The sequence below is a fragment of the Cobetia crustatorum genome, from assembly GCF_000591415.1.
Lineage (GTDB): Bacteria > Pseudomonadota > Gammaproteobacteria > Pseudomonadales > Halomonadaceae > Cobetia > Cobetia crustatorum.
In genome coordinates, this window is sequence record NZ_JEMF01000048.1 from 1 (window position 1) to 50,827 (window position 50,827).

The 50,827-nt window shown below is 57.2% G+C and carries 41 protein-coding genes and 2 pseudogenes; 21 read left to right on the forward strand and 22 right to left on the reverse strand.

The features are described from left to right. Window positions 1-392: pseudogene (locus tag BF12_RS22410) on the forward strand (DUF4172 domain-containing protein); the annotation flags it as partial. Between the two features lie 392 nt (window positions 393-784). Here BF12_RS22410 and BF12_RS0110930 read toward each other — a convergent pair. From BF12_RS0110930 to BF12_RS0110960, 7 genes are all read right to left on the reverse strand, one after another. Beyond that, window positions 785-1,192: an RcnB family protein gene (locus BF12_RS0110930; RefSeq protein WP_024952314.1), complete on the reverse strand. Its 408-nt coding sequence runs from the start codon at window positions 1,190-1,192 to the stop codon at window positions 785-787. A 507-nt stretch (window positions 1,193-1,699) separates the two neighbouring features. Beyond that, a complete protein-coding gene (locus tag BF12_RS0110935) occupies window positions 1,700-2,179 on the reverse strand; it encodes an RcnB family protein (protein ID WP_024952315.1) in 480 nt (159 codons plus the stop codon). Between the two features lie 235 nt (window positions 2,180-2,414). After that, a complete protein-coding gene (locus BF12_RS0110940; RefSeq protein ID WP_024952316.1) occupies window positions 2,415-2,795 on the reverse strand; it encodes a VOC family protein in 381 nt (126 codons plus the stop codon). Window positions 2,796-2,890: 95 nt separating this feature from the next. After that, a complete protein-coding gene (locus BF12_RS0110945; RefSeq protein ID WP_024952317.1) occupies window positions 2,891-3,904 on the reverse strand; it encodes a zinc-binding alcohol dehydrogenase family protein in 1,014 nt (337 codons plus the stop codon). A gap of 372 nt (window positions 3,905-4,276) precedes the next feature. Continuing rightward, complete coding sequence (locus tag BF12_RS19705) at window positions 4,277-5,473, reverse strand: L-dopachrome tautomerase-related protein (RefSeq protein WP_035159940.1); 1,197 nt, start codon at window positions 5,471-5,473, stop codon at window positions 4,277-4,279. A 138-nt stretch (window positions 5,474-5,611) separates the two neighbouring features. Continuing rightward, complete coding sequence (locus BF12_RS19710) at window positions 5,612-6,340, reverse strand: glycine betaine ABC transporter substrate-binding protein (RefSeq protein ID WP_035159942.1); 729 nt, start codon at window positions 6,338-6,340, stop codon at window positions 5,612-5,614. A gap of 83 nt (window positions 6,341-6,423) precedes the next feature. Next, window positions 6,424-6,714, reverse strand: a complete 291-nt coding sequence (locus tag BF12_RS0110960; RefSeq protein WP_024952318.1) for a putative quinol monooxygenase — start codon at window positions 6,712-6,714, stop codon at window positions 6,424-6,426. A gap of 122 nt (window positions 6,715-6,836) precedes the next feature. Between BF12_RS0110960 and BF12_RS0110965 the strand changes: the two genes are divergently transcribed. Then, window positions 6,837-7,721 (forward strand): LysR family transcriptional regulator, encoded by an 885-nt coding sequence (locus tag BF12_RS0110965; RefSeq protein ID WP_024952319.1) that lies wholly within the window; start codon window positions 6,837-6,839, stop codon window positions 7,719-7,721. A 151-nt stretch (window positions 7,722-7,872) separates the two neighbouring features. On the opposite strand, the gene BF12_RS0110970 is transcribed toward BF12_RS0110965, so the two are convergent. Further along, the gene (locus BF12_RS0110970; RefSeq protein ID WP_024952320.1) at window positions 7,873-8,211 is read right to left on the reverse strand and encodes a hypothetical protein; all 339 of its coding nucleotides are present in this window, start codon (window positions 8,209-8,211) and stop codon (window positions 7,873-7,875) included. A 407-nt stretch (window positions 8,212-8,618) separates the two neighbouring features. Here BF12_RS0110970 and purU point away from each other — a divergent pair, with 407 nt between their 5' ends. Together purU and folD are read left to right on the forward strand one after the other, a co-directional pair. Then, window positions 8,619-9,497 carry a formyltetrahydrofolate deformylase gene (gene purU / locus BF12_RS0110975; RefSeq protein WP_024952321.1) on the forward strand — a complete coding sequence of 293 codons (879 nt, stop codon included), beginning with the start codon at window positions 8,619-8,621 and terminating at the stop codon, window positions 9,495-9,497. A gap of 37 nt (window positions 9,498-9,534) precedes the next feature. Then, the gene (folD, locus tag BF12_RS19715) at window positions 9,535-10,482 is read left to right on the forward strand and encodes a bifunctional methylenetetrahydrofolate dehydrogenase/methenyltetrahydrofolate cyclohydrolase FolD (protein WP_051510930.1); all 948 of its coding nucleotides are present in this window, start codon (window positions 9,535-9,537) and stop codon (window positions 10,480-10,482) included. An 87-nt stretch (window positions 10,483-10,569) separates the two neighbouring features. Here the strand turns inward: folD and BF12_RS0110985 are convergent, their stop codons facing one another. Continuing rightward, window positions 10,570-11,532: a LysR family transcriptional regulator gene (locus tag BF12_RS0110985; protein ID WP_024952322.1), complete on the reverse strand. Its 963-nt coding sequence runs from the start codon at window positions 11,530-11,532 to the stop codon at window positions 10,570-10,572. Between the two features lie 211 nt (window positions 11,533-11,743). On the opposite strand from BF12_RS0110985, the gene aptA reads away from it, so the two are divergent. The 8 genes and pseudogenes from aptA (at window position 11,744) to BF12_RS0111025 (ending at window position 22,824) form a co-directional block, all read left to right on the forward strand. Beyond that, window positions 11,744-13,093, forward strand: a complete 1,350-nt coding sequence (gene aptA / locus BF12_RS0110990; protein WP_024952323.1) for an omega-aminotransferase AptA — start codon at window positions 11,744-11,746, stop codon at window positions 13,091-13,093. Window positions 13,094-13,164: 71 nt separating this feature from the next. Further along, on the forward strand, window positions 13,165-14,655 hold the full coding sequence (locus BF12_RS0110995; RefSeq protein WP_024952324.1) for a CoA-acylating methylmalonate-semialdehyde dehydrogenase: 1,491 nt from the start codon (window positions 13,165-13,167) through the stop codon (window positions 14,653-14,655). Between the two features lie 243 nt (window positions 14,656-14,898). Then, window positions 14,899-15,210 carry a putative quinol monooxygenase gene (locus tag BF12_RS19720; RefSeq protein WP_024952325.1) on the forward strand — a complete coding sequence of 104 codons (312 nt, stop codon included), beginning with the start codon at window positions 14,899-14,901 and terminating at the stop codon, window positions 15,208-15,210. 714 nt (window positions 15,211-15,924) lie between these two features. Continuing rightward, window positions 15,925-17,205, forward strand: coding sequence for a TolC family protein (locus tag BF12_RS0111010; protein ID WP_051510932.1), 1,281 nt, complete (start codon window positions 15,925-15,927; stop codon window positions 17,203-17,205). Window positions 17,206-17,384: 179 nt separating this feature from the next. Next, window positions 17,385-18,254: a heavy metal-binding domain-containing protein gene (locus tag BF12_RS22415; RefSeq protein ID WP_211242439.1), complete on the forward strand. Its 870-nt coding sequence runs from the start codon at window positions 17,385-17,387 to the stop codon at window positions 18,252-18,254. After that, window positions 18,251-18,823: a copper-binding protein gene (locus BF12_RS22420; protein ID WP_211242440.1), complete on the forward strand. Its 573-nt coding sequence runs from the start codon at window positions 18,251-18,253 to the stop codon at window positions 18,821-18,823. Before BF12_RS22415 ends, BF12_RS22420 begins: the two co-directional genes overlap by 4 nt. Further along, window positions 18,820-21,968 (forward strand): annotated as a pseudogene (locus BF12_RS19730) (efflux RND transporter permease subunit). The gene BF12_RS22420 and the pseudogene BF12_RS19730 overlap by 4 nt, the downstream one beginning before the upstream one ends. Before the next feature lie 271 nt (window positions 21,969-22,239). Further along, window positions 22,240-22,824 carry an NAD(P)H-dependent oxidoreductase gene (locus BF12_RS0111025; RefSeq protein WP_024952328.1) on the forward strand — a complete coding sequence of 195 codons (585 nt, stop codon included), beginning with the start codon at window positions 22,240-22,242 and terminating at the stop codon, window positions 22,822-22,824. 86 nt (window positions 22,825-22,910) lie between these two features. Here the strand turns inward: BF12_RS0111025 and BF12_RS0111030 are convergent, their stop codons facing one another. The 3 genes from BF12_RS0111030 to BF12_RS0111040 all read right to left on the reverse strand — a co-directional run bounded on the left by BF12_RS0111030 (window position 22,911) and on the right by BF12_RS0111040 (window position 26,801). Next, a complete protein-coding gene (locus tag BF12_RS0111030; protein ID WP_246116529.1) occupies window positions 22,911-23,693 on the reverse strand; it encodes a response regulator transcription factor in 783 nt (260 codons plus the stop codon). Between the two features lie 273 nt (window positions 23,694-23,966). Beyond that, window positions 23,967-25,481: an aldehyde dehydrogenase gene (locus BF12_RS0111035; protein ID WP_035159944.1), complete on the reverse strand. Its 1,515-nt coding sequence runs from the start codon at window positions 25,479-25,481 to the stop codon at window positions 23,967-23,969. Between the two features lie 63 nt (window positions 25,482-25,544). Next, window positions 25,545-26,801: a M20 family metallo-hydrolase gene (locus tag BF12_RS0111040; protein WP_024952331.1), complete on the reverse strand. Its 1,257-nt coding sequence runs from the start codon at window positions 26,799-26,801 to the stop codon at window positions 25,545-25,547. Between the two features lie 316 nt (window positions 26,802-27,117). Between BF12_RS0111040 and BF12_RS0111045 the strand changes: the two genes are divergently transcribed. The 3 genes from BF12_RS0111045 (at window position 27,118) to aguA (ending at window position 31,193) form a co-directional block, all read left to right on the forward strand. Then, on the forward strand, window positions 27,118-28,548 hold the full coding sequence (locus BF12_RS0111045; protein WP_024952332.1) for an aminotransferase: 1,431 nt from the start codon (window positions 27,118-27,120) through the stop codon (window positions 28,546-28,548). A 151-nt stretch (window positions 28,549-28,699) separates the two neighbouring features. Then, the gene (locus tag BF12_RS0111050) at window positions 28,700-30,046 is read left to right on the forward strand and encodes a Na+/H+ antiporter NhaC family protein (RefSeq protein ID WP_024952333.1); all 1,347 of its coding nucleotides are present in this window, start codon (window positions 28,700-28,702) and stop codon (window positions 30,044-30,046) included. Window positions 30,047-30,056: 10 nt separating this feature from the next. After that, window positions 30,057-31,193: an agmatine deiminase gene (aguA, locus tag BF12_RS0111055; RefSeq protein WP_035159947.1), complete on the forward strand. Its 1,137-nt coding sequence runs from the start codon at window positions 30,057-30,059 to the stop codon at window positions 31,191-31,193. Between the two features lie 230 nt (window positions 31,194-31,423). On the opposite strand, the gene BF12_RS0111060 is transcribed toward aguA, so the two are convergent. From BF12_RS0111060 to BF12_RS19735, 3 genes are all read right to left on the reverse strand, one after another. Further along, window positions 31,424-32,941 (reverse strand): PepSY-associated TM helix domain-containing protein, encoded by a 1,518-nt coding sequence (locus BF12_RS0111060; protein WP_024952335.1) that lies wholly within the window; start codon window positions 32,939-32,941, stop codon window positions 31,424-31,426. Between the two features lie 110 nt (window positions 32,942-33,051). Next, window positions 33,052-33,528 (reverse strand): DUF2946 family protein, encoded by a 477-nt coding sequence (locus tag BF12_RS0111065; protein WP_024952336.1) that lies wholly within the window; start codon window positions 33,526-33,528, stop codon window positions 33,052-33,054. Beyond that, complete coding sequence (locus BF12_RS19735; RefSeq protein ID WP_024952337.1) at window positions 33,525-34,178, reverse strand: SCO family protein; 654 nt, start codon at window positions 34,176-34,178, stop codon at window positions 33,525-33,527. The genes BF12_RS0111065 and BF12_RS19735 overlap by 4 nt, the downstream gene beginning before the upstream one ends. A 298-nt stretch (window positions 34,179-34,476) precedes the next feature. Between BF12_RS19735 and BF12_RS0111075 the strand changes: the two genes are divergently transcribed. Continuing rightward, on the forward strand, window positions 34,477-34,899 hold the full coding sequence (locus BF12_RS0111075) for a hypothetical protein (protein ID WP_024952338.1): 423 nt from the start codon (window positions 34,477-34,479) through the stop codon (window positions 34,897-34,899). Between the two features lie 42 nt (window positions 34,900-34,941). On the opposite strand, the gene BF12_RS0111080 is transcribed toward BF12_RS0111075, so the two are convergent. Next, a complete protein-coding gene (locus tag BF12_RS0111080; RefSeq protein WP_051510934.1) occupies window positions 34,942-35,715 on the reverse strand; it encodes an extensin-like domain-containing protein in 774 nt (257 codons plus the stop codon). Window positions 35,716-35,941: 226 nt separating this feature from the next. Here BF12_RS0111080 and BF12_RS0111085 point away from each other — a divergent pair, with 226 nt between their 5' ends. Further along, window positions 35,942-36,958, forward strand: a complete 1,017-nt coding sequence (locus BF12_RS0111085) for an LLM class flavin-dependent oxidoreductase (RefSeq protein ID WP_024952340.1) — start codon at window positions 35,942-35,944, stop codon at window positions 36,956-36,958. Window positions 36,959-37,127: 169 nt separating this feature from the next. On the opposite strand, the gene BF12_RS0111090 is transcribed toward BF12_RS0111085, so the two are convergent. Further along, window positions 37,128-38,759: a BCCT family transporter gene (locus BF12_RS0111090; RefSeq protein WP_024952341.1), complete on the reverse strand. Its 1,632-nt coding sequence runs from the start codon at window positions 38,757-38,759 to the stop codon at window positions 37,128-37,130. Window positions 38,760-39,324: 565 nt separating this feature from the next. After that, the gene (locus BF12_RS0111095) at window positions 39,325-40,080 is read right to left on the reverse strand and encodes an HAD family hydrolase (protein WP_024952342.1); all 756 of its coding nucleotides are present in this window, start codon (window positions 40,078-40,080) and stop codon (window positions 39,325-39,327) included. 159 nt (window positions 40,081-40,239) lie between these two features. On the opposite strand from BF12_RS0111095, the gene BF12_RS0111100 reads away from it, so the two are divergent. Next, window positions 40,240-41,358: a phosphotransferase family protein gene (locus tag BF12_RS0111100; protein WP_024952343.1), complete on the forward strand. Its 1,119-nt coding sequence runs from the start codon at window positions 40,240-40,242 to the stop codon at window positions 41,356-41,358. Between the two features lie 131 nt (window positions 41,359-41,489). Here BF12_RS0111100 and BF12_RS0111105 read toward each other — a convergent pair whose 3' ends face one another. Both BF12_RS0111105 and BF12_RS0111110 read right to left on the reverse strand, forming a co-directional pair. Then, window positions 41,490-43,292, reverse strand: a complete 1,803-nt coding sequence (locus BF12_RS0111105; protein ID WP_024952344.1) for a dipeptidase — start codon at window positions 43,290-43,292, stop codon at window positions 41,490-41,492. Between the two features lie 210 nt (window positions 43,293-43,502). Continuing rightward, window positions 43,503-44,393, reverse strand: a complete 891-nt coding sequence (locus BF12_RS0111110; RefSeq protein ID WP_024952345.1) for a LysR family transcriptional regulator — start codon at window positions 44,391-44,393, stop codon at window positions 43,503-43,505. A gap of 137 nt (window positions 44,394-44,530) precedes the next feature. On the opposite strand from BF12_RS0111110, the gene BF12_RS0111115 reads away from it, so the two are divergent. The 3 genes from BF12_RS0111115 to BF12_RS0111130 all read left to right on the forward strand — a co-directional run bounded on the left by BF12_RS0111115 (window position 44,531) and on the right by BF12_RS0111130 (window position 49,091). Beyond that, entirely contained in the window at window positions 44,531-45,643 is a 1,113-nt protein-coding gene (locus BF12_RS0111115; RefSeq protein ID WP_169734529.1) for a 4-oxalomesaconate tautomerase, read from the forward strand. 121 nt (window positions 45,644-45,764) lie between these two features. Then, complete coding sequence (locus BF12_RS0111120) at window positions 45,765-46,919, forward strand: type 2 periplasmic-binding domain-containing protein (protein ID WP_024952347.1); 1,155 nt, start codon at window positions 45,765-45,767, stop codon at window positions 46,917-46,919. 192 nt (window positions 46,920-47,111) lie between these two features. Beyond that, window positions 47,112-49,091 carry a tripartite tricarboxylate transporter permease gene (locus BF12_RS0111130; protein WP_024952349.1) on the forward strand — a complete coding sequence of 660 codons (1,980 nt, stop codon included), beginning with the start codon at window positions 47,112-47,114 and terminating at the stop codon, window positions 49,089-49,091. A gap of 106 nt (window positions 49,092-49,197) precedes the next feature. On the opposite strand, the gene BF12_RS21705 is transcribed toward BF12_RS0111130, so the two are convergent. Next, window positions 49,198-49,521 (reverse strand): helix-turn-helix domain-containing protein, encoded by a 324-nt coding sequence (locus tag BF12_RS21705; RefSeq protein ID WP_084488082.1) that lies wholly within the window; start codon window positions 49,519-49,521, stop codon window positions 49,198-49,200. Beyond that, window positions 49,431-50,330, reverse strand: a complete 900-nt coding sequence (locus tag BF12_RS22225) for a hypothetical protein (protein WP_169734528.1) — start codon at window positions 50,328-50,330, stop codon at window positions 49,431-49,433. The genes BF12_RS21705 and BF12_RS22225 overlap by 91 nt, the downstream gene beginning before the upstream one ends. Window positions 50,331-50,827: the final 497 nt, after the last annotated feature.

Consider the following 50,827-nt stretch of genomic DNA (forward strand, 5'->3'; position numbering starts at 1 on the left):
ACTTGGTTATTGAGACCGCCGACACACAGAAAGGTGACCTTGATGTCACGGCATGGTTGCACTGGTTCCTGAGCACTCTGAAAGCGGCTTTGGAGCGCAGTCTGGGGCATTTCCTTAGGACATTGGACAAATCCCGCTATTGGAAAGAAAACCGCGACAAGGGACTTAATGAGCGTCAGATGAAGGTCCTCAATCGCTTACTGGATGCCGAGTCAGACGAATTTTCTGAGGGCCTCACGGCACGTGCCTACAAGAGTATTGCGGGGACCAGTAAACCAACGGCCACGAGGGATCTTTCGGCGCTGGTACAGCTGGGCTGCCTCGTCCCCCTCGAAGGGGGCGGACGGAATACTCGCTATGCCATCAGGCAGCCGGATCGGAAGATGCCGTAGCACTGACGCACGCTGCCTACTGAATGATGTATTGGTTCAATGATTCCGGACACCAGTGTAGGTAGTAATATCGCCACCATAAACGATGTGTCTAATGACTATCCCGTGTTCAAGCAGGAAGCTGGAAGCCAGTGTGTCCTTGAGAAGCGGTGAAAGCGCTCTGGTGGTAAAGCTCTGAATTACGCCTGACAACAGCGCGGTCAGTCAGAGAAAGTCATGTCCCACTCGGATCAGGGAGGCCAGCATGCCAACCGCAAGCTCCGTCAACGGCCCGCCCTCTCTCAACATTCCCCCTTCCTCTCTTCAACAAACACAAACGATAAGAGGGCCGCGATTGCGGCCCTCTTATCGTTTCGGATATCAACGAGCATTCTCGCCAGCGCTGATCATGCTTAGCGGTTGAGAATGATCGCCGTGATGGCCCCGCCGGCAACAGCTGCCAGCACGTAACGACCATCAATGTTCAACCAACGATGGCCCCGTGGCGGCTTCGAGAGATGACGGCCATGCCAATCGTTCACCCAGTAGCGCTCATTGGAGTAGTACTGGCGTGGGATATGGTCACCCCGCTTCCAATGATGAGAAGCCTGACGACGATGCTCCTTTGCGTGACGTCTCTCGTGCTTACGCTGTTGCTTTTCATGCTTGCGATGCTGTTTTTGATGTTTGCGGTCGTGCTGTTGATGCCCGTGCCCGTGGCCATGCCCGCGTCCATCTCGATCATGAGGGGATGCCAGCGCCAACGGCGCGATCATCAACGTGAAAATCATCATCAGAACGGTCAGTGTGCGATTACGCATAGCTGGCCTCCTCAGTGTGCCCGGATAAACTCAAGATACCAGGTGGTTAGGAAACAGTGTTGCGCAACCTTATCGACACTCACTGAACGACGCAAGTTACTGGCACGATATCGTATTATGTCGCCATTATCGTCTCTTTTGTCGCATCACAACCATGTTCAGTCGCAGATCACCTACAGAAGGCAAGCATCACCCACCTCGCGAATAATCAGGCTTTCGTGACAATTTACTTCGACCAGCCCCAAATCATCCCACCGACGTGTCGCCAGTGACGGACGCAAATATTCGCAATGTCGAATATCGTTACCCTGCACCTATCCACTCAATGACTCTTCACAACTTGATGGCCTTGAGATAAGGATGGATGCAACTCAAGGCCATCAAATGGGACAAAAATGCGGCCGGATATGCGGCCGCATGTCTAGTTCATCTTTGTATGGCGGTGGAACGGCCGAATAAACACGTAGAAAAGCCGCCTCGGGAAATGGCGGCCTCGTGGCAGAAGGTTCACTGGCCCAGCACGATCTCTTCGATGACACTCGTCTTGATATCCATCAGCACGAAGCCACTCTTTACCTGAAGCCAGCGCTTGTCTTGCCCAGGTTCCGAGAGAGAGTGCTGCTGCCAATCCTCTATCCAGTGACTCTTGTCCTCAGCAAAATCAGCTGGTACTTGCGCCCCCCGCCTCCAGAGGTGTGAACGCTTCTCTGTGCTTGGCGAGTCCTTCGCTACCACGGGCTCATTCTTCTGTTCTTCACTGAGCTGCTCCTTGAGCTGCTCCTTCTGCTGAATCTGCTTCAACTCCTGCATCTGTTGGCGCTGAACGCGTTCCGCCTTCGCCTGCCCCTCAAGAGCTTCGTGCTTCTTCTTGAGATGTTGCTCGCTACTCTTGTCGCTCTTGCCGTCCTCCGATGAGTCAGCATGCACGACGATAGGCCCCACCAATGCAAACGCCAAGGCCAGAACGGCAAATGATCTTTTCGCCATGTTGTAGCCTCCTCGACAGATTCAGTACTTTTGAGGCGCGCTGAGAGACACTCAGACAACCATGATTTAAGTCAGGAAGCATGGCCTCCAGATCTGCTTTATTACTGCCACTAGCATATCGCGCCAGCAGCGCAATTTGCGGTTGGATAACTCGGAATATGATTGTTTTTCAGCAGCCTGGCAGTCACTTGACGCCAGATATCACCTATCCGGATGAATATGAGCTGTGTTCATATCATCCCGATGTCGAAAAATCGATATGCAGATGATTGCCATCCGGATCACGCATGTGCAGCTGTATCTCGCCGATGGACGCAAGAACAATCCGTTGATAGGGAGTATTCGATGCCTCTAATTCCGACTCGAATGACTCGATATCAGTCGCGGCGAGAGAAAAATGTTCAAGCTTAAGATTAGCCTCCCCACCCACGGCCGCTTCCTCTCCAATATCGATCAGGTGTATGACCACGGCCTTCTCGGCGTAGAGCCAGGCACCACCAAAGGAGAAATCAGGCCGATCACCGGGATATAAGCCAAGTACCTCGCCATACCAACTCATCATCTCGTTCAGCTGACCAGTGCGAATATTCACATGATCGAGACGTTGTATGCCCATGCCTATCACCCTCTTCCAGACGAAAGAATGCGGCCGGTTTCCCGGCCGCATTCATGATTCATACGCCAACACTTCCACTGAATCGTGGTGAGTGACTAGAAGCCTTCAAGCACGATCTTTCCCCTGGCCTTGCCGCTCTCCAGCAAGGCATGTGCGCGCTTGAGATTTTCGGCGTTGATGGTGCCGAAGGTTTCCGTTGCCGTGGAGGTGATCTTGCCAGTGTCCAGCAGACCCGCCACCTTGGTGAGGATCTCGCCCTGACGCGCGATATCAGCGGTGGTGAACAGTGAGCGAGTGAACATCAGCTCCCAGTGGATGGACACGGCCTTGCCCTTGAACGGCACCACATCGAGGGTCTGCGGATCATCGATCATGCCGAAACGACCCTGCGGCGCGATCAACTCAGCCACTTGCGGTGCGTAGTGCTCGGAGAAATTGGTCGAGAACACGAAGGCCGGTGCACCGATACCCAACGCCTCGATCTGCGCCGGCAACGGCTGGCTGTGGTCGATGACATGATGCGCGCCCAGCGACGTGACCCACGCTTGGGTTTCTGGACGTGACGCGGTGGCAATGATGGTCAGATCCGTCAGTGCGCGCAGCAGCTGGATGGTGATGGAGCCCACGCCACCGGCCCCGCCGATGATCAGGATGGCACGTGCAGCGCCGGGTACCGGCTCGGTGACACGCAGGCGATCGAAGAGCATCTCGAAGCCGGTCAGCGTGGTCAGCGGCAGCGCAGCCGCCTCATGGACCTTAACGGACCTGGGGGCATGACCGACGATGCGCTCATCTACCAGATGGAATTCGCTGTTGGTACCGGCGCGGGTGATATCGCCGGCATACCAGACCTTGTCACCTGCGGCGAAGGAAGTGACCTTGTCACCGACGGCGACGACTTCCCCTACGGCGTCCCAGCCGATGACGGCAGCTTCGCCTGCGGTCGGCTCGCGGCTTTCGCGGATCTTGTAGTCCACCGGGTTGACCGAGACAGCGGCAACCTTGACCGGCAGGTCGTGACCGGTGGCGACCGGTGTCTCGAGTTCGATATCGACCAGGGCATCATCACGATCGATGGAACCGGCAGCGTAGTAACCAATGGCTTTCATCAGAGTCTCTCCAGAACATCATGTCAGTGGCGGCAAGGGGCAATCTCGGGTGTCAGGTATCAGATGCATCTTGCGTCTGACACCACTTCTGACTGAGCGACCCTGCCGTGAAGCGATGACACCATGCTAACTCCATGGACTGAGCGTAAAAACGACCCATATCCGCAAAGTTAATCCGGATAAAGCGGATAATGAGCAGCGAATTTGCGGGTTGCCTCCAGGGAGACACCAGCGGGTCGTCGGCTACAGAGGCAAGAGGCGACAACGCAGGACGGTCATCAGACACGTCCTGCGTTGGGGAAATACGCTGACAGGCAAGACAGGGCGAAGGACTGGCCAGACAAGCCCTTCACCTGCCGCAAGCAGAGCCTGTCAGTTGGCGGGTGTCAGCTTGAGCAGGTAGTAATGCTTGTCGCTGCCATCGACACCCTGATTGAGCGCAGGGTGAGCATTCAGCTGATTGGTGGTGAGGTAGAGGCTGCCATCGGGCGCGAAGGCGAAGCCATCCGGCCAGCGCAGACGCTCATCATCCTGGGCAATGACCGACATGCCTTCGGGAGAGGAGAAGGTCAGCGCATTGTGCTCTGCGTCACCGGCGATGATGCCGCCGCGACTGGCGTCGAAGATGAAGCCATCATTGGGACGCTTGGCGGCGTAATGCGTGATGGCGCGCGACAGTTCCGCCTCCGTGGCGGTGTCATCGGCCAGCTCAGCCGCCGGCAGACGATAGATATCACTACCATTCACGCCACCGAAATAGACGACGTCTTCTACCGGGTCGAAGGCAATGGCGTTCAATCCCAGGTACCAGGGCTTCGGCCCGCCACTTTGCTCTCCCTCGCCATCACCATCGCCCTTGGCCGCCATCAGACGCCCATTGATGACCATGTCATGCGCCACCGGCATCAACCTTTCATCGCTCTGCAGCACACGGCGCGTCTTGCCACTGGCGATATCCACCACCACGAAGGCCGGTTTCATGTGGGAGGCGGGGGCAGTGAAGGTCATGTCCGCGATATAGATCTTGCCGCGCCTTTCATCGATGACGAAATCCTGCAGGAAGGAGATCGGCAGCACGCTGTCTCCCCCAAGCGGGATCACCTTCTTGAGCGAATCACTGCGGGTATCCCAGCCCACCAGCTTGGGCGCACTGTCCTGACTGCCCATGTCAAGCATCCACACCACGCCCTGACGGTCGGAATGTACGCCGATGATTGACGCGATGCCGACCTCGCCTTCTGCCGGGCCATCGGCCCAATCCAGAGTCGGGAATGGCACACGCTTGCCGTCCTGGGTGATCTCGACCACGCGCAGCGCCGGTGCATCAAGTGGCTGCTGGGACATGATCAAGCGGCCTTCCGGCGTGAAGGTGATGTTGCCGGGGCGGGTGTCCGAGTACTCGGCAAAGGTACTGAGGGTCGCGTGGCTCCAGGCACTGGCTGCGGCGCTCTGGTGGTTGTCGGCGGAGGCTTCGGCCGCAGTGGCATCAGCCTGCACGGCAGAGGCAGAGGCAGCGCTGACGCCCAGCGAGGCGATGAAGATGGCAGTCTTGAAGCGAGAAAAACGCATGGGGACTCCTTGCCCGCCGGTTGGCGCTGTGCGCCGGGCCAGCAGGATCGATGAAGATGAGGTAGAGAGACTGGACGATGACGTGGTCATCGCCCGGGGGTTGTAGAGATTCAGGCGTGACGAATCAGATGAGACGAATCAGGCACGGCGGTGCAGTTCATCTTCCAGTTCACTGAGACGCGGATTGCCGATGTAGAGCTGGGAGAGATCCTTGAGCGCCGCGGCGCCAATACGCAGACGTGCGTCCTTGCGCGCCACCAGGGTGGCGTCATCTCGGGTACCCAGAAGCCCCTTGGGCTCCTTGAGGGCGCGAATCCGGTAGCGATGATGCAGGAACTGCGGATGCCACAGCGGCACCACGACCCAACGCCCCTCAGCGACGGCGGCTTCGTAGCGATCAAAGCACTCCGCTTCGCTACCGGTGCGGAAGACATACCCGGCTGCGCCCAGGCCGTACTGCCTGATCATCTCGGCCGAGAAGCGGCTGATGCCGGCACCGGGATTGATGCCCTGGATCAAGGGTTCCATCTTGCTCAGCGCCGGTTCCCGCAGCAGGTCCGTGACGCTTGCCACGGCACTTTCCGGCACATGATCCGTCACCCCCCAGATGCAATAGGGTTCATACAGGACGGTGATCTTGTCGACATCGTGCAGCATAGGTGCCAGATAGGCCTCATGGCTCGACGGCAGCCAGGCAGAGGCCAGAATGTCGATCTCCCCTCGCCCCAGCATCGCGAAGGCCGCTTCGTGCGGCGCACTGGTGAAGGTGACGTCATGACCGTGACTTTCGAGAATACGGGCCACTTCCCAGGCACTGGCTTCGTGAAAGGACAGCGCGATATGGCCGATGCGGATAGGGTCTGTCATGGCAGCCTCGAGTGGGTGGACGTTGCAGGGGGAGAAAGCGAGCAAGCCAGGCGTTGCCGCCATGAAAAGCCAGGACCCACACCTCAGGCGAAAGCCGTCATCTCTTGCAAGGTGAACTCAGTGACCGCGCCTTCTGTCGCTGCCACGTACTCTTCCAGATGCGGTGCCTGCATGTGCTGCTGCCACAGCTCACGCGAGACCCAGTTCTCGTGAAAGGTGAAATGTGCCGGGTTCTCGTTGTTCTGATGCAGGGTGTAAGTGAGGCAGCCTTCTTCAGCGCGGGTGATCGGCACCAGCTTGAGAAGCGCCGCCTTGACCTTCTCGATCTGGTCCGGCTTGGCGTGGATATTGGCGATGATGGTCAACTGGGACATGGAAGGAACTCCGTGATGTGTCAGGAAGGCTTGAGTTGCTCAAGCGATGTGATCATCCTAGTCACAAGCCTTGTCCGTATAAACATCCCCTTTTCGCAAAGATAATTCGGAAAAACCGCACAATGCTACTGGACAACATCGCGCTGTTTCTGACCATCGTCGAGAAAGGCAGCCTGACCGCCGCGGGGCGCGAGACGGGACTGTCGCCGACGACGGTATCGGAGCGTCTGGCTTCACTGGAGGCGCACTACGGGGTGGTGCTGCTCAACCGCACCACACGTGCCATCAGCCTGACCGAAGAGGGCCGCACGCTGATCGAAGAAGCCCGTGGTCTGCTCGACAGTGTCTCGGAGCTTGAGACCCGCATCCGCCTGGGCGCCCAGACACTCACCGGTCGAATTCGCATCAGCGCGCCGAGCGATCTGGGTCGCAACGCCCTGTCACGCGCCGTCACCGAATTTCAGCGTCAGCACCCCACCATCGAGATAGAGCTGCTGCTGTCGGACAGTTACGTCGATATCGTCAGTCAGGGGATCGATCTTGCCCTGCGTTTCGGCACCATCATGGACAGTAGCTTGCGGGTTCGCAGTCTTGGTCAGTTTCGGCGCGTGCTGTGCGCATCACCTGAGTATCTGACACGCCATGCCATGCCTGTAGAGCCCACGGACCTCAAGCAGCACAATTGTCTGGTGATGCGCTTTGGCAGAAGTCTCGACAATGAATGGCACTTGGGAGCTGACAAGAAAAGACACGTGGTCACGGTAGCTGGCAATCGCGTCGCCAACGATGGTGAGCTGGTACGTCAGTGGTGCCTCGAAGGCTTGGGTATTGCCCTGAAATCGGAGCTGGACGTACAGGATGATCTTGCTGAGGGCCGTCTGATAGAACTGCTACCTGACTACCCCACAGCCTCGGCACCTCTGCAATTGCTCTTCCCACCGTCGCGTACTCAGCCGCGACGCGTTCAGGCATTTTCCCAACACCTCATCCAATTCCTGCTCGGTTGATGTTTCCGCAAGTGGGGCTTCGCCGCAGACCTGTCACTCTCCCCAGACTACCCACAAACGCAAATCCCCCCACAAGCCACTAGCTTGCGGGGGGATTGATCAATCACTCGTCGCTCTCATACTCCTTCAAGACAAGCGCGTCACCCAGTGATCAATGCTCGTTCTTCAGCACATCTGCATAGCTCTTCTTCTGATACTGAGACTTGGTATCGCTCACCTTGGACTTGGCACTGCTCTTCTGATCACTGATCTTGGACTTGGCGCTGTCCTTGTGAGCGTTGCCCTGAGATTTGGCATTGCTCTTCTGATCGCTGACCTGGGACTTGGCATTACTCTTCTGATCTCTGATCTGAGATTTGGCACTGTCCTTGGTTTGCGAGTACTGAGCCTTGGCACTGGCTTTCTGCTCATCACCGAACTGTGACGCCAATGCCACTGAAGAACCTGCCATCGCCATGACCATCAGTGTTGCCAATGTAATATTGCGCATCATGTCTTCCTTGTCTCAACCTGCTGAAAGCTGCTTGCGCTGTTGAGAGATATCTCTCAAGGCACACCGTGAGAAGACACTAACCGCTTGATATTCCTACTCGCAAGCCTACCGCGATGACATGACGAATTCTTGCACCCTGAACTTTCGTTGTATGATTTTACCGACACTAGACGTGCGTCCTGCACTCTCAAATCTCAATTTGAGACTCAACAACGGGCATGCCGACGAACTCCCTTGACCCCTTGCGAGAAAAACACTCTCATTCATATCAACAGCAGACGAATACTCAAGCGTCGGCCGAAGATCATCTTTCATTGGCGCCACTTAACGATATCCATTATCAATCCAGTCACTTCTCTCTACGAGAATAAAAACACGTTTCGGCCTACCCAGGAGCTCCAGAAATGCCCCACGCGACCTGCACTTCAGAGAATCACTACATCCTCACCATCAGTTGTCCTGCTACATCAGGCATCGTGGCCGCCATCACGACCTTCCTCAGCTCGCATGAGTGCTATATCAGCGAACTGGCCCAATACGATGATGAGGACATGGGGCAATTCTTTCTACGAGCCCGCTTCCGCTTCAATGAAGGGGTAAAAGGCGACGTGGAGCACATGCGCCAGGCATTCGAGGATATCGCCTCACCGTTTGGGATGGAGTGGCAGATGCATGGTGCACGCCAGAAGATGCCGGTGTTGATCATGGTATCCAAGTTTGATCACTGCCTGGATGACTTGCTCTATCACTACCGCAAGGGTGAGCTGAACATGCAGATCACGGCGGTCGTTTCCAATCACCTTGATCTGCGTCCGATGGTCGAGCGTGAAGGCATTCGCTTTGTCTATCTGCCCATCACCAAGGACACCAAGGCGCGTCAGGAAGCGGCACTGATGGACATCGTCGAGGAAACCGGCACCGAATTGGTGGTGCTGGCGCGCTATATGCAGATACTCTCAAATGAGCTTTGTCACAAGCTCTCCGGGCGCGCCATCAATATCCATCACTCCTTCCTGCCCGGATTCAAGGGAGCCAAGCCTTATCATCAGGCCCATGCACGCGGCGTGAAGCTGATCGGGGCAACCGCGCACTATGTCACCGCCGACCTGGATGAAGGGCCTATCATCGACCAGGCAGTTCAGCGGGTAGAGCACAACTTCGCACCCGATGATTTGGTAGCAGTCGGACGCAATACTGAAACCGAGGCACTCACCAATGCGGTGCGCTATCACATCGAGCGCCGCGTCTTCCTCGCCAATGACCGTACCGTCATCTTCAAGTAAGTCGATGAAAGACAATCCATACAAGGGAAGCGCTCTCATGAATACGCCGACGGCCCCAGCAGCCACATTTCAAGAAACGGCTCATCAGCAAACGGCGCGTTTGATCGATGGCAAAGCTGCCTCGATCCGCCTGCTCACGGAAGTCACGGCTGGAGTTGCAACCTTGGCCGCACAGGGTGTGACGCCGGGCCTTGCGGTAGTGTTGGTAGGTGATGACCCCGCCAGTGGCGTGTATGTACGCAACAAGCTCAAACGTACCGTCGAGTGTGGCATGCAGTCTTTCGAGCATCGTCTTCCAGTACAGACCACTGAAGCCGAGCTGCTGACATTGGTCGCTATGCTGAACGCCTCTGCCGAGGTTCACGGCATTCTGGTGCAACTGCCCCTGCCCGCCCATATCGAGGAAGCGGCAGTACTGGAGGCGATCGACCCCGCCAAGGATGTCGATGGATTTCACCGCATGAACGTCGGCGCGCTGGTACAAGGCGCGGATGCCTTGGCACCCTGTACGCCCACCGGCTGCATGCGTCTGTTGCGTGACACCTTCACTGAGCAAGGCGGTGACCTCTCGGGCCTGCACGCCGTGGTCATCGGGCGCTCCAATATCGTCGGCAAGCCAATGGCCATCCTGTTATTGGCGGCCAACTGCACCGTGACCCAGCTGCACTCGCGTAGCCAGAACTCCGCTGACCTGTGCCGTCAGGCCGACATCGTGGTTGCGGCCGTTGGCCGTCCGAACATGATCAATGCCGAGTGGATCAAGCCCGGCGCCGTGGTCATCGATGTCGGCATCAACCGTATCGAGCAGCCCGCCGAGGACAGCCCGACCGGAAAAGCTCGCACGCGTCTGGTTGGCGACGTGGACTTCGATACCGTGGTCTCGGTCGCTGGAGCCATCACCCCCGTACCCGGTGGCGTGGGCCCAATGACCATCGCCTGCCTACTCGCCAATACTTTGACTGCCGCCCGCCGTCAGTCAGCCTGATCAACAAAAGAAAACGGGCCTATTGGCTGCGTTCCTCTGACCTGGTTCATGCCACTGGCATGATTGGCGCTGATGATCTGCTTCACGCTAATGAGCGCAATGTGCCTGCCGCAGAGCATCCAGCTCCTTCAAATAGCGTTCCAGCACCAGATTGGGCGCGCGACTCTTGCGCGTGATGGCGCTGTAATAGGTGACATAGGAATAGGCCACGGGGCTGATGGCCTGCATCTTGCCATCACGGACCCAGCGCTCGGCATAGTGCGTGGGCAGGTAGCCCAGATAGCTGCCGGAAAGAATCAGGAAGGCGATGCCCTCACGATCAGTGGCAGACGCGGCGGCCTTGAGCGGCTCATGCAGGGCCTTGATGACGGGCGTCTGCGCATAGGCCGGCAGTACCGCGTCGTGCTGGCGTATGGCCTCTTCGCCCACGGGACGCCCCCGCGCCAGCGTCTCTCCCTGCGCGGGTTCTCGAAACAGGGCATGGCCGCGTGCACAGTAAAGGCAGGAGGTCTCCTCGTAGAGCGGCCGATACTCAAGCCCCGGCAAGGTCTTGAGCGTGGGGATCACGCCGGTATGCAGACGGCCATCCAGCACGGCACGCTCGATCTCGTTGGGGGGAATCATGCGAATGTTGATCATCACTTCCGGCCCATGGCGTTTCAGGGCGCTCAGGGCATGTGTGATGTGCATTTCGGGCATGGTGACGAGATTGTCGGTGATGCCGATGTTCAACTCACCCTTGAGCCAGGCATGCAGCCCGTTGACTCGCGTACGAAACCCTTCAGTGGCCGCTAGCAGCTGTGTCGCGGCTTCATAGACCTCACGGCCTTCATTGCTCAATGAAAAGCCACTTCGCCCTCGCTGGCAAAGCTTGAGACTCAAGCGTGTTTCCAGATCACTCATCGCCATGCTGATCGCCGCACGGCTGATATTGAGCTCCACTTCGGCGGCCGAAAAGCCACCGCACTCCACCACCTTGCGGAAGATTCTCAGCAAGCGTAGATCCGCGTCACCGAGTTGTCCGCTCATGGCCTCGCTTCGCCTGGACATCAAACCTCCCGATAAAACATCTTGTCTTGTTGTGGACCTTGCAATCCGCACAAGGCTATCGACGTCATGCAAGATGCATGCATAAAGTTAAGTAAATGCTTTCCTGAACATCAGTACAACTAGATTTAACTTATCCTTTCGGCATCCTAGTCTGAGGTCATCAACGCAACAGCTTCAAAACAACAACACTCATTATTTCGTGGGAGACGTGATGACAGCCTTCGACACCTCGGCAGCCGCCCAAGCAGGACTTAGCGCAGAACAGCTTGATGCCTATTGGATGCCTTACACGGCCAATCGGCAGTTCAAAAAGGATCCGCGCATCATCACCAAGGCCAAGGGTGCCTATTTCACGGACTCGCATGGTCGTCAGATCTTCGACGGACTGTCGGGCCTTTGGACCTGCGGTGCTGGCCACTGTCGTCCTGAAATTGCCGAGGCGGTCTCTCAGCAATTGCACCAGCTCGATTACGCGCCCTCCTTCCAGTACGGGCACCCCAAAGCCTTTGAGCTAGCGCATCGCTTGAAAGAACTGACGCCAGAAGGATTGGATCATGTCTTCTTCACCGGCTCCGGCTCTGAAAGTGCCGATACGTCGCTCAAGATCGCCCGCGCTTACTGGCGCAAGAAAGGCAAGGCAACCAAGACCAAGCTGATCGGCCGTAGCAAGGGCTACCATGGCGTCAACTTCGGCGGCTTCAGCGTTGGCGGTATCGGTGCCAATCGCACGCTCTATGGCCAAGGCGTCGATGCTGATCACCTTCCGCACACACTGCTCAAGGAAAACGTCTTTACCCGCGGCATGCCTCAGACCGGTGCCGAACGCGCCGATGAGCTGTTAGAGCTGATCGCATTGCACGATGCATCCAACATTGCCGCCGTCATCGTCGAACCCATGGCCGGGTCCGCGGGCGTGTTGCCGCCACCGGTAGGCTATCTCAAGCGTCTGCGCGAGCTGTGTGATCAACATGAAATTCTGCTGATCTTCGATGAGGTCATCACTGGATTCGGCCGGATGGGCTCCATGACCGGCGCGGAAGAATTCGGTGTGACGCCGGATATCATGAACGTCGCCAAGCAGATCACCAATGGTGCAGTGCCAATGGGCGCGGTCATCGTCAAGAGCGATATCTATCAGACCTTCATGGATACCGGTGGCCCTGACTACATGATGGAACTGCCCCACGGTTACACCTATTCCGGCCATCCTGTCGCGTGCGCCGCAGCGCTAGCCTCGCTCGATATTCTCGAGAATGACCAGCTCATCTCGCGCGTGCGTGACTTGAGCCCGGTGTTCGAGCAGAAGCTGCACGAACTCAAGGGCACACGCTATATCAGCGACATACGCAATTACGGTCTGGCAGGCGCTCTACAGGTCGAAGCCTATCCCGGCGAACCGGCACGCCGACCTTATGAGATTGCGATGCACTGCTGGAAAGCCGGTTTCTATGTACGTTACGGCGGCGATACCATCCAACTGGGGCTGCCTTTCATTACGGAACACGATGAGCTCGATCGATTGATCAATGCACTCGGCGATGCCTTTGCAGCACAGGACTGAGCCATCTTTCTCACTCGTTCATCGATTCCGAACACTCATCGCCACTGCCTATTTACTTATTGGAGTTAACAATGAAAACGCTCGGTCACCTCATCAACGGCAATATCGATCACAGCGAAGGTCGCACCCAGGATATCTTCAACCCTTCTACCGGTGAGGTCGGCGGTCAGGTTCGCCTGGCCAGCAAGTCAACCGTTGAAGAAGCCATCGCTGCCGCCGAAGCCGCCTTCCCGGCCTGGCGCAATACTCCGCCCATCAAGCGCGCGCGCGTGATGTTCCGCTTCAAGCAGCTGCTGGAAGAACACGCCGATGAGATCGCCCGTCTGATCGGGCAGGAGCACGGCAAGATCTGTCACGATGCGTTGGGCGAGCTGCAGCGAGGCATCGAGAATGTCGAATATGCCTGTGGCGCGCCGGAACTGCTCAAGGGCGAGCACAGCCGCAATACGGGGCCGGGCATCGACTCCTGGAGCGAATTCCAGCCGCTGGGCGTCGTTGCCGGTATCACCCCCTTCAACTTCCCCGCCATGGTGCCGCTGTGGATGTATCCGATGGCCATCGCCTGCGGCAATACCTTCATCCTCAAGCCGTCCGAGCGTGATCCGACCTCAACGCTATTCATTGCCGAACTGCTGATGGAAGCGGGCCTGCCGCCCGGGGTCATGAATGTCGTCAATGGTGACAAGGAAGCCGTCGACACCCTGCTGGATGACCCGCGCATCCAGGCGGTCAGTTTCGTGGGCTCCACGCCGATCGCCGAGTACATCTATGGGCGTGCCGCGGCCAATGGCAAGCGCTGCCAGGCCCTCGGCGGGGCCAAGAACCACGCTATCGTCATGCCGGATGCTGACATGGAATACGTCGCCAACTCACTGAACGGTGCCGCCTTCGGTTCCTCCGGTGAGCGCTGCATGGCGCTGTCTGTCGCCGTCGCTGTCGGTGACGACGCCGCCGACAAACTGATCGCCCAGATGAAGCAGCAGATGGAAGGCCTCAAGGTTGGCGCCTACAGCAACAAGGACAACGACTTCGGCCCGCTGATCACCGGCGCGCATCGCGACAAGGTGGTCGGTTACATCGACAGTGCCGAGCAGCAAGGTGCGAAGGTCGTCGTCGATGGGCGCAATCCGCAGGTCGCCGGCGGCGAGAACGGCTTCTTCGTCGGTGGCACCCTGATCGATGGTGTAACCTCGGATATGACCTGCTATCAGGAAGAGATCTTCGGTCCGGTGCTCCTGGTGATGCGTGCCGAGTCGATGGATGCGGCCATGAAGCTGATCAATGATCACGAATATGGCAACGGCACCTGTATCTATACCCGTGATGGCGAAGCCGCCCGCTATTTCAGTGATCATATCCAGGTCGGCATGGTCGGCATCAATGTGCCGCTGCCGGTACCGGTCGCCTATCACAGCTTCGGTGGCTGGAAGCGCTCGCTGTTCGGCGATCTGTCCGCCTACGGTCCAGATGCCGTTCGCTTCTACACCCGTCGCAAGACCATCACTCAGCGCTGGCCATCGGCGGGTCTGCGTGAAGGTGCTCAGTTCGCCTTCCCTGCCTGATTCGCCAGCCCTCATCAAGCAAGTCGTTGTAACAACCAACGCCGGATAGCCTCGCTATCCGGCGTTTCCATGGCGCGAGGAAATCACTTTACGCAAAAACCTATAGATAAGCCCCGCAGAGCGCGCGCTTCAGATAAGCCCTTGGCCCTTGCAGTCCTCGAAAAAGACACCACATCACAATGACAAGCACGCAACGAAGTCACGTAATCTCAAACAGCGTCCGTCACCGCTAAAGGAGTCGACATGATCTGGGTAGTCGCCACTGTTACCGCCAAGCAAGGCCACGGTAAAGATGTCTTCAATGAACTTTGCGCCGTCGCGCCCACAGTGCGGGAGGAAGACGGCTGCCATGCCTATCATCCCTGCCTGGATTCCGAGCGTGTCGCCAGCAAGGACAACGAAGCGCGGCCTGACACCATCACCGTGGTGGAAGCCTGGGAGTCCCACGATGCTCTGCAAGCTCACCGCGAGACCGAGCATATGCAGCGCTTTCGTGACAATGCCGGTGAATGGATCACCGATGGTGATATTCGGATCTTGAGCCCCGCGGGATAATCACAATGAGATCTCTCGGTAAATGCTGCCTGCTGCGTATACCGAGAGATCTTTATGCGATAGGCCTCCGCAAACCCTTGTAACACGTTGCTTAACAAGTACAACGTGAAGGATTGTGTGCGTTCAAGGAAACCCATACACTTATTTCACCATGATCCAACGCACCCAATCCTTGATCATCTATTGCCTGATCGCTCTGTTCGGGCTGATGCTTCCCTTAAGTGGGATGGCAGATGCTTCATCGTCTGCGAATATTGAGAGTGTCGTCAGAGGGGAAGCGCCTGCCTCTTCGATCAAGATGGGGGATGATGCGTCACTTGATGCCTCAGCCAGCTCCGACATGCCAGCGCCATCAGCCTCCCAGGCGATGTCGGCCAGCGACGCCCTGTGCTTCATGGCCATGAAGTGTTGCCAGACCTCGACATCCGGTCACGCAGCGATCTGTGGTGCCTCCATGGATTGTCACGCCTGTGGCATTACCAGTGCCGTTGCAATCAAACCGGCCTCCCTGGCCGTGTTGCGAACCTCAGTGACAGCTCGTCACGAGTTCATTCTGTCACGTAGCCCTTCCAATGTGTGGCGCCCTCCCCGCGCCTGATTCACGTGTCGTGATATGAGTGCTGTCCGTTGCTGACCCTGGGTCCATGCAACGTGCGGTGTCTTTGGCTTGCGCGTTGAATGACGCCAGGCATATGCACTGGAATCCAACCTCTCATGAAATATTCACGCTTTGGCGTGGCCCCCCTGTCAGCCGTCTTCATGACGACTGTCACGGCAGCCCTCGCCCTGAGCCTCTCCAGTACGGCAAGTGCTTTGACGCTGGATGATGCCCTGCTACTGGCTGAGCGTAACGCGCCAGTCCTCGCTGCTCGGCGAGCAGGTCATGAAGCAGCACGTCAGACGGCGCTTCCTGCCGGTGAACTCCCCGACCCAGAGCTGAAACTGGGACTGCAGAATGTGCCAATCAGCGGTGATGAACGTGGCTCATTGAATTCTGAGCGCATGACCAGTCAAACGGTCGGTTACAAACAGCAAGTCACGAGTCGTGACAAACGCGCAGCACGCGAAGCGCTTGCTGACGCTGATATTCAAAAGGCCGCTATCGAGCAACAGATCGCGCTGATCAAGGTACGTCGTGATACCGCTGTTGCCTGGATCTCGGCACGGGCCACGGAGCAGAAACTTGCGCTGTTTCCCGCGCTATATGACGAGAACACCCTCCTTGCCAGTGCCATACGCGCACGCCTTTCCTCCGGCCAGGGGGGGCCTGCTGACGATATTACCCCGCGAATTGAAGCCGCCCTGCTGGACGAGCAACGTGATGTGCTGATTGAAACAGGACAGGAGCAGCGCGCGCGCCTGCGTCGCTACATTGGCGCTCATGCTGACGAGGCATTGCAAGGCTCCCTACCTGATTGGTCTATCCCGACCCCGACTCTGCAACAACACCTCGAGCATCATCCTGAGCTCACGATCTATAGATCACAGTTGGCGCAAACCGAGGCGCGCATCGATACGGCACTAGCGGCCAAGACTCCCGACTGGAGTTGGGAGCTTGACTATCACCGGCGTGGACGAGAGTTTGGCGACATGATGAGCGTGCAGTTCAGCATGGACCTGCCGCTTTTCAGTGGCGATCGCCAAGACCCGCTTATCGCCGCCGCGCGAGCTCGGCATACCGAGCTCGAGGCTGAGCGTGAGGTTGCCCTGCGTCACCATATCCGTGAACTCGAAGAAGATACCGCACGCTATCAGCGTCTCGTGCAGTCGGTGACCCGCCATCAGGACATCTTGCTCCCCCTCGCAGAAGAAAAGGTGACATTGCAGATGGCGGCCTATCGTGCAGGCAACGGCACCCTTGAGGGAGTCATCGCGGCACGCCGTGACCGGCTAGACGCTCATCTCGCCTTGATAGAGTCACGCGTACAGCGGGCTCTTGTCAGCGCTCGTCTGTATTTTACCTTCGTCAAACTATCGCGGGAGGTGGCCTCATGATGTCGCCCAAGCAACATGATTCCTCTTCACACCCAAAGCGAAAAAGTCTTTCGGGCAAGACATGCCTACTCGTGGGTATGACGCTCGCCATAGGTATCGCCGGCGGATATTGGCTTGCGAGCCATACGCTGGCCTCCCCCAGTGCCATGACAGACAGCAAAGAAATGGAGCAAGCCGGAATGGCCTCCGACATGTCCAGCGAGACGGCGCCTGACATGCCACAGGAATCAGAGGAGAAAGCCGCTCTCTATTGGTACGACCCGATGTTTCCTCAACAGCATTTCCCTGAGCCGGGAAAATCCCCCTTCATGGACATGCAGCTGGTACCTCGCTATGCCGGAGGCGGCGGCGATTCGGCTGCCATCAGCATTGATGGCAGCATCACTCAAAATCTCGGCACACGGATAGCCTCCGTCACGCGCGGTCCTCTGACACAGCCGTTGGACGTGACCGGCCAGGTGGGGTTCAACGAGCGTAATGTGTCCATCATTCAAGCCCGCCGCGAGGGATTCGTTGAACGTGTCTATGCTCGTGCACCGTCAGATATCGTGGCGCAAGATGCACCGCTGGCCGATCTTCTGATTCCGGAGTGGATCCGTGCCCAGGAAGAGTATCTCGCGCTACGAGGCATGAAGGTGCCGGCACTTATGGAGGCGGCTCGCCAGCGCATGCGTCTTGTCGGCATGCCGCCAGCACTGATTGCCAAGGTAGTGCACCAGGCAAGCGTTCAGACGGTATGGACAGTCACGGTGCCGATGGCGGGGATGCTGAGCACCCTCGATGTGCGCGAAGGCATGACGCTTGCCACCGGGCAGACACTTGCCACGATCAATGGCTTGCAGACGGTATGGCTTGAAGCCGCAGTACCCGAGTCTGATGCTCACGGCCTGGTAGCAGGCCAGGCAGTCGATGCCGCTCTGACGGCTCTCCCCGGTCAACCGATCACAGGACGTATCGACGCCATCCTGCCAGAGCTTTCCAGGGACAGTCGTAGTCTGCGTGTGCGTATTGAGCTTGATAATCCCTCCGGCGCCTTGCGCCTGGCATGAGTGCTCGGGTACGTCTACAGGGAAAAGCTCGTCAGGCCGTACTATCAGTGCCCACCGAGGCCGTCATCAAGACCGGCAAGCGTAGTCTGGTGATGCTGGCGCTCGAGAAAGGTCGCTATCAACCACAGGAAGTGTTGATCGGCATGGAAAGTGGCGAGCGTACCGAGATCGTGGCCGGTCTACAGGAGGGTCAGAAGGTCATCACCTCCGGACAATTCCTGCTGGATTCTGAAGCCAGTCTGCTGGGTATCGACATCACTACGCTCAACGACGTCGCCACTACACCAGCTGACAGTAAGCACGAGGCGCGCGGAGAGATTCGCGATATCAATGCTGAGGGTGTCCAGATCGCGCATGGCCCCTTGCACACACTTGGCATGCCAGGCATGACCATGCGCTTCCCGCTCTCCACTGAGTTACAAAACGCCACTGGTGACACTCGAGCACTCATGCAGGCTCTCAAGATCGGTAGTCACGTCAACTTCGCGGTTCATCAGACGGAGGATGGACTCGAGATTACCCAGATTGCCCCCGTTAGCATGAATGACACCCAGGAGGTGGCACCATGATCACGGCTGTCATTCGTTGGTCAATGGCGAACCGCTTTTTAGTGGTATTGGCCACACTCTTTGCCGTGGGCTGGGGCATGTGGTCGGTCAAGAATACGCCGATCGATGCGCTACCCGACCTTTCCGATGTGCAGGTCATCATCCGGACACCCTATGCAGGACAGGCGCCGCAGATCGTCGAGAATCAGGTCACCTACCCTCTCACGACCACGATGCTCTCCGTTCCTGGCGCCAAGACGGTGCGTGGCTACTCCTTCTTCGGTGATAGCTACGTCTATGTCCTGTTCGAGGATGAGACGGATCTCTACTGGGCACGCTCGCGGGTGCTGGAATACTTGAGCCAGATGCAGGGACAGCTTCCAGCAGGCGTGAGTCCGTCGCTGGGCCCTGATGCCACGGGCGTTGGCTGGATCTATCAGTACGCACTCGTCGATCGCAGCGGTCAGCATGATCTGGCCCAACTACGCTCGTTGCAGGACTGGTTTCTCAAGTTCGAGCTCAAGACGCTGGCCAATGTCGCGGAAGTGGCAAGCCTCGGTGGCATGGTTCAGCAGTATCAAGTGCAACTCGATCCGATACGCATGATCAATCGTGGCATTACCCAGCGTCAGGTGACGGATGCCATCACCCGTGCCAATCAGGAAGCGGGCGGCGCGTTATTGACGCTCGCTGAACGTGAATTCATGGTGCGCGCCTCGGGGTACTTGAAGACCCTGAATGACTTCAAGTCGATACCGATAACGCTTGCTGCGGATGGCGTTCCGATATTGCTGGGCGAGGTTGCCGATATTCGGCGCGGCCCCGAGATGCGACGAGGTATTGCGGAGCTTGATGGCGAAGGTGAGGTGGTCGGCGGAGTCATCGTCTTGCGCAGTGGCAAGAATGCACGCGCCACCATCACCGCCGTTAAGGACAAGCTGGAAACGCTCAAAGCCAGCCTACCAGAAGGTGTCGAGATCGTGACAACCTACGATCGCAGCAAGCTGATTGATCGCGCGGTGAACAATCTAGGCATCAAATTGCTGGAAGAGTTTCTAGTCGTCGCACTGATCTGTGCCCTCTTTCTATGGCACCTACGTTCATCGATGGTCGCCATCATCTCACTGCCGGTGGGCGTACTGGTGTCGTTCATCGTGATGCATCAGCAAGGAATCAACGCCAACATCATGTCATTGGGCGGCATCGCGATTGCCATTGGCGCGATGGTCGATGCTGCGTGGTGATGATCGAGAACGCGCACAAGAAGATCGAGGAATGGCACCGGGAACATCCCGGCGAGGTACTCAAGGGCGTGGCACATCGCGAGGTGATCACGGCAGCAGCCACCGAGGTTGGGCCAGCACTATTCTTCAGCCTGCTGATCATCACGCTGTCCTTCATCCCCATCTTCACGCTACAGGCGCAGGAGGGACGACTTTTTGGCCCACTGGCGTTCACCAAGACATACGCCATGGCCACGGCCGCCGGACTCTCCATCACACTGGTGCCGGTACTGATGGGATATTGGATTCGCGGGAAGATTCCTGATGAAGCACGCAATCCGCTCAATCGCGGATTGATCCGACTGTATCGGCCCGCGCTCGATTCCGTCCTGCGCTGGCCAAAGATGACGCTCCTCATCGCTGTCCTGCTCTTTGCCAGCATGGCGTGGCCGCTGTCCAAACTGGGCGGTGAATTCCTGCCGCCTTTGGATGAGGGAGACCTGCTGTACATGCCTTCGGCATTGCCCGGTCTATCGGTACAGAAAGCCAGTGAACTGCTGCAACAGACCAATCGTCTGATCAAGACCGTGCCGGAAGTGGCTCATGTATTTGGCAAAGCGGGCCGTGCGGATACCGCGACCGACCCTGCGCCGCTGGCGATGTTCGAGACCACTATCCAGTTCACGCCTCGTGATCAATGGCGCGAAGGCATGACGCCCGACAAGCTACGCGATGAGCTGGACCGCGTAGTACAGGTGCCCGGACTGACCAACATCTGGATTCCGCCTATCCGCAACCGCATCGACATGCTAGCCACCGGCGTCAAGAGCCCCATCGGCATCAAGGTGGTGGGAGATGATCTGGCCGTCATCGACAGGGTCGCCCAGGACATCGAGAAAGTGGCCAAGACAGTACCTGGCGTCAGCTCCTCGCTGGCTGAGCGAATGACAGGTGGACGCTATATCGATATCGACATCGATCGTGCTCGCGCCGCACAGTTCGGGCTCAATATCGCGGATGTGCAGTCCATCGTGGCCAGCGCCATCGGTGGGGAGAACATCGGTGAAACCGTCGAAGGACTGGCACGCTATCCGATAAGCGTGCGCTACCCGCGCGAGTGGCGTGACTCGCTCACGCGCCTTGAGCAGCTGCCGATCCTGACGCCACAAGGCCGCCAGATCACTCTGGGATCCGTCGCGAAGATAGGCGTCAGTGAAGGGCCTCCTATGTTGAAAAGCGAGAATGCACGCCTCTCCAGTTGGGTGTTCATCGATGTGCGTGATCGTGATCTCTCGTCAGTGGTTCATGATCTGCAGTCCACCATCCGCGAGCAGATCACGCTATCTGCTGGCGTCAGCGTCGGATATTCCGGGCAATTCGAGTATATGGAGCGCGCGAATGCCCGTCTGATACTGGTGGTCCCCACGACGCTGCTGATCATCTTCGTGCTCCTGTATCTGTGCTTCTCTCGCTTCACGGAAGCGGCACTGATCATGATCACCCTGCCCTTCGCGCTGACCGGCGGAGTGTGGTGCCTGTACCTGCTGGGCTACAACCTGTCGGTCGCCACCGGAGTCGGATTCGTGGCACTGGCCGGTGTCGCCGCCGAATTCGGGGTCATCATGTTGCTCTATCTCAAGAATGCCTGGGCAGAGCATCAGGCCCGTGGCGAGGATGACCACACAGGATTGCTGGCCGCCATTCAGGAAGGTGCCGTTCAGCGAGTCCGTCCCAAGGCCATGACAGTCGCCGTGATCATCGCCGGACTGCTGCCCATCCTGCTCGACAGTGGCACCGGCAGTGAAGTCATGAGCCGCATTGCCGCGCCCATGGTCGGCGGAATGATCAGTGCCCCCTTGTTGTCACTATTCGTGCTGCCAGCCGCCTATCACCTCATCGAGCAGCGCAAGTTGAGGAAGGCGCGACAGCTGGCCACCTCGTAAGGAGCCACAAGCCTTCGCTAGCCCTCGCATCACGCTTGAAACCCAGCTACAGGGTTCACTGCAGGTACAGAATTTACTGCAGGCACAGAAGGCAGATAACACCAACAGGCCCAGTCATCATGACTGGGCCTGTTGCATTTTAATCCTCAATCTCACGGAATTGTTGCACCCACAGCAAAGGTGTTTTACACCCGTTCCGCTTTATCCTTTCGTCGATAGCCTACATGCTGCGCTCCATTGATAGATAACCCCTGCTTTCGGAGCACGCGACATGAACATCCTGCTGATCAACGGCGGTAAAGCCTACGCCCATTCCAATGGCGAGCTGAACGCGACGCTGCATGAACTGGCGCGCGGTGAGTTGGCGGAGCTGGGACACACCGTCAAGGAAACCGTCATCGAACAAGGCTTCGAGGCCAAGGAGGAAGTCGAGAAGCAACTGTGGGCTGATCTCATCATCTATCAAACGCCTGGCTGGTGGATGGGGCTGCCGTGGACGGTGAAGAAATATCTCGATGACATCCTGACTGAGGGGCATGGCTCGCTATATGCCAGCGATGGCCGCCACCGTACCGCACCGACCCAGGGCTACGGCACTGGCGGCTTGATGCAGGGCCGCCAATACATGCTGTCACTGACCTGGAACGCGCCGATTGAAGCCTTTGATGAAACAGACAACTTCTTCGAGGGCAAAGGCATCGATGGCGTCTACTTCCCGGTGCACAAGGCGATGGAGTTCCTCGGCTTGACGGCCCTGCCGACTTACCTGGCCAACGACGTGATCAAGAATCCGGATCTTGCCGCCTATACCCAGACATATCGTGATCATCTACGTGAGCATGTGGGTCACGCATAAGCTGAGCATTCCTGAGTGACCCTCGTGACATCACACGAAAAGGCTGCCAATCGGCAGCCTTTTGCGTGGTCCAACGTCTGCTCTGACTATTGCTCTTGAAATGACTGACCTAATGCACCGTTCTGGCGTGATACCAAAGAGACATGATCCAGAAACAGACGAAACATCTGTGCCTGACTGGAAACAGCCAGACGCTGGTAGATATGTTTGCGATGGACCTTCACGGTTCCATCGCTGATCGATAATTCACTCGCAGCAGATTTGGTCGAGTGACCCGCCAGCAGTAGCTTGACGATATCCTGCTCGCGCTGAGTCAGCAGCCCATCGCCGAAGCTGTCAAAAGCCGCCTCCACGGGTTCGTGTTGCTCAAGGCGGTCCACGAAACTCGCCCCCTGCCACTTCCAGTATTCGCGAGCGAGCGGTTCGATGATGGGTTGCAGATTCTTGAGTGCCAGCAATGATTTTCGTGTCAGTGGCAACGAGATCTCATGCAATCCCAGTGAAAATACCATCACGATATTCTCGGGCAAGATCACGAAGATACCAATCTCATCCTTGAGTCCCAGCGCTCCATAATAATGCTTGTAGTACTCACTCTCTTCGAAGCAATCCGGTGCCAGTTCATTCAACCGATAGACGCCGGGCCGACACTCTTGCTGGGTTGATGTGTAGAAAGGATCCAGAATATAAGCATCGCCAATATAACGCTCGACACCTTGCTGGCGGCGCTCCGAGGGATAGTTATCGTAGATCAGGATTGGCGCACACCCTTGCTTGTAGGTGCTGACCAGTATCGTGTCAAAGTGCAGAATATCGTGGAAGACATCCTGTAATAGTCGGGGAAAATCAGCTGTGGGAGCCGATGTCATCAGCTTCGCAAGAACGCAATGCCAGCTCGATATTCCTGGAGAGCATAACAACTCTTTGTGAATCATGAGCCGACCCTAGTAACGTTTTTCCGACATCCTAGCATAGCCAATGAAAGGGGATCGGTACCATCACGACTGGCAAGCTGCTCATGTTACTTGGCATGAGGAGGATGAAAACGGGGCAGACACATACCTGCCCCGTACTTTTCCGCTCTTCATTGACTCTCTCGGCGTGACTCTCCCTTCATTCCGCCATAACACGGCTTGGCGAGATCAGTGGATCGCTAACCAGATGGACTTCGTCTCGGTGTACTCCCCAAGCGTCTGCAGTGATTTATCGCGTCCATTGCCGGATTGCTTCACACCGCCAAAGGGCATCGTCATATCCGGACCCGCCCAGTTGTTGATGTAGACCTGTCCTGATTGAAGTCGGCGCGCGACCCGGATGACACGATTGACGTCCTGACTCCAGAGTCCTGCCGCCAGCCCGTAGTCTGAATCGTTGGCGAGCGCGATTGCTTCTTCCTCATCATCAAAGCCCATCACTGCCAACACCGGGCCGAAGATTTCCTCAGTGGCAATCGCCATGTCAGACGTCACATCATTGAAGACGGTAGGAGGAATGAACAGGCCATCGGGAAGGTCACTGGATTGAGCTTCTATCGTTTCCCGATGTGCGCCCTGCTGCGCGCCAAGCTCAATATAACCGGCAATCTTGTCATACTGTTCCTGATCGACAATCGCGCCCATGAAGCTTTGCGGATCCAGTGGATCGCCCGGCTGCATGCTCTTGGCAGCCTCGCACAGCGCTCGCACGAAAGGCTCGCGAATACGGTTATGTACCAGCAGGCGTGAGCCAGCGATACACACCTCGCCTTGATTATGGAAAATGGCGGCCGCTGCCTGATGCGCCACCGACGGGAGATCGGCGCAGTCTTCGAAGACGATGTTAGGATTCTTGCCGCCGCATTCCAGGAACGTACGCTTCAGGTTCGATTGACCCGCATATTGCGTCAGCAACTTGCCAACCTGGGTCGAACCTGTGAAGGCAATGGCATCGACCTGCATCGAGAGTGCCAGAGCCTTGCCGACATCCGCGCCGAAGCCCGGTAGTACCTGGAAGACTCCCTTGGGGATTGCCGTCTCTGCCACCAGCTGCGCGAGTCGCAGCGCCGAGAGTGAAGATTTCTCGGAAGGTTTGAGAATGACACTGTTGCCAGTGGCCAGCGCTGGGGCGATCTTCCAGATCGTCATCATCAGCGGGAAGTTCCACGGCACGATCGACACCACCACGCCAAGCGGCTCACGCACGATCAAGCCAAGCGCGTCGTCTCCTGTCGGCGCGACCTGACCGTAGAGCTTGTCGAGAGACTCGGCAGTATAGCGCAGGCACTCGATGGCAGACGCCACATCCCCCAACGCGCTGCCGATGGGCTTGCCCATGTCGAGCGTGTCGAGCAGTGCCAGCTCCTGCTGATGCTCGGCGATCAGATCCGCCAGCGCCAGCAAAGTACGCTTGCGTGCCGCGGGTGCCAACCGCGACCAGTCGCCACTCTCGAAGGCGGCTCTGGCATGTGCCACGGCGGTCTCGGCCTCGACAGCGCCGCAACAGACGATATTGGCCAGCGTGTTGCCTGTGGCGGGATTGATCGAGGCAAAGGTCTCGCCACTGGCGGCAGGGACGAACTCGCCATTGAGATAGGCGCGCGTTTCAAAGGACAGCTGGCTGGCACGTTGCTGCCACTGGGCATGGGTGATGGACGGTGTGATGGACGGTACGACGGACATGACAGGACTCCAAAGCATGACTGGGACGAGAGTGCGTGAGAACGGGATGGCGGAGGCGATGAATCAACGATCCGCCCGCGCCAACATGGATTCCAGCAGCACCTGACAGCCGAGCGCACAGTCTTCAGGCGAGGCATATTCCGCTTCGTTGTGGCTTATGCCGTCGAGACACGGCACGAAGATCATCGTCGTGGGGGCCACACGGGAGACATAGACAGCATCATGCCCGGCACCGCTCATCATCTCTCGTGAGGGGGCCTTCTGACGGGCAACGGCCTGCCTGACGATCTCGATGCATGCCTCGTCAAAGTCGACCACTTCCGACTTCCAGATCCGCTCCTGGGTCACACTGACGCCATAGTCCTCGGACACCTGCTCCAGCATCGACGTGAACATGACTTCCAGCGCCTCGAGCTTGGCCTCCTCCACGTGACGAAGGTCCACCGTCATGCTGACCTCCCCCGGGATGACATTGCGCGAGGCCGAGGGAATGTTCAGGGTGCCAACCGTCACGCGGGCGTTGCCCGTCGGGTCTGATTGCACATGCTGGTGAATCTGATCCATCAGGCGTGCGGCCGCCATCATGGCATCACGGCGATAGCGCATCGGAGTGGGGCCTGCATGCGCGGCTACGCCAGATAGCGTGACGTCAAACCAGCGAATTCCCTGTACACCAGTGACGATGCCCAGCGACTTTTCCTCCTGCTCCAACACAGGCCCTTGCTCGATATGAAGCTCGAAGTAGCTATCCAGCATCGGGCCTGTCTTGAAGCCTTTGGTACATAACCCTGTCTGTGCCAACGCTTCACCATAGGTGATGCCATCGTTGTCTTCGCGCGCCAGTGTATAAGCCGGCTCAAAGACACCAGCATAGGTACCGGAGGCGACCATCGCCGGAGAGAATCGACTGCCTTCTTCATTGCCCCAAACGATCAATTCCAGTGGGCGACGCGTGACGATGCCCTCTGTATCCAGTGTCCTGAAGACCTCCAATCCCGCCAGCACGCCGAGAATGCCATCGAAACGGCCGCCCTTGGGCTGAGTATCCAGGTGACTTCCCGTCGACACCGGATCAAGCGCCGGTTCCCGCCCTTGACGACGGATGAAGATGTTGCCGACATCATCAACGCGCGTTTCGCAGCCGAGTTGTTCACACCACTCCATCAGCAAGCGTCGGCCCTGAGTGTCTTCCTCGCTGAACGCCAGACGGCAGGAGCCACCTTTTGACGTAGCGCCTATCTCGGCCATAGCCATCAGGCTCTCCCAGAGACGCTGCTGATCGATCCTGAGCTGCGGGGTACCTTGCGTGACTGCCTGCATTCTTTCGCCCTCTTGTTGTTGTGACCATATCGCTATGACCGTATCGCCATGGCCGCGTCGTCATTACCGAGTTTTCGCCCCGTCATGGCCAACGTTCGCTCTGACCGGGCCAGCATTCCATGGTTGGAATTGCCTGGCTGGCATGCAGACACCTTAGAAATTCATGCATCGACAGCGAAATACCCCCATTGGGATATACCGGGCCACCAGTTGAACTGGATAGGCTGGAGCAAGTGAAGAATCACGGACGTGCTGACGGACTAGCAGCATGGTTGCCAGACACTTCAAACATGACCAACAACAAGAGTAAAAGCCGATGAATACCCAATCTCTGAAACACGCCTCCAACGTAGATGACAGCAATACCGACTCACAGGCACACGCGGTCTGGGAAAAGGACAAGAATCACTTCATCCATCCTTTCACCGACTTCTCAACCTTCCATCAACAAGGCTGCGACATCATCAGTGACAGTGACGGCATCTACGTTTCTGATATCAAGGGCAATCGTTTCATCGATGGAATTGCAGGACTGTGGTGCGTGAATGTGGGGCATGGTCGCAAGGAAATCGGGGATGCCATGGCCGAACAAGCCACGCGCATGGCGTATTTCTCAACCTTCAATAACCTGACCAATATTCCAGCGGCAGAACTGTCCGCAAAGCTTGCCAGTCTGGCACCAGCGCACCTCAATCACATCTTCTATACCTGTGGTGGCTCAACAGCCAATGATGTCGCCGTTCGCCTGGTTCATTACTACTTCAACCGTATTGGAAAGCCAGAAAAGAAGAAGATCATCTCGCGCAAGAATGCCTACCATGGCACCACCTACATGGCCGCCACACTTACGGGTATCGAAAGCAACAACTGGATGTTCGATACACTGGATTCCCATGTGAGCTACTTGAGCGAAGCGAACTGCTATCGTCGCCCTGCAGGCATGAGTGAAGCCGCCTATTGCGATCACCTTGTCGGCGAGTTCGAAACAAGAATCACTGAATTGGGGGCTGACAATATTGCCGCCTTCATCATGGAACCCATCATGGGTGCCGGTGGTGTCCTCGTGGCACCCGAGGGCTATCACACCCGTATGCAGGCGCTCTGTCGCCAGAATGACATCCTGCTGATCGTTGATGAGGTCGTAACGGCCTTCGGACGTCTCGGCCACTTCTTCAGCAGTGAAAAGGTCTTCGGCCTGACACCCGACATCATCACCTGCGCGAAGGGTCTTTCCTCCGGTTACGTCCCATTGGGGGCCGCACTCATCTCGGATTCCCTCTATGAAGTATTGGGAACTCCCCAAGGCAAGGGTGGCGTACTGAGCACCGGTTTCACCTATTCAGGGCATCCCGTCAGCTGCGCTGCAGCGCTCAAGAATATCGAGATCATGGAAAGAGAGGCGCTATGCGAGAACATCCAGCGCGTCGGCCCCTATCTCGAGACTCAGTTGAAAACCCTCAAGCATCACGCTACCGTTGGCGATGTTCGCGGCAGTAACTTCATGATGTGCTTGGAAAATGTGGCGAACAAGGAAACAGGTGAACTCTTGCCGCTGGAAGCACGCGTAGGTGATCGCGTCGCGGAAGAAGCCCAGCAAAGAGGCCTGATCATTCGCCCTGTCGGACACCTCAATATTATCTCTCCTCCCCTTATCTGGGACGAAGCTATCATCGACAACGTCGTGGCCATCCTCGATGCCTCTTTCTCTGCGGTCACCGAGTCACTCAAGAAAGACGGCTTCATGTAACCCGTTCGCGACATGGACTGAAGTGACGAGCAGACATCACAGACATCTTTGTTCCTCGCAATAATTACCGCTGGCGATCTGTAGCCCCTTCTGTCAGCGGTAATGTCCGCCTCACATCGATGTTAAAAACTATAATGATAAAAGGTATGACATGGATAATTTTGGATATCTGAGTCTGGTACCTACCGGTATCGTGCTCATCATGGCGCTTATCACGCGCAGAACGATTGAATCTCTCATGACAGGGGCCATCGTCGGGTTACTGATGATTGACCCCTACAATGCCATCTCCGATGGCGCAGATACCATGCTGACAGTCCTGGCAAATGATACGGTCACCTGGATCATCCTCGTGTGCGGACTGTTTGGCAGTTTCATCGCCTTGCTGGTGAAAACAGGGGGTGTACTCAGCTTTGGCGCCGCCCTCGGCAACCGCATTCGCACCAAGAATCAAAGCCTGCTCGCGACCTGGTTATTGGGACTGGTGATTTTCGTCGATGATTACCTGAATGCCCTGACCATCAGTGCTTCGATGAAAAAAATCACCGATAAATTCAACATCTCGCGGGAAAAACTGGCCTACATCGTCGACTCGACTGCCGCTCCCGTCTGCGTACTGGTGCCCTTCTCGACCTGGGCCGTATTCTTCTCAGGCCTACTGGAAGAGAACGGCATCAAGGGCGCCGGCCTTTCGATGTACATTGATGCGATTCCTTACATGTTTTATGCCTGGGTCGCCGCTGCCATTGTGCCGATGGTCGCCATGGGCTGGATTCCCAACATCGGCCCCATGAAAGCTGCAGAACTCCGCGCTGCCGGAGGCCAGACCATCCCGGATGACTCCACCGATACCACATTGGAAGTCGAAGATGGCGGCAGAACACCCCCGCATCTGCTCAACTTCCTGATTCCGATGTGCTCGCTGGTCTTCTTCACCTGGTACTTTGATACCGACATCCTGCGTGGCGTAATCGTGGCACTGTTGATCCTGATCGTGATGATCTTTTCTCAGCGCCTGATCAGCTTCAACGAAACGTTCGATACGGCACTGGAAGGCTTCAAGTCGATGCTGCTGCCACTGGGGACGTTGGTGGCCGGTTTCTTCCTCAAGGAAGTCAATGACACCCTGGGGCTAACCACCTTCGTCATCACTCATGTGCAACCGATCATGACACCGCATCTGCTACCGATGATCATCTTCCTGACCATGGCATTTCTCGCATTTGCCACGGCATCCTTCTGGGGGCTGTTCGCAGTTGCCATGCCTATCGTATTGCCGCTCGCCATGAGCATGGACGCCAACATGCCGCTGGTCGTCGGGGCGCTGATTTCGGCAAGTGCCTTCGGTAGTCACGCCTGTTTCTATGGTGACTCTACGGTACTCTCGGCACAGGGAAGCGGCTGTTCGCCCATGTCTCATGCCTTGACCCAACTACCCTATGTGCTGATCGCGGCCTCGATTTCCGCCCTTATCTTCCTTGCCGCCGGCTACCTGTGAGATGAAAACCATGTCCAGTCCCTCGCCCTCCCATTCGTCAGACGTTTTCAGCCCTGAATCACCGGCCGCCAAGGGCTTTTTCATGCCTGCCGAGTACGCGCCGCATGATGCCTGCTGGATGCTGTGGCCTCAGCGCCCGGATACCTGGCGCTATGGTGCCAAGCCCGCTCAACAGGCATTCGTGGACGTGGCAACGGCCATTGCGACCAGTGAAACGGTAATCGTCGGCGTCAATGACGAACAGTACGAGAATGCGCGCAATGAACTGCCCGACCATGTACGTGTGGTCGAGATATCCAGCAATGATGCCTGGATGCGCGATGTGGGGCCGACCTTCCTGACGCATCTCGATGGCCGCATTGCCATGATTGATTGGGAATTCAATGCCTGGGGCGGTCTGAATGGCGGGTTGTATTTCCCGTGGGACAAGGACCGCAGAATTCGCACCAAGATCTCGCAGATGCTGGACATCCCGCGCTTTGACGCCTCGATCATGCTGGAAGGGGGTGCCATTCATGTCGATGGCGAAGGCACCCTGATCACGACAGAGGAGTGTCTACTCAACGCCAACCGCAACCCTGACCTCAGCCGCGAGCAAATCGAACAGATCCTCAAGGATCATCTCGGTGTCACGACCATCATCTGGCTACCCAATGGCTGCCATCTGGATGAGACCGACGGGCACGTGGACAACCTGTGCTGTTTCGTCGGGCCAGCGGAAGTCGCCCTCAATTGGAGTGACGACCCTCAAGATCCGCAGCACGCGATTTCCAAGGCTGCACTTGAGGTTCTCGAATCTGCCACCGATGCCAAGGGACGCGCCTTCAAGGTTCATCTGCTGCCACAGCCAGGCCCGCTGCATATCCAGGAAGATGAGGCCAATGGACTGGATCGCCTTGGCAGCTCTCACCCGAGACGTCCCGGCGATCGCATGGCGGGGTCTTACGTGAATTTCTACATCGCCAACAATGCCATCGTGATGCCATTGCTTGATCCGGCACTGGATGACACCGCCCGTGAGAAGCTGCAAGCCATCTTCCCTACTCGCACCATTCTTGGCGTCAATGCACGCGAGATTCTGCTGGGTGGCGGTAACATCCACTGCATTACTCAACAGCAGCCCAAACGCCTGACGACTATCGTTTGACGGCCACTGCTTGACCAACAAGCCACCTGAAACACGAAAGCCCGCTACCGGCCATTGTTTGGCAACCGGTAGCGGGCTTTTTATGCACACACAGGTGTCGATGTCATACCACGGGACAAGAGGCTCATGCGGCTTGACGCTTATGTGGCAAGGCGGGCTGACATGCCAGGACTCGCCAGCATGACACGGCACTCAAGCTGGCAGGATCAAAAGCTCCAGCTGGCGACGTCTCATGCACTGGCCTCCTTGAGATTGTCCTCGCGCTTGCTGCTCGCACGAATCCAGATCCAATCAAGCGCCCCCATCACGATCAGCGAGAGTCCGACCAGTGGGTAGATGACACCGACGATCATCATCAAGCCCCAGACACCGGCGACCCGTCTGCGCTCCTTGGGAAGCGGCGGGATGCCAATCCCACCTGCCGGCCGGCGCTTCCACCACATCGCGCCAGCACCGACACTCATCAGCACCATGGCGGCACAGGCGACCACCAGTATCAGCTGATTGATCAAACCGTACTGTTGCCCCATATGGACATTGATGCCCCACTCAAGCGCTTGCCCTACCGGGCCATAATCGGCGTAGTGCATGTCGAGCAGGACATCACCGGAGTAACGGTCCATGTGCACGACCTGCTGCCGCTCCAGTTCATCCGGATAGACAGAGCCGGTGTAGACGCCCTGCGGAGTACCCGGCAGGTTGATGGCGTAACCTGCCGCCAGCCCTTCTCTTGCAAAGATGCTTTGCGCCTTGTCGAGCCCGATATCCGCCTGTGCAATCGCGGCGGCACTCAGTGAAGAAGTCGCTGCCACAGGAGCCTCTTTCGCTGCCGAGCCACCATGTCCCGCATGCTCACCCTCATCAGCGGCCGTGGGAGCAGAGGCTGCTGGCAATGAAGATAACGGGATAACGGCTTGCTCGAGCGACCAGGTCGTCAGCTCCTGATCGACCAGACGCATATCCGACATTGGCGTATTCACGCGCACGCCATCGGGATAGCCATAGTTGTGACCATTGGCCAACTCGTTGACCTTGGCGCCCCACACCATCGACCACGGCATACCTGTCACCGCGAGAAATACGATAAAGCCCCCTGCGACGATGCCCGACACGGCATGAAGATCACGCCACCATAAACGACGTGCCGGTGTGGTACGCAGCGTGACGATGCCGCCTTTCTGACCACGCGGCCACCACAGATAGAGACCACTGAGCACCAGCAGAATGCTCCAGCCACCGGCAATTTCCACCGCAGCATTCCCGATCGGCCCAGTGATCGCCAGACTATGCAGGCGACGCACCGTCCACATGATGGTGTCGCGATAGGCCATCTGTCCCTGCACGTCACCGGTATACGGGTTGACGTAGACCGCCTGCTTGCCACTGCCATCGGCAGGCACGATGTCCACTTCCGTGGTCAGGTCGTCTGCCGGAGAAGGTACGACACGCACTGCCTTGCCCGGCAGACTGGACAGCGCCTGAGTCACCTGCTCACTGAGCGGCAGGCTGACCGGTGCCTCACCTGATGCTTGCTGTACGACTGGCGTATTGACCTTCATCAGGTCGGAGTGAACGAACTGATCGATTCCATCACGGAAAAGATACAGCCCTCCCGTCACGGAAAGCAGTACCAGAAACGGCAGCACCAGCAGGCCGGCATAGAAATGCCAGCGCCAGACGGCTCGATAGATATCACTAATTCCCCGCCCAGCGCGGCTAGCGGTTTCACTCTTTGTCGCTGTACTCATTTACACATACCCATCAACAGGCGCCCCCACGCGCGATGGATCCATGGTCCATCGATCAACGCGAGGTCACCGAACATTTTCAGAGCCGTCGCAATGCAGCTCCTGAGAGTTCAGAACATGGCTGATAGGGAGGGAGGAGCACGCCCGGGTGGACGCAGATATGCACTGAAACCCAGTCGGGAAACCGGGCATGGGCGCGGAGCGGCGTCTCGCCCGAGAATGGCAAGCGCCAGTAGCAGTGCGACAGCGACCAATGCCAGGGTGAACGCTGCAATGCTGGCCAGCGGACAATCCGAGGCAGCTGAGCTGTGAGTAATCCGTGACTGTGAACCACTCTCACGTGCCGCGCGAGTGATCCAGTCGCTATCGACGCTGACCCAGCGACCTGTTCCAGCACTTTCAAAAACAGCGTGATCATTGACCATCACCACGCGTGGCGCAGCCAGCGGCATTAGCAGCATGGCTGCCAGTGCCAACAGCATCACGAAGACGACATGGCCGTTGGTCGCCGTCAGGCCGGCAAGCGCACGATGATAGCTGGGATGCAGGCGACGAGAAGCATGCTGGCGAGAAGTGCTGAACATCATGACGCCCCCTCAGCCAGAGGGGCCGAGGACACATCCTTGAGCAGTAGCGCCAAGCGATCCGCCAGCTGAGCGGGCGTCTGGCTCAAAGGCAAGGTATCGCGCAAGCGCCCCTGATCATCCAGCACGAATATCGCCACGCTGTGATCGACCATATAGGCGTCACGATGCCCCTGCATGTGCTGAGAGCTCTGAGGGCGAACGTGATACTGGATGCCAAGACGCTGAGTGAAATCGGCCAGACGCGAGTCACCCTCATCGGGCAATCGAACACCCGTGACAGGCAGGCTGAAAGCAGAGAGATACCGCGTCAACACGGGGAGCGTATCGCGTGCCGGGTCCAGCGTCAGAAACAGCGGATGAATGCGCTCACGCTTACTGCCATCAAGCGTTTGCCACACCATTTGCAGACGTGCCAGCGACAACGGACAGATATCCGGGCAATGCGTGAACCCCGGAACCAACAGGTTGAGATGCCCCACGGCGCCATTCGCCAGAGTATCCGGAGCCAGTGGCCCACGCGTCGAAGAAAGTACCAAGGTCGTCGGCCAGGCCTCACGCGGCTGATGTGAGGCATTGAGCCCCACCACCAATATGACCAGCACCAGGGCAAAGGCACTGAATCCCATAAGAGCCAGCTTGCGCAGCGACATGGAACCCCCGGTGAGAATATCGGTACAGCGTAGCGACAGCGCGCGACGCACTCCAGAGGGTACAGAGGACCTGACGGCTGATCACACGGCATTTCCACCCTCAAGGAAGTGAATGCTAGCGATTCAGATGGCGGAATCTGCTAATGCGACAAGTTGCCACATCTTCTTCACTACTCATGCCTGGCCATCGAATGGGATAGCGTCAGGCCATCGTTGCCATCGACAGATTCAAAGTGCGCAGTCGCAGTCCGGCAACGACACTATGGGCATCTCCTCCCGTACGCCATGAGGCTTCGTCATGATCCAGCGCCTATCCTTGCACCCCGCCATTCTCGAAGTCCGTAATCTCGAAGCGTCTTGCCGCTTCTTCAGCGAGGCGTTGGCCCTACCTCTACTGCTGCGAAGTTCCTCCAGCGCGACATTCGAGCTGAGCCACACACGCGATCACCACACCAGTGTATTGATGCTGCAAGACAGCGCTGAGCACCCCGACAGTCGCAAGCTGACACTGGAGATCGATCGCGATGATTTCGCTCACGTCAGTCAGACTCTCCAGGCATACGGCGGCCACTTGATGGAAAGCCATGGCAGCAGCTCACCCGGCTGTGCCTGGCAGGTGCTGGACTGCGTACTTCCTGACGGGCATCGCCTGCGCGTGGTCAGCATCAATCCGGAGCGCTGCGCGCCAATGATCAATAGAGGCGTACGCCTGACACCGTGAAGAGACTCGTTCAGAAGATCAGCTCCTATCAGCGATGGATGATCAACGACAAACTCGCCATCCGCGCGTACCGAGGTGAAAGTGATCACGATGCGCCGCGTTGTAGTCAGGCCCCAGGACAGTGCCAAAGCTTTGGCAAGCAGCCTGCTGTATCGCCCTCAGGAAGCGCCCTTCCGCATCGTCTTCATTAGCCCAGTCAGCCAGAAGATTTATCTGACGCCCCTCTGCCAAGCGAAAACCCGCAACGTCCAGTGCATCCGCCGTGGCATGTTCACTACGTCGGGCATTTTCACGGCCGTAGATATTGCGACAGGCATAACTGCCAAGATGATCAACCTGCGTGACACGTTGACCCAGGAATGTCTGTGCAGTGGGCTGCAATCCATGTCGTTCGAAGAATAGCCAGCTGACCGCCAGCGGGCAGCTGGCTATGAAGGCGTTATTGAAGCGCACTGGGGCTATTTCATTACCGCCATTGTCATCGGCAACAGCTGCCACTCGCCAGTGATTGATCAGCTGACAGCCATTGGTGGCAGCGCGATCCGGCAGTGCCGTGACTCGCGACGGTGCTTCGCGCAATAAAAAATCACGACAGGCCTCAGGCTGGCGAGAAAGACGCGAGAGCTTCCAGCGCGCAACAACTCCAAGAGGCTGATCAAGGACAAGAGGTGTCCACGGAAGTTGGTATGCAGGCACCAATCCCGTCAACGAGATGATGTCACGCTGCACGGCAACCCCGCTGCCGATAGCAATCAGGCAGAGCAGTGTAATGATGCGTGATTTGCCTCTTTCATGCTGTCCTTTGCGCTTCAGCATGAACTCTCCTTGTGCTTGATCAGGCACGTTCGCCTCTCGCGTTAATCCACCAATACTCATGCCATATCAGCAACAGTGAAGTGAAACCGCAAGCGCTGTCGGCAAGCGCGGCATTTCCACTATGCTGGGCGCATTCCGCCCTACGTGTAAGAGGTGCCTGGCAGCGACATATCGTGCACCCTCCTCCAACGTACTCTCTGGCGGCCCGCTATAGTCAGGAGTTCCAATGACCGATTCTCTCTCAACATCCTCGCGTCTGGGCCAGATTCCGATCTCGGTGCTCGATCTCGCCCCTATCCGCGATACCGGCACCGTAGCGGAAACCTTCGCCAACACGGTTAGCCTTGCACAGCACGTCGAGTCGCTTGGCTATCACCGCATGTGGCTAGCCGAGCACCACAACATCGACGGTATCGCGAGTGCGGCCACTTCAGTATTGATTGGCCACGTCGCAGGCAAGACATCACGTCTACGTATCGGCTCTGGTGGCATAATGCTGCCCAATCACCCCCCGCTGGTGGTGGCTGAACAATTCGGCACCCTGGGCACGCTATATCCTGATCGTATCGATCTGGGGCTTGGCCGTGCGCCGGGCTCGGATGGCATTACCATGCAAGCCATGCGACGCGACCCTTCGGCTGGCGTACATGACTTCCCGCAGCGTCTGGCAGAGCTCGAGCAATATCTGGGCACACCGGCGCCCGGCCAACGTGTCAAGGCCATGCCTGGGCAGGATACCCACGTGCCGTTGTGGCTACTTGGCTCAAGTGACTTCAGTGCCCGTCTGGCAGCTGAAAAAGGTCTCCCCTTCGCCTTTGCCGGTCAGTTTGCACCGGGCTACATGCTGGAAGCGATCAAGCTCTATCGTGACAACTTCCGCCCTTCAGCTGTGCTTGATGCGCCCTATGTCATGCTTGGGCTGCCGCTGATTGCCGCCGAAAGCGATGAGCGCGCACACTTCCTGGCATCCACGCAGCAGCAGAAGTTTCTGAATCTGATCCGCGGCAAGAGTACCCGTGCCCTGCCCCCGCGCGAGACGCTTGACTGGTCAGCACGTGAAGAAGCCATGGTCGGTCAGAATCTGGGCGCAGCGATCATTGGTGGGCCAGAGCGCATACAGCGCGAGCTTGAGCACCTGCTTGAGGTCACGCAGGCGGATGAGTTGATGTTCAACTCCGACTTCTATGATCAGGCTGACCGCCTCAAGAGCTACGAGATCCTGGCAAACGTCTGGAAAAGCTGAATGTTGCCTGTCATCAGGATGATTCCCCGCTGCCCATGACCGTCAGCGCGATAAAAACGCCGCCTACATCAGATGTAGGCGGCGTTTCTCATTCACTCTTCTACTACTCGACAGAGGCTGTCGAGGGTCATCAGTGATGAAGGCTAGTGATGACCTTTAATGTTTCACATCAATGATGGTCACGCGGATTCACGCGACGATTCTTGACCTCTGGTGCACGGCGCATGCGTTCTTCATCAGCCAAAGTATCAGCCTCAAAGACATCGGCGCCCACCGGCGTTTCGCCGTGACGACGATACAGCTGGCTGAGCATCTGACGGCGGTCAGCGCGCAATTCTTTCACCAGCACCACGATCATGCCGTAGATGATGAAGGTAAACGGTAAGGCCGACAGCACTGAAGCCGACTGCAGCCCCTTGAGGCCACCTGTCGAGATCAGCGTCAGACAGATCGCTGCAATCAACACCCCCCACACGATACGCTTGTAGAGTGGCGGATTGATGGAACCACCATCCGTCATCTGCGCCACGATATAAGAAGCAGAATCGGCCGAGGTCACCAGGAAGATGAAGATCAGGCAGATCGCGACCACCGATAGCACACCACTGAATGGCATCAGATCAAACATCTCGAACAGTGCCGAAGTAATGTTGGCATCAGTTGCGGCTGCAAGGCCAATATCGCCGGTCAGCTCCATGTTGAGTGCTGCACCGCCAAAGACACCAATCCACAAGCAAGCCAGCAGCGGCGGCACGATCAACACGCCCACCACATACTCCTTGATGGTCCGGCCTCGCGAAACGCGCGCCACGAAGGTGCCGACGAACGGTGACCACGCAATGACCCATGCCCAGTAGAAAACGGTCCATGAGCTATTCCAGTCATTACCGTCATAGGGCGACATGCGCAGGCTCATCCCGATGAAGTTCTGCAGGTAATCCCCAATCCCCATGGTAATGGTCTTGAGAATTTCCAGTGTCGGGCCTGTAAACAATACATATAGCATCAGCCCGATGCAGATGATCATGTTCAGGTTCGACAACCGCTTGATGCCCTTGTCGAGCCCCGACCAGGTAGAGGCCATGTATGCGCAGAACATGACGCCCATGATAATGAACTGCCACTGCCAGTTTTCTTCGACACCAAAGACGAAGTGCAAGCCGCCATTCATCTGCAGCACACCCAGCCCCAGTGATGTCGCGACCCCCATCACGGTAGCGACGACCGCGAAGACATCAAGCGCCGGACCAAAGCGGCGCGCCGCAGGATGCTTGGCAGTCACTGAGGAGAGTACCGATGAGACTAGCCCCGCCTGGCCCTTTCTGAACTGAAAATAGCCAATGATCAGGCCCACGACAGAGAAGGCTGCCCATTGATGAACGCCCCAGTTGAAGAAAGCGTACTGGATAGCGTAACGCGCAGCTTCAGGTGTCTCACCCGGCATGTCGCCGAAGGGCGGTTTGAGGTAATGCTGCATGGGCTCAGCCATGCCGTAGAAGACCAGCCCGACCCCAAATCCGGCCGCCAGCAACATGCTGACCCAGGAAAAGAAGCTATAGGAGGGCCGACTTTCCTGCGGGCCAAGACGAATCTTGCCGTACTTGCTCAGCGCAAGGCTGACCAAAAAGATGATGAAGCCAAAGACAGATATCAGATAAAACCAGCCAAACATGCTGGTGACAGCGCCGAGCGCCTCTCCCGCAAGCTCCCCAAAGCGTATCGGGAAACCTGCACCTAGCGCGACTAGCGTCAGAATGATAATGACTGACGCGCTGAAAACGCGTTTTCCTCCGGATGTCATGCGTCTCTACTCCCTGTGAGATGTGACAGCGGCGAAGTGAATCGCGCACCGGGCAGATACTGAACGTATTGGCCATACCACTCCGGCCATCCAATACCCGCACTGCCCCCTAAACATGCAGCTGGCATCGATAAACTTCAAGGCATCGAGCTGAACAAGGGCGTGAACAGCCGATCGCAGAGCGCCTCGAGAAGATATGGCGGCCAGCGCATGCAGCTCACGACAAAGTGCCTAATACCAACGCCTTAATTTGCTATACACTTTATGTACAAAATAAGATAATTCTTATACCACGTCATCAGGAGACACTGATATAAGTCGACCAATCGTGAGTGTAGGGGCTGGCAGCACCTCGAGTTTTCTCAATCAACAAGCACGACTCGCGCGGGAAACGCGAATCTGTTTTTGCTGAGCATTGCGCACTCCTATAGCGCATGGCGGTAGCCTTTGACGAATGGCTTTGATGGTTGGTTTTCATGTATCAAAAATGCCCCCTGCAGACTCACTGCAGGGGGCATTGTCTTTTCCCCATCTCGTTCCATACCCGAGATGATGAATCATCAGCTCACACGTTCATTGATTGAGCCTGCTTCGTGCCGACAGCCATATACCCTGCTTCACGACACAGATCAGCAAACGCATCCCAGTGATTCATGACCTGCCAGGCACCGGTATCACGCAGCACCTGAGCATGCCCGTCGGGAATGTGGCTAGCACCGAGATGGCCCACCACTTTCAGTCCTGCAGCCACTGCCGCTTGCATACCGGTGCGACTGTCTTCGACGACCAGGCACTCCTCAGCGGAGCGGTTCAGACTCTTCAGGGCAAGAAGATAAAGATCAGGGGCCGGCTTGGGGTTGATGACGTCGTCTGACGTAAAGATCGGCAGCTCGCCTTTCTGCATACCTGCCGCGACAGCAACTTCGTCCAGCAAGTCGCGCAGCCCTGAACTTTCGAGATTGATCTTCATCCGCGAAGCCGAGCTGTTGGAGACAATCGCCAACGGCAGACGCTGATCACGAATCCACTCCAATGCCTCACGAACTCCCGGTAGCGCCTTGAGCGAGGCTGCCAGGCGTCGATCAACCTCGTGTCTCACTTGTTCCAATGCATCGACTGGAAGCTTGTGCTGACTACGCCCTTCCATATCCACCAGGATATCGCGCGTCATCATGCCGAGGCAGCGGTCCAGCTCATGCTCAATCTGTTCATCATTTCCGAGATCCGGCAGCCAGATCGGAAGCTGCTCCTTGAGTACGCTATCGGCAATAATTTCGCTATCGACGAGTACACCATCACAATCAAATATCAGTTGCTTCATGCGGGCTCCAGAGAAGAGGGAGAATGGGCAGTGGCGAATAAAAAGTCAGGTTACCTCATGCTATGAGGGCGCAAGGCCGCTAACGCAAGTACACAAGCCCACTCGCTGGCGTGAGTGGTGTAGGGTTTGAGACATCTTTATCGACGAGTCCTCTCTGACATGACCTCTTTCCCCATCACTGATCCACTCACACGCTTGCACGATGGTCTCGTTCTCGCGCTTGAAGCACAGAATATTTCCCATACTGCTATCCAGGCACTGCCGGATAGTGGGCTGGCTCATGCCCATCTACGGGTGACGCTTGCAAACGGGACGACATGGATGGCGCGTCTCCCCAAGCAGAGTCAGATGCGCTTGGCGGCCGAGGAAAATCTCACCTACCAACGCACCTGTTTTGCACGCTGTCAGCCCAGTGGTAATACGCCGCAGCTCCATCATGTACTGCCTCCGAATGAGGATTTACCGCGGGGTGGCTTGCTGGTTGAAGCTATTGAGGGGCGCCCCGCCAGGCTACCTGAGGACCTACCAGCGATCATGGCGACACTCGCCAGTCTGCATGCCCTACCGCTTCCTGAGCAGGCACATCGCTCCCCGCTACTTGCACCCGATTCGCCTTGGCAAGCCATGTTGAGCGAGATCAATACCCAGTGTGACCACCTCGCCTCTGCGGGCATCACCGGCGAGAGCCAAGCCCTGATCGAGACTGAACGCCGCGCGCTGGAATCCTTCGTCAGCAGCGTCTCGGCTCCCACTGCCGTCAGTCTGATAAGTTTTGACGCACATCCCGGTAACTTCTTGATCGAGCATGCCCGCCATACGCAAACAGGCCAACCGCCGCGGGCGGTATTGGTCGATCTCGAGAAGTGTCGCTATGGTTTACCGGGGTTCGATTTGGCTCATGCCACGCTTTACACCTCAACCACCTGGGACATTGCCAGTTACGCCGTCCTCACACCCGAGGAGGTCGTGAGCGCCTATCGGCACTGGCGTGCCCAGATGCACGCCGCAGGGGCTGATGAGCAGCTGATAACCCCTGACACCCTCATGCAGGCACGCCGCGCCATGTGGCTGTGGTCGGTCAGCTGGTGTGCCAAATGGCTGGCACTCAATCAACAGACTCAGGACACCGGGCACAGCGGAGAAGACTGGTCTGGCGAACTCAGCGAAGAGGCGCTGATCGTCCATGTCCGTGAACGTGCTCGCCACTACCTGTCTACCGAGAGCATTACCTGCGTGACCAGTGAATGGCATCAACTGGCCAGCGCCCTGCACGCATGATCTGGTACATCGCGACCCGATTCAATCCTGCCCAGAAACGTAAACACCCGCCGCATGACCTCCATAGAGGCCACACGGCGGGTGTTAACAACTTCCGCAATTGCTCAGTACACGATTATCGGCTCGTCAAATCAGTCCAGGGAATCCTGATTACCGATACGCGCCATCATCTCGGTGAACATCTGTATATCCAACATCAGGTTGTCGACGCGCTTGAACTCACCGGAGGTATGCCCAGTGTAGGTTTCGCCGGGCATCGAAGGACCGAAGTTGATCGCATTCGGTAGCAGTTTGGCAGTCGTGCTACCCGCAGACGAACGCGGCTTGGCATCCATGCCGGTAGTGTCACCGAAGATATTGAGCAGCGTCTTGAGCCAGGCACCGCTCGGATCGCGCAACATCCAGTCACGAATCTCCACATTCAGTGCCATGTCCATGCCCTGTTCCTTGGCATAGGCACTCAGCTTGTCTTGAATCGTCTTGCTCAGCTCTTCCGGTGACTTGTCACCGGCGGGTGCGCGCACGTTGACCGCAACCCGCAGCGCCGCATCTTCGCGCTCGAGATAGGTCGGTGTAACCTTGAGCGGCCCCATGAAATCATGAGAGTACGCCACACCCAATAGCTTACCGTGGTAATCCAGCCCGTAGTTGTCGTTCAGATAGTGAACGGCATCTTCGTAGGCGTTGTCCTGGAAGTCGATGTCAGAGGTCGCCAACAAGCCCGCCAGGCGCGTCACCGGATTGATGCCATCGGCGGGGGAAGAGGAATGCGCTGACTTGCCCGTCACCGTGATGATGACATCCTCGCCCTTCACTTCATTGGCCACACTGAAGTCCTTGCCGTGCGTATCCACATAGCGAGTACTCAATGTCTTGAGCTTGCTGCTCAATGCCTTCGCACCCTCTGCATCACTGGCATGCAGGGTCGCGACCGAACGCTCAGGAATCTGATTGGTCGCAAGTCCACCCTTGAAGTCGGTAATCGCCGGCAGCCCGTCTTTCGCCGTGTCATCACTCCCTGCACGCGTCAGTGGGAAGCGCGCATCAATGGTGCCGAATCCGTTCTCGGCAGTAATCGCCGGATAGCCGCTATCCAGCACGATGTTGTACTCCGGCAGCGTATTCTTGGCCTTGTAATACTCAAAGCCCTCACCACCAGTCTCTTCGGTCGTCTCGATCATCAGGCGAATGGTGCGCTTGACCGGCACATCATTCTCCTTGAGCGACTTCATGGCATACAGCGCCGCGGCGATGGAGCCCTTGTCATCTTCGGTACCACGCCCATAGAGCTTGCCATCGATCAGTGTCATGTCGAACGGATTCAGGTGCGTCCCATCCTCGAGTGTCCAGCCCTCTTCACCCGCCGGCACCACATCACCGTGAGTCAGAATGCCAAATACGTCATCACCGGTGCCTTTCAGCTCTACCTCAAAGATACGATTGTCGACGCTACGGAAGGTCAGGCCGAACTCCTCAGCCTTGGACTTGATCAGCTCACCGAAACGCGCAATCTCGGGATTCTCGTGTTGCGGCTTCTCACCCACCTTGAAGGTCGGCATCGCGACCATCTCCTTGAGGAGTGCTTCGACATCATCACCGTACTGAAGACGGTTATACACCCCTAACAGGCGATAGATATTGACGAAGTCATCGCCCTCCAGCGTTTCGCCAGCCAGATACTGCTCGATGGCGCTAGTAACTGCCGTATCTTCGTGATTACGCTCGGCAACCTGCTTGAGGAAGCCATTGAAGTCTTCCGCCAGCTTCTCTTGATTCTGAGCAATCAGGCTGACCAGCTGGTCGCTCTTGAGAGTGTGTTCCCCCGGTGGAGTACTGGTCTCAGCAGCAATCGCAGGCAACGCAGTGCCTAGTCCCAGAGCAAGACCGAGGGTCAGTGCGGTCTGGCGAGAGGTGACGCGTGTTGAAATCGACATGGGGCATCCTTGTGATGAGCGACTGTCAGTCCCGGCACGCAAGCGATGAGCTAGTGACAGAACTTGTCGCGCAATGAGAAGAGGCTAATGGAGTTGTGGCGGCAATGATCCATCACCGCAAAACAAAATCGCCTTATACATGATCATCTTATGTAATGAAGCGGCCAGCGCCAACCCCGACGAAACTGGGGATTGTCAGTCCTTGATTCGTCAGTTCCAGCGTTTGAGCAGTATCTCGATGAACAGCTCCGCTATCGGCGACAATGACTCACCACGTCGACGTAACAGACCGATGGTACGGTCGATGCGCGGCTCAGGGAGCTCGCGCTGACACAACACTTCATGCTCCGGCCCCGGCATCGCCATTGAGGGCAGGATGGCAACCCCCAATCCACTCTCCACCAAGCCTAGTGACGTGGATAGATGCTGTACCTCATAGAAGCCATCGAGATGAATCCCGGCCGAGAGCAAGGTGTTGTCGAGCAGAATGCGGTTGCCGCTATCACGAGACACGGTAATCAGCCTGACATCATCCAGATCACTCCATTCGACACTCTTTTTTTGTGCAAGCGGATGGTCACGGCGAAGAGCCAGTACGAACGGGTCTCGATAGATAGAGGTGAAATCCACCGCAGGGTGGTGTGCGCTGACCATGTTGATACCAAAGTCTGCCTCACCAGACACCACCCTTTCGACACCCTCATTGGCACTGATATCAAGAATGCGGATACGGATGCCGGGATAGGCAATATTGAACTCGCGCACCACACTGGGAAGAAAATAGAAGGCCGCCGTTGGCAGACAGGCAATCGTCAGCATGCCCTTCCTATGTGTCGCCAGTTCGCGTACTCCCGCCAGCGATGATTCATAATCTTCGAGAATCTTGCGGGCTTTCGGCAAGAAGTCACGACCAATAGGCGTCAAACGACTCCGACGCGTGGTCCGCTCCAACAACTTGGCTCCCAACACATCCTCCAGCTTCTGAATGCGTCGCGAAAGCGCCGGCTGGGAAAGATGCAACCGCTCTGCTGCTTCATTGAAGGAATGGTTTTCCGCCACCTCCACGAACGCCGATAAATCCAGAAACTCCAATCTATGCATGCAATTATCTCATTGATTCATTTTTCGGATTAATGTGAGAATTGCATATATTATAGGATTTATTTGCATTTGATGCATGGATGAGAGGCTGTAATGCTTCAGAAAGGCGCAAACAGACAGGAGCGCGTTTCAACATGATGCATTCACTTCCTTGCATAATCCTTCGTGGCGGAACCTCTCGAGGCCCCTTCTTGCGATTGGATCACCTTCCCAAAGATGACGATGGCCGCCGCGAAGTATTGCGCAAGGTCATGGGCTCAGGCCACGTACTGCAGATCGATGGTCTTGGCGGAGGCAATTCGTTGACCAGCAAGATCGCCCTCATCGCTCCTCCTAGCCATCCTGAAGCGGATGTCGACTACCTGTTCGCGCAGGTGGATGTCGAGGGTGATCAAGTCGACTTCTCTCCGAACTGCGGCAATATGTTGGCAGCAGTAGGGCCTTACGCCATCGAGACTGGCATGGTCGAAGCCAAGGACCAGGTCACGCATCTGCGGATTCATAACCTCAACACTCGCACTCTGATCGACTGCCAGGTACCAACGCCCGGCGGCCGCGTCGCCTACCAGGGCGACACTCAGATCAGTGGCGTTCCAGGTGCTGGCAATGCCATCAAGCTCGGCTTTCTTGGCGCAGTAGGTGCCAAGACAGGCAAATTGCTGCCCAGCGGCCAGGCCATCAATGTGATTGATGGTATTGAGGTGACCTGCCTGGACTCCGCGACACCGGTGATTCTCATCGAGGCGGCAAGCCTGGGCTGGCAAGGCAACGAAACACCGGCCGAGATGGATGCCAATCTGGAAGCCATGGCACGTCTTGAGAAGATTCGCCTCAAGGCAGGTGAGCTGATGGGCATGGGAGATGTGCGTGGTTCAGTACTGCCCAAACCCGTGATTCTCTCTGCACCCCGTACGGACACTGGCACACTCTGCACACGCTATTTCGTGCCGCATCGTTGCCACGGTGCTCTTGCCGTCACAGGTGCCATCACGCTGGCCGTGGCTACCAGCGTCCCGGGAACTCTGGCGAATCGTATCGCACTCGCTGCGGGTACCATCACTGCGGATAGCCTGACGCAGCACGTCCAACTGGAGCACCCCGCAGGCTTCCTGGATGTCGAGGTCGAGCACGAAAATACAGACCCCATGACGCCGAGCCGAGTCTCCCTCCTGCGTACAGCACGCAAGATCATGAGCGGAGAGGTCTTCATCGACCTGCCAGATTCCGTGGTCATGCCGCCACGCACATGAATGCACCACGGTATAGCCGACGATAACAACCGTTCTGCCTGACGAACGAGCTCTGCCCTTCCCGGGCAGAGATAACGCTCCACCAATTAGCAGTCTTCCAATAATAATCAGGAGTCAGACCATGTTCTCTACTGTGTCTACCCGCGAGCACCACGCCACCCCATCACGCCGCCATTCACTCAAGCATCATGCACGCACGACTGCCATGGCTGTCATGTTGCCAATGATAGGCCTGCTACCGCTTTCTTCAGCCGCCCATGCCGCCAGTGACGTCCCCGACACCTTGACGTGGACAGTACCGTTCGGCGTTGGTGGGGGCACTGATGTCTGGGCGCGCTTCATGTCCAACTGGGTCACCAAGGACCTGCCGGGCCACCCCGCAGTCGTGATCGACAATGTGCCCGGCGGCGGCTCAATCTCCGGGGTCAACCTGTTCAGCAAGCGGGCTGGCAATGGTGGGGATGAGATGCTGGTCACCTCAGCTTCAACCCAGTATCCCGCCATGCTGCGTGACCGCCGCGTGCGTTATGACTATGCCGACTGGGAACCGATCTTTGCAGCACCGACTGGCGGGGTCGTCTATGCCTCAAGTTCGCTGGGCAAGGACAGCGCCAGCGCGCTGAAAGCCCTGTCCTCTCAGGAAGTGAAGTTCGCTGGCCAGAACCCGACGGGACTGGAGATGCCGGTATTGATGGCATTCGATCTGCTCGGTTTCAAGGTTGACCCTGTCTTTGGCATGAAGAGCCGTGGCGAGGGCCGCCTGGCTTTCGAACGCGGCGAAGTTGCATTGGATTTCCAGACCACTTCAGCATTCAAGAGCAACGTCACACCACTGGTCGATGCTGGCCAGGCGATCCCGCTGTTCAGCCTGGGCATGATGAACGATGAAGGTCACATCGAGCGAGACGCGTCCTTCCCGGCACTGCCAACCTTCTCCGAGCTATATCTGGCACAGGAAGGACACTCTCGTGACGATGAGGCCTATCAGATCTTCCACAAGTTCTTCGCCTCAGGTTACGCCATGCAGAAGATGCTGCTGGTGCCTAAGGATATCGACCCTGAATTACTGGAACAGTACCGCCAAGCCGCGCGTGACCTGGCCAAAGACCCCGAGTTCCTCAAGGAAGCTGCCGTGAAGGTTGGACCCTATGGCCTGATGGTAGGCAAGGCTGCCGCCGCTCAGCTACATAGCGCCATGCAACTCACTGAAGCACAGCACGCCTGGGTCAAGAACTGGTTGATGGAACGTCACAATATTCGACTTCAATCCCGCTAAGTCGTGAGGCCAGTGTCATAACGGGTGCCTTGAATCACAGATAGCGTCATGCGCTCACGGGATATGAGGCTTATCCATCCCGTGAGCAACTGCCACAGCGCTTCCATGAAGGCTGCAACGCACCTGAAAAGCGATTGATCCGAGTGGCTATCTGCTTGCGCGCCAGACAAGAAAAAGAGGTTGATAAACGCCATGATCGACACCCTGCTGTCCAGTATTGGACATGTCTTTACGCTGCCCCATCTGCTGTTCATGATGATCGGCATCTTCGTTGGCCTGCTGGTCGGCATCATTCCCGGACTCGGTGGCATCGCCGGCATGGCGCTACTGCTGCCCTTTCTATATGGACTTGATCCCGGTTACGCACTGGGCATGCTGATGGGGATGGTCGCGGTCATTCCCACTGGCGATACTTTCGCCTCGGTACTGATGGGCATCCCCGGTTCCAGTGCCTCTCAAGCCACAGTGCTTGATGGCTTTCCATTGGCCAAGAAGGGCCAGGCAGCGCGCGCGCTGACCAGTGCCTTCCTCTCCTCACTGTGTGGCGGCGTGATCGGCGCCATCATTCTTACCGGCTTCATCCTGGTCGCCCGCCCACTGGTATTGGCCTTCTCGTCGGCTGAATTATTCGTGCTGACGCTACTCGGCTTGACGATGGTTGCGGTGCTTTCTGGCAAGAATCTCTTCAAAGGCACCGCCGCTTGCGGACTGGGCCTGCTGGTGGGTGCAATCGGCGCTGCTCCCGCGACTGGCGAATATCGGATGAATCTGGACATCGACTACCTGTACGACGGCATTCCGTTGATCGTGCTGGGCCTCGGTATCTTCGCCGTACCTGAAATCGTCGAGCTACTGATGGGTCGTGGCAGCATCGCCAAGGACGGCAATACCGACCTGGGCAAGGGCTGGTCTGCCGGGATAAAGGATGTCGTAAAGAACAAGTGGCTGGTCGTCCGCTGTGCCGGTATCGGCAGTCTGATCGGCACCATTCCGGGTCTTGCCGGCTCCGTGGTCGACTGGATCACCTACGGCTTCGCGGTCAAGACGGCCAAGGATCCGAGCCAATTCGGCAAGGGTGATATTCGCGGCGTCATCGCGCCGGAATCTGCCAACAACGCCTGTGCGTGTGGCGCCATGGTCCCGACGCTACTGTTCGGGGTTCCGGGTTCCGGGACGGCCGCCGTCTTCCTGGGAGGGCTCCTGCTGTTAGGCCTCGAACCGGGCGTGTCGATGATCACTACTCATCTCGACATGACCTACACCATCATCTGGTCGTTAGCGCTGGCCAACATCCTCGGGGCAGGCCTGTGCTTGCTGCTGGCTCGTCCCGTGGCGCAGCTGACCCGTGTACCCTTCGCGATTCTGGCACCCGCCATCACCATCCTGATCATGTTTGCTGCCTACCAGGCCAGTCGCTCGCTGGGTGATTGGGTGGCGCTGGCCATGATCGGCATGCTGGGCGTGCTGTTCAAGACAGCCGGCTGGTCACGTCCTGCCTTTCTGATCGGTTTCGTACTGGCGCCGGGTGCCGAGAACTACTTCTACCAGAGCCTGCAGTTCCACGGTGCCGAAGCCTTCCTTCGTCCGGGCGTGCTGATCATCCTCGGCCTGATTCTGCTGGCCTTCTTCCTGCCGGTGATCCGCAAGGCGATCATGCGTCGCCGTCAGACGCACGAGGTGGTCGACAGCGCCCCCTCTCCGGAAGAAGATTTACTGGAATCGCGAGGCTTTGGTGGCGTCGATCTACTGCTGTTGCTCATGATGGCAGCGGTTGGAATATGGGCACTCTTCGATATAAGCGGCCTGATGCCGCTGGGCAAGGCCTTCCCGACGCTGGCTGCTTTCATCACGCTGCTCTCGGTAATCGCGGTGGTCTTCAATGGTTGGCGGCGCGGCATGATTCGAGTAAAGCAGCCAGCAACCAAGAGCATTGCTGTGGTACTGGGCTTCTTCGTCTTGATCGGTATCAGCGCAGTGCTTGGCTTCGTATGCACTGCAGTAATCTTCTGCCTTGGTTTCCAGCGGATCGTGGCGCGCAAGTCGCTGGGCTTCTCCGCCCTGTTTTCACTGGGCGTGGCAGTCTTCCTGCTGGGCATGCAGCACACGATGAATTTGCACTATCCAACAGGCCTGTTAGACGACGTGGTGCTTCCGATGGTGCCTTTCCTCTAGACCACTTTCCTTCTGAGCGCTCTGCATCAAAATGAAAAACGGGCAGCCAATGGCTGCCCGTTTTTCATGCCTGCCAAGCCCTGGAGATCTATCTGCCACCTGACCCTCATCCGGTCTCATGAAACCTGGCACGTGCCTCCTGCGGCGATAGCCCGAAGTGGCGGCGATAGGCAGTGGCGAAATTACAGGCGTGCGCGTAGCCCACACGATGTGCTACCTGCTGGATGCTCATGCCCTGCAATAGCGCCTGCTGGGCACACTGCATACGGCACTCCCGCTGGTAGTGGCCCAACGATTTTCCATAAGCTACTCGAAACTTCTGACGTAAACTCGACGGGCTCATACAGGCCAGTCTCGCAAGCTCACCCAGGGGATGAACAACCTGCGGAGAGGTGTTGAGCGCTTGCGTACCGCTTCGAGATGTCGACATGGTGAGGCATGAATCGCAGCAGCCGATATCACGGCGTCCCCAGCACTTTCGCTCACGGGCCTGCCATGAGAAATCGAGGCCTTGGAGCGTGTCCCGTACCGTGCCGTTTGTAGAGCCTTGCTCAGTAGCTGCAGTCCAATCCCCTGCCAGTGAAGCAGACAACCTTCTTCACACATGGCCACCTCACTTTCAGCGGCTGGCATGCTGGCTTCCAGTTGCTGATACAAGCTGAACCCCGGCATCCAACGTGATGGATGCGCGTATGAGCTGGAGATATGTGAGACAGGGCCATCTGAGGCATATGGCGGATGACTGGTTGTCTGGGTATCCCAGATGCCAAGTCGTTTGCGTACATTCTCCGGTTGCTGACGCTCTTCTTCGATAAGAAGACTGATGCAGCGTAATCGTCCAACAGCGTGCCAACTTTTCAGTAGATGAGGCGATGTCCCATGCGCATTCACTGCCCGAAACACCCCGCCTTCTCCCGCAGCGATATCGACCCAGCGCCCATCATGCCCTGCCAGTGCGAGCGTGCCCTCCAGGACAAGACAGAGATATACCCCATCTCGAAAGACATGCTGTCCCTGATGTGCACGCATGACGCTCATGTCACACAGCGTCAGCATCGCCCCCTGCCAAAGAGATATCTCACGTACCCATCCTTGGCTGCGTGGGTAGCGTACCTGATACCAATCACCTGACTGAGGATAGGTCATCGCCAAATGCGCGATTTCTGCTGGCGAGCCAACAGGCTTGCGTGGTCGCTCTGCGTCACCCACGTCAACGAAGACACTCGATAGATCATGCATGTCAGAGCAAATCCCTTGCATCGTAATTCATGGTCCTCACTCCTGCGATGTCTTCACTGACGAATACAGGTCAAACGCCAGAAAAGGCGGTAAAACACTCGGTTACACCACAATTTATGCAAGAAGTCTTGATAAGTGACCTCAAAATACAACGATTATCAAAAGCAAATCAATCTCATTGACGATTTGTGTGAGATTTTCGCTTCACATCCACAGGGGTTCTCCAAGCCCTCAGGCAATTTCGCCTTTGCGCCACAGGACCCATTTGCCGACACGGTGCCACCTATCATCACTCATCCCCTCTATCGACATCAGCGACTGATACTTTCTGTCTGCCATGAGAACACCCTTGCCACCAACACCTTTCCTGCTTGAAAAAGTCGGCTCACGCTGAGCATGATGGAAGCAGAGATATCTCAATGAAAAAGTGTCATTCCCGGTAGTTGTCAAGAAATCTGTCGCCTCTGAGTTCCTTCAAGCCGCCTGTTTTTCCGGTT

Coding starts and splice junctions, on each gene's coding strand:
- BF12_RS0110930 (WP_024952314.1), bottom strand. CDS start 1,192: ATGCGTAATCGCACACTGACCGTTCTGATGATGATTTTCACGTTGATG.
- BF12_RS0110935 (WP_024952315.1), bottom strand. CDS start 2,179: ATGGCGAAAAGATCATTTGCCGTTCTGGCCTTGGCGTTTGCATTGGTG.
- BF12_RS0110940 (WP_024952316.1), bottom strand. CDS start 2,795: ATGGGCATACAACGTCTCGATCATGTGAATATTCGCACTGGTCAGCTG.
- BF12_RS0110945 (WP_024952317.1), bottom strand. CDS start 3,904: ATGAAAGCCATTGGTTACTACGCTGCCGGTTCCATCGATCGTGATGAT.
- BF12_RS19705 (WP_035159940.1), bottom strand. CDS start 5,473: ATGCGTTTTTCTCGCTTCAAGACTGCCATCTTCATCGCCTCGCTGGGC.
- BF12_RS19710 (WP_035159942.1), bottom strand. CDS start 6,340: ATGACAGACCCTATCCGCATCGGCCATATCGCGCTGTCCTTTCACGAA.
- BF12_RS0110960 (WP_024952318.1), bottom strand. CDS start 6,714: ATGTCCCAGTTGACCATCATCGCCAATATCCACGCCAAGCCGGACCAG.
- BF12_RS0110965 (WP_024952319.1), top strand. CDS start 6,837: ATGCTACTGGACAACATCGCGCTGTTTCTGACCATCGTCGAGAAAGGC.
- BF12_RS0110970 (WP_024952320.1), bottom strand. CDS start 8,211: ATGCGCAATATTACATTGGCAACACTGATGGTCATGGCGATGGCAGGT.
- purU (WP_024952321.1), top strand. CDS start 8,619: ATGCCCCACGCGACCTGCACTTCAGAGAATCACTACATCCTCACCATC.
- folD (WP_051510930.1), top strand. CDS start 9,535: ATGAATACGCCGACGGCCCCAGCAGCCACATTTCAAGAAACGGCTCAT.
- BF12_RS0110985 (WP_024952322.1), bottom strand. CDS start 11,532: ATGTCCAGGCGAAGCGAGGCCATGAGCGGACAACTCGGTGACGCGGAT.
- aptA (WP_024952323.1), top strand. CDS start 11,744: ATGACAGCCTTCGACACCTCGGCAGCCGCCCAAGCAGGACTTAGCGCA.
- BF12_RS0110995 (WP_024952324.1), top strand. CDS start 13,165: ATGAAAACGCTCGGTCACCTCATCAACGGCAATATCGATCACAGCGAA.
- BF12_RS19720 (WP_024952325.1), top strand. CDS start 14,899: ATGATCTGGGTAGTCGCCACTGTTACCGCCAAGCAAGGCCACGGTAAA.
- BF12_RS0111010 (WP_051510932.1), top strand. CDS start 15,925: ATGAAATATTCACGCTTTGGCGTGGCCCCCCTGTCAGCCGTCTTCATG.
- BF12_RS22415 (WP_211242439.1), top strand. CDS start 17,385: ATGGCCTCCGACATGTCCAGCGAGACGGCGCCTGACATGCCACAGGAA.
- BF12_RS22420 (WP_211242440.1), top strand. CDS start 18,251: ATGAGTGCTCGGGTACGTCTACAGGGAAAAGCTCGTCAGGCCGTACTA.
- BF12_RS0111025 (WP_024952328.1), top strand. CDS start 22,240: ATGAACATCCTGCTGATCAACGGCGGTAAAGCCTACGCCCATTCCAAT.
- BF12_RS0111030 (WP_246116529.1), bottom strand. CDS start 23,693: ATGACATCGGCTCCCACAGCTGATTTTCCCCGACTATTACAGGATGTC.
- BF12_RS0111035 (WP_035159944.1), bottom strand. CDS start 25,481: ATGTCCGTCGTACCGTCCATCACACCGTCCATCACCCATGCCCAGTGG.
- BF12_RS0111040 (WP_024952331.1), bottom strand. CDS start 26,801: ATGCAGGCAGTCACGCAAGGTACCCCGCAGCTCAGGATCGATCAGCAG.
- BF12_RS0111045 (WP_024952332.1), top strand. CDS start 27,118: ATGAATACCCAATCTCTGAAACACGCCTCCAACGTAGATGACAGCAAT.
- BF12_RS0111050 (WP_024952333.1), top strand. CDS start 28,700: ATGGATAATTTTGGATATCTGAGTCTGGTACCTACCGGTATCGTGCTC.
- aguA (WP_035159947.1), top strand. CDS start 30,057: ATGTCCAGTCCCTCGCCCTCCCATTCGTCAGACGTTTTCAGCCCTGAA.
- BF12_RS0111060 (WP_024952335.1), bottom strand. CDS start 32,941: ATGAGTACAGCGACAAAGAGTGAAACCGCTAGCCGCGCTGGGCGGGGA.
- BF12_RS0111065 (WP_024952336.1), bottom strand. CDS start 33,528: ATGATGTTCAGCACTTCTCGCCAGCATGCTTCTCGTCGCCTGCATCCC.
- BF12_RS19735 (WP_024952337.1), bottom strand. CDS start 34,178: ATGTCGCTGCGCAAGCTGGCTCTTATGGGATTCAGTGCCTTTGCCCTG.
- BF12_RS0111075 (WP_024952338.1), top strand. CDS start 34,477: ATGATCCAGCGCCTATCCTTGCACCCCGCCATTCTCGAAGTCCGTAAT.
- BF12_RS0111080 (WP_051510934.1), bottom strand. CDS start 35,715: ATGCTGAAGCGCAAAGGACAGCATGAAAGAGGCAAATCACGCATCATT.
- BF12_RS0111085 (WP_024952340.1), top strand. CDS start 35,942: ATGACCGATTCTCTCTCAACATCCTCGCGTCTGGGCCAGATTCCGATC.
- BF12_RS0111090 (WP_024952341.1), bottom strand. CDS start 38,759: ATGACATCCGGAGGAAAACGCGTTTTCAGCGCGTCAGTCATTATCATT.
- BF12_RS0111095 (WP_024952342.1), bottom strand. CDS start 40,080: ATGAAGCAACTGATATTTGATTGTGATGGTGTACTCGTCGATAGCGAA.
- BF12_RS0111100 (WP_024952343.1), top strand. CDS start 40,240: ATGACCTCTTTCCCCATCACTGATCCACTCACACGCTTGCACGATGGT.
- BF12_RS0111105 (WP_024952344.1), bottom strand. CDS start 43,292: ATGTCGATTTCAACACGCGTCACCTCTCGCCAGACCGCACTGACCCTC.
- BF12_RS0111110 (WP_024952345.1), bottom strand. CDS start 44,393: ATGCATAGATTGGAGTTTCTGGATTTATCGGCGTTCGTGGAGGTGGCG.
- BF12_RS0111115 (WP_169734529.1), top strand. CDS start 44,531: ATGCATTCACTTCCTTGCATAATCCTTCGTGGCGGAACCTCTCGAGGC.
- BF12_RS0111120 (WP_024952347.1), top strand. CDS start 45,765: ATGTTCTCTACTGTGTCTACCCGCGAGCACCACGCCACCCCATCACGC.
- BF12_RS0111130 (WP_024952349.1), top strand. CDS start 47,112: ATGATCGACACCCTGCTGTCCAGTATTGGACATGTCTTTACGCTGCCC.
- BF12_RS21705 (WP_084488082.1), bottom strand. CDS start 49,521: ATGTCGACATCTCGAAGCGGTACGCAAGCGCTCAACACCTCTCCGCAG.
- BF12_RS22225 (WP_169734528.1), bottom strand. CDS start 50,330: ATGCATGATCTATCGAGTGTCTTCGTTGACGTGGGTGACGCAGAGCGA.